Origin of the sequence: Tsukamurella hominis, assembly GCF_965137015.1 — a bacterium.
In the GTDB taxonomy this organism is placed as follows: domain Bacteria; phylum Actinomycetota; class Actinomycetes; order Mycobacteriales; family Mycobacteriaceae; genus Tsukamurella; species Tsukamurella hominis.
Window position 1 is genome coordinate 55,666 of sequence record NZ_CBCRZG010000006.1, and the last position, 55,001, is coordinate 110,666.

The 55,001-nt window shown below is 69.7% G+C and carries 58 protein-coding genes and 1 tRNA gene (1 of these 59 running past the window's edge); 17 read left to right on the plus strand and 42 right to left on the minus strand.

The genetic code is table 11. The features are described 5' to 3' along the window. Positions 1–415: 415 nt before the first annotated feature. The 5 genes from ACM9LD_RS10205 to ACM9LD_RS10225 form a co-directional block, all read right to left on the minus strand. Positions 416–488: transfer RNA gene (locus ACM9LD_RS10205), tRNA-Ala, on the minus strand. A gap of 42 nt (positions 489–530) precedes the next feature. Continuing rightward, positions 531–1,763 carry a divisome protein SepX/GlpR gene (gene sepX / locus ACM9LD_RS10210; protein ID WP_415676557.1) on the minus strand — a complete coding sequence of 411 codons (1,233 nt, stop codon included), beginning with the start codon at positions 1,761–1,763 and terminating at the stop codon, positions 531–533. Positions 1,764–1,905: 142 nt separating this feature from the next. After that, complete coding sequence (locus tag ACM9LD_RS10215; RefSeq protein WP_415676558.1) at positions 1,906–2,535, minus strand: GNAT family N-acetyltransferase; 630 nt, start codon at positions 2,533–2,535, stop codon at positions 1,906–1,908. 5 nt (positions 2,536–2,540) lie between these two features. Then, positions 2,541–3,782 carry a molybdotransferase-like divisome protein Glp gene (glp, locus tag ACM9LD_RS10220; RefSeq protein ID WP_415676559.1) on the minus strand — a complete coding sequence of 414 codons (1,242 nt, stop codon included), beginning with the start codon at positions 3,780–3,782 and terminating at the stop codon, positions 2,541–2,543. A gap of 20 nt (positions 3,783–3,802) precedes the next feature. Next, the gene (locus tag ACM9LD_RS10225; protein ID WP_415676560.1) at positions 3,803–4,705 is read right to left on the minus strand and encodes a UTP--glucose-1-phosphate uridylyltransferase; all 903 of its coding nucleotides are present in this window, start codon (positions 4,703–4,705) and stop codon (positions 3,803–3,805) included. 60 nt (positions 4,706–4,765) lie between these two features. On the opposite strand from ACM9LD_RS10225, the gene ACM9LD_RS10230 reads away from it, so the two are divergent. After that, entirely contained in the window at positions 4,766–5,305 is a 540-nt protein-coding gene (locus ACM9LD_RS10230; protein ID WP_415676561.1) for a 5-formyltetrahydrofolate cyclo-ligase, read from the plus strand. A gap of 26 nt (positions 5,306–5,331) precedes the next feature. On the opposite strand, the gene ACM9LD_RS10235 is transcribed toward ACM9LD_RS10230, so the two are convergent. Both ACM9LD_RS10235 and ACM9LD_RS10240 read right to left on the minus strand, forming a co-directional pair. Next, positions 5,332–6,300: a hypothetical protein gene (locus tag ACM9LD_RS10235; protein WP_415676562.1), complete on the minus strand. Its 969-nt coding sequence runs from the start codon at positions 6,298–6,300 to the stop codon at positions 5,332–5,334. Positions 6,301–6,458: 158 nt separating this feature from the next. After that, positions 6,459–7,010, minus strand: a complete 552-nt coding sequence (locus tag ACM9LD_RS10240) for a TetR/AcrR family transcriptional regulator (RefSeq protein ID WP_415676563.1) — start codon at positions 7,008–7,010, stop codon at positions 6,459–6,461. Between the two features lie 73 nt (positions 7,011–7,083). Between ACM9LD_RS10240 and ACM9LD_RS10245 the strand changes: the two genes are divergently transcribed. From ACM9LD_RS10245 to ACM9LD_RS10255, 3 genes are all read left to right on the plus strand, one after another. Further along, a complete protein-coding gene (locus ACM9LD_RS10245; RefSeq protein ID WP_415676564.1) occupies positions 7,084–7,338 on the plus strand; it encodes an FmdB family zinc ribbon protein in 255 nt (84 codons plus the stop codon). Beyond that, the gene (locus ACM9LD_RS10250) at positions 7,335–8,138 is read left to right on the plus strand and encodes an acyl-CoA thioesterase (RefSeq protein WP_415676565.1); all 804 of its coding nucleotides are present in this window, start codon (positions 7,335–7,337) and stop codon (positions 8,136–8,138) included. Before ACM9LD_RS10245 ends, ACM9LD_RS10250 begins: the two co-directional genes overlap by 4 nt. Positions 8,139–8,227: 89 nt before the next feature. Beyond that, positions 8,228–8,860, plus strand: a complete 633-nt coding sequence (locus ACM9LD_RS10255; RefSeq protein WP_415676566.1) for an SAF domain-containing protein — start codon at positions 8,228–8,230, stop codon at positions 8,858–8,860. A gap of 2 nt (positions 8,861–8,862) precedes the next feature. Here the strand turns inward: ACM9LD_RS10255 and ACM9LD_RS10260 are convergent, their stop codons facing one another. Together ACM9LD_RS10260 and ACM9LD_RS10265 are read right to left on the minus strand one after the other, a co-directional pair. After that, the gene (locus tag ACM9LD_RS10260) at positions 8,863–9,849 is read right to left on the minus strand and encodes a PrsW family intramembrane metalloprotease (RefSeq protein ID WP_415676567.1); all 987 of its coding nucleotides are present in this window, start codon (positions 9,847–9,849) and stop codon (positions 8,863–8,865) included. 11 nt (positions 9,850–9,860) lie between these two features. After that, positions 9,861–10,385, minus strand: coding sequence for a hypothetical protein (locus ACM9LD_RS10265; RefSeq protein ID WP_415676568.1), 525 nt, complete (start codon positions 10,383–10,385; stop codon positions 9,861–9,863). 69 nt (positions 10,386–10,454) lie between these two features. Between ACM9LD_RS10265 and mscL the strand changes: the two genes are divergently transcribed. Next, positions 10,455–10,910, plus strand: a complete 456-nt coding sequence (gene mscL, locus ACM9LD_RS10270; protein WP_415676569.1) for a large-conductance mechanosensitive channel protein MscL — start codon at positions 10,455–10,457, stop codon at positions 10,908–10,910. A 150-nt stretch (positions 10,911–11,060) separates the two neighbouring features. Here mscL and ACM9LD_RS10275 read toward each other — a convergent pair whose 3' ends face one another. From ACM9LD_RS10275 to mrf, 13 genes are all read right to left on the minus strand, one after another. Beyond that, positions 11,061–11,756, minus strand: coding sequence for an MspA family porin (locus ACM9LD_RS10275; protein WP_415676570.1), 696 nt, complete (start codon positions 11,754–11,756; stop codon positions 11,061–11,063). Between the two features lie 47 nt (positions 11,757–11,803). Then, positions 11,804–12,493, minus strand: a complete 690-nt coding sequence (locus tag ACM9LD_RS10280; RefSeq protein WP_415676571.1) for an MspA family porin — start codon at positions 12,491–12,493, stop codon at positions 11,804–11,806. Positions 12,494–12,856: 363 nt separating this feature from the next. Further along, on the minus strand, positions 12,857–14,362 hold the full coding sequence (locus tag ACM9LD_RS10285) for a hypothetical protein (protein WP_415676572.1): 1,506 nt from the start codon (positions 14,360–14,362) through the stop codon (positions 12,857–12,859). 264 nt (positions 14,363–14,626) lie between these two features. Continuing rightward, on the minus strand, positions 14,627–15,325 hold the full coding sequence (locus ACM9LD_RS10290; protein WP_415676573.1) for an MspA family porin: 699 nt from the start codon (positions 15,323–15,325) through the stop codon (positions 14,627–14,629). A gap of 58 nt (positions 15,326–15,383) precedes the next feature. Continuing rightward, complete coding sequence (locus ACM9LD_RS10295) at positions 15,384–16,058, minus strand: MspA family porin (protein ID WP_415676574.1); 675 nt, start codon at positions 16,056–16,058, stop codon at positions 15,384–15,386. A gap of 670 nt (positions 16,059–16,728) precedes the next feature. After that, positions 16,729–17,337: a MogA/MoaB family molybdenum cofactor biosynthesis protein gene (locus ACM9LD_RS10300; RefSeq protein ID WP_415676720.1), complete on the minus strand. Its 609-nt coding sequence runs from the start codon at positions 17,335–17,337 to the stop codon at positions 16,729–16,731. 14 nt (positions 17,338–17,351) lie between these two features. Next, a complete protein-coding gene (locus ACM9LD_RS10305; RefSeq protein ID WP_415676575.1) occupies positions 17,352–18,653 on the minus strand; it encodes a S1C family serine protease in 1,302 nt (433 codons plus the stop codon). Positions 18,654–18,748: 95 nt separating this feature from the next. Then, positions 18,749–20,257: a HAMP domain-containing sensor histidine kinase gene (locus ACM9LD_RS10310; RefSeq protein WP_415676576.1), complete on the minus strand. Its 1,509-nt coding sequence runs from the start codon at positions 20,255–20,257 to the stop codon at positions 18,749–18,751. Positions 20,258–20,261: 4 nt separating this feature from the next. Further along, complete coding sequence (locus ACM9LD_RS10315; protein WP_415676577.1) at positions 20,262–20,948, minus strand: response regulator transcription factor; 687 nt, start codon at positions 20,946–20,948, stop codon at positions 20,262–20,264. An 80-nt stretch (positions 20,949–21,028) separates the two neighbouring features. Further along, positions 21,029–21,682, minus strand: coding sequence for a trimeric intracellular cation channel family protein (locus ACM9LD_RS10320; protein WP_415676578.1), 654 nt, complete (start codon positions 21,680–21,682; stop codon positions 21,029–21,031). A 70-nt stretch (positions 21,683–21,752) separates the two neighbouring features. Beyond that, positions 21,753–21,926, minus strand: coding sequence for a 50S ribosomal protein L32 (gene rpmF / locus ACM9LD_RS10325; protein ID WP_013127873.1), 174 nt, complete (start codon positions 21,924–21,926; stop codon positions 21,753–21,755). 77 nt (positions 21,927–22,003) lie between these two features. Further along, positions 22,004–22,267, minus strand: coding sequence for a type B 50S ribosomal protein L31 (locus tag ACM9LD_RS10330; protein WP_415676579.1), 264 nt, complete (start codon positions 22,265–22,267; stop codon positions 22,004–22,006). After that, on the minus strand, positions 22,264–23,481 hold the full coding sequence (gene mrf, locus ACM9LD_RS10335; protein WP_415676580.1) for a ribosome hibernation factor-recruiting GTPase MRF: 1,218 nt from the start codon (positions 23,479–23,481) through the stop codon (positions 22,264–22,266). Before mrf ends, ACM9LD_RS10330 begins: the two co-directional genes overlap by 4 nt. A gap of 46 nt (positions 23,482–23,527) precedes the next feature. Between mrf and rpmB the strand changes: the two genes are divergently transcribed. The 7 genes from rpmB to ACM9LD_RS10370 all read left to right on the plus strand — a co-directional run bounded on the left by rpmB (position 23,528) and on the right by ACM9LD_RS10370 (position 27,833). Next, positions 23,528–23,764: a 50S ribosomal protein L28 gene (gene rpmB, locus ACM9LD_RS10340; protein ID WP_415676581.1), complete on the plus strand. Its 237-nt coding sequence runs from the start codon at positions 23,528–23,530 to the stop codon at positions 23,762–23,764. Beyond that, complete coding sequence (gene rpmG, locus ACM9LD_RS10345; RefSeq protein ID WP_013127877.1) at positions 23,765–23,929, plus strand: 50S ribosomal protein L33; 165 nt, start codon at positions 23,765–23,767, stop codon at positions 23,927–23,929. Beyond that, entirely contained in the window at positions 23,929–24,234 is a 306-nt protein-coding gene (rpsN, locus tag ACM9LD_RS10350) for a 30S ribosomal protein S14 (RefSeq protein WP_415676582.1), read from the plus strand. The genes rpmG and rpsN overlap by 1 nt, the downstream gene beginning before the upstream one ends. Then, complete coding sequence (gene rpsR / locus ACM9LD_RS10355) at positions 24,234–24,464, plus strand: 30S ribosomal protein S18 (protein ID WP_224647065.1); 231 nt, start codon at positions 24,234–24,236, stop codon at positions 24,462–24,464. The genes rpsN and rpsR overlap by 1 nt, the downstream gene beginning before the upstream one ends. 549 nt (positions 24,465–25,013) lie before the next feature. Continuing rightward, positions 25,014–25,952, plus strand: coding sequence for an AEC family transporter (locus tag ACM9LD_RS10360; RefSeq protein ID WP_415676583.1), 939 nt, complete (start codon positions 25,014–25,016; stop codon positions 25,950–25,952). A 138-nt stretch (positions 25,953–26,090) separates the two neighbouring features. Next, positions 26,091–27,089, plus strand: coding sequence for a hypothetical protein (locus ACM9LD_RS10365; RefSeq protein ID WP_415676584.1), 999 nt, complete (start codon positions 26,091–26,093; stop codon positions 27,087–27,089). A gap of 141 nt (positions 27,090–27,230) precedes the next feature. Next, positions 27,231–27,833 carry a DUF1707 SHOCT-like domain-containing protein gene (locus ACM9LD_RS10370; RefSeq protein WP_415676585.1) on the plus strand — a complete coding sequence of 201 codons (603 nt, stop codon included), beginning with the start codon at positions 27,231–27,233 and terminating at the stop codon, positions 27,831–27,833. On the opposite strand, the gene ACM9LD_RS10375 is transcribed toward ACM9LD_RS10370, so the two are convergent. From ACM9LD_RS10375 to ACM9LD_RS10390, 4 genes are all read right to left on the minus strand, one after another. After that, a complete protein-coding gene (locus ACM9LD_RS10375) occupies positions 27,834–29,831 on the minus strand; it encodes a vWA domain-containing protein (protein WP_415676586.1) in 1,998 nt (665 codons plus the stop codon). Beyond that, positions 29,821–31,215, minus strand: a complete 1,395-nt coding sequence (locus tag ACM9LD_RS10380; protein WP_415676587.1) for a sigma 54-interacting transcriptional regulator — start codon at positions 31,213–31,215, stop codon at positions 29,821–29,823. Before ACM9LD_RS10380 ends, ACM9LD_RS10375 begins: the two co-directional genes overlap by 11 nt. A gap of 116 nt (positions 31,216–31,331) precedes the next feature. After that, positions 31,332–32,195 (minus strand): SCO6745 family protein, encoded by an 864-nt coding sequence (locus ACM9LD_RS10385; protein ID WP_415676588.1) that lies wholly within the window; start codon positions 32,193–32,195, stop codon positions 31,332–31,334. 42 nt (positions 32,196–32,237) lie between these two features. Beyond that, the gene (locus ACM9LD_RS10390; RefSeq protein ID WP_415676589.1) at positions 32,238–32,705 is read right to left on the minus strand and encodes an SRPBCC domain-containing protein; all 468 of its coding nucleotides are present in this window, start codon (positions 32,703–32,705) and stop codon (positions 32,238–32,240) included. Between the two features lie 16 nt (positions 32,706–32,721). Between ACM9LD_RS10390 and ACM9LD_RS10395 the strand changes: the two genes are divergently transcribed. Continuing rightward, complete coding sequence (locus ACM9LD_RS10395; RefSeq protein WP_224649584.1) at positions 32,722–33,072, plus strand: ArsR/SmtB family transcription factor; 351 nt, start codon at positions 32,722–32,724, stop codon at positions 33,070–33,072. Between the two features lie 159 nt (positions 33,073–33,231). On the opposite strand, the gene ACM9LD_RS10400 is transcribed toward ACM9LD_RS10395, so the two are convergent. The 6 genes from ACM9LD_RS10400 to ACM9LD_RS10425 form a co-directional block, all read right to left on the minus strand. After that, the gene (locus ACM9LD_RS10400; protein ID WP_415676721.1) at positions 33,232–33,996 is read right to left on the minus strand and encodes a class II aldolase/adducin family protein; all 765 of its coding nucleotides are present in this window, start codon (positions 33,994–33,996) and stop codon (positions 33,232–33,234) included. 66 nt (positions 33,997–34,062) lie between these two features. Next, positions 34,063–35,610, minus strand: coding sequence for a bifunctional phosphoribosylaminoimidazolecarboxamide formyltransferase/IMP cyclohydrolase (purH, locus tag ACM9LD_RS10405; protein ID WP_415676590.1), 1,548 nt, complete (start codon positions 35,608–35,610; stop codon positions 34,063–34,065). Then, the gene (gene purN / locus ACM9LD_RS10410; RefSeq protein WP_415676591.1) at positions 35,607–36,257 is read right to left on the minus strand and encodes a phosphoribosylglycinamide formyltransferase; all 651 of its coding nucleotides are present in this window, start codon (positions 36,255–36,257) and stop codon (positions 35,607–35,609) included. The genes purH and purN overlap by 4 nt, the downstream gene beginning before the upstream one ends. Before the next feature lie 44 nt (positions 36,258–36,301). Further along, positions 36,302–37,750, minus strand: a complete 1,449-nt coding sequence (locus ACM9LD_RS10415) for a cell division protein PerM (RefSeq protein WP_415676592.1) — start codon at positions 37,748–37,750, stop codon at positions 36,302–36,304. A gap of 59 nt (positions 37,751–37,809) precedes the next feature. Continuing rightward, positions 37,810–38,937 carry a DUF5336 domain-containing protein gene (locus ACM9LD_RS10420; protein WP_415676593.1) on the minus strand — a complete coding sequence of 376 codons (1,128 nt, stop codon included), beginning with the start codon at positions 38,935–38,937 and terminating at the stop codon, positions 37,810–37,812. A gap of 88 nt (positions 38,938–39,025) precedes the next feature. Beyond that, positions 39,026–39,892 carry a LysR family transcriptional regulator gene (locus ACM9LD_RS10425; RefSeq protein ID WP_415676594.1) on the minus strand — a complete coding sequence of 289 codons (867 nt, stop codon included), beginning with the start codon at positions 39,890–39,892 and terminating at the stop codon, positions 39,026–39,028. A 77-nt stretch (positions 39,893–39,969) separates the two neighbouring features. Here ACM9LD_RS10425 and ACM9LD_RS10430 point away from each other — a divergent pair, with 77 nt between their 5' ends. Next, positions 39,970–41,181 carry an MFS transporter gene (locus ACM9LD_RS10430; protein WP_415676595.1) on the plus strand — a complete coding sequence of 404 codons (1,212 nt, stop codon included), beginning with the start codon at positions 39,970–39,972 and terminating at the stop codon, positions 41,179–41,181. 59 nt (positions 41,182–41,240) lie between these two features. Here ACM9LD_RS10430 and sucD read toward each other — a convergent pair whose 3' ends face one another. Together sucD and sucC are read right to left on the minus strand one after the other, a co-directional pair. Further along, a complete protein-coding gene (sucD, locus tag ACM9LD_RS10435; protein ID WP_415676596.1) occupies positions 41,241–42,143 on the minus strand; it encodes a succinate--CoA ligase subunit alpha in 903 nt (300 codons plus the stop codon). A 16-nt stretch (positions 42,144–42,159) separates the two neighbouring features. Further along, positions 42,160–43,323, minus strand: coding sequence for an ADP-forming succinate--CoA ligase subunit beta (gene sucC / locus ACM9LD_RS10440; protein ID WP_415676597.1), 1,164 nt, complete (start codon positions 43,321–43,323; stop codon positions 42,160–42,162). A gap of 272 nt (positions 43,324–43,595) precedes the next feature. Between sucC and ACM9LD_RS10445 the strand changes: the two genes are divergently transcribed. Together ACM9LD_RS10445 and ACM9LD_RS10450 are read left to right on the plus strand one after the other, a co-directional pair. Continuing rightward, on the plus strand, positions 43,596–44,390 hold the full coding sequence (locus ACM9LD_RS10445; RefSeq protein ID WP_415676598.1) for an LppX_LprAFG lipoprotein: 795 nt from the start codon (positions 43,596–43,598) through the stop codon (positions 44,388–44,390). A 48-nt stretch (positions 44,391–44,438) separates the two neighbouring features. Then, a complete protein-coding gene (locus tag ACM9LD_RS10450; RefSeq protein ID WP_415676599.1) occupies positions 44,439–44,816 on the plus strand; it encodes a DUF4189 domain-containing protein in 378 nt (125 codons plus the stop codon). 138 nt (positions 44,817–44,954) lie between these two features. Here ACM9LD_RS10450 and ACM9LD_RS10455 read toward each other — a convergent pair whose 3' ends face one another. Then, positions 44,955–46,604 (minus strand): serine/threonine-protein kinase, encoded by a 1,650-nt coding sequence (locus tag ACM9LD_RS10455; protein ID WP_415676600.1) that lies wholly within the window; start codon positions 46,602–46,604, stop codon positions 44,955–44,957. 149 nt (positions 46,605–46,753) lie between these two features. Between ACM9LD_RS10455 and ACM9LD_RS10460 the strand changes: the two genes are divergently transcribed. Beyond that, positions 46,754–47,983, plus strand: coding sequence for a DUF7373 family lipoprotein (locus ACM9LD_RS10460; RefSeq protein ID WP_415676601.1), 1,230 nt, complete (start codon positions 46,754–46,756; stop codon positions 47,981–47,983). Here the strand turns inward: ACM9LD_RS10460 and ACM9LD_RS10465 are convergent, their stop codons facing one another. From ACM9LD_RS10465 to ACM9LD_RS10495, 7 genes are all read right to left on the minus strand, one after another. Continuing rightward, the gene (locus tag ACM9LD_RS10465; RefSeq protein ID WP_415676602.1) at positions 47,984–49,021 is read right to left on the minus strand and encodes an NUDIX hydrolase; all 1,038 of its coding nucleotides are present in this window, start codon (positions 49,019–49,021) and stop codon (positions 47,984–47,986) included. Further along, positions 49,014–49,910 carry a hypothetical protein gene (locus ACM9LD_RS10470; protein ID WP_415676603.1) on the minus strand — a complete coding sequence of 299 codons (897 nt, stop codon included), beginning with the start codon at positions 49,908–49,910 and terminating at the stop codon, positions 49,014–49,016. The genes ACM9LD_RS10465 and ACM9LD_RS10470 overlap by 8 nt, the downstream gene beginning before the upstream one ends. Positions 49,911–50,047: 137 nt before the next feature. Then, a complete protein-coding gene (locus ACM9LD_RS10475) occupies positions 50,048–51,934 on the minus strand; it encodes an acetoacetate--CoA ligase (protein ID WP_415676604.1) in 1,887 nt (628 codons plus the stop codon). 4 nt (positions 51,935–51,938) lie between these two features. After that, positions 51,939–53,564 carry an AMP-binding protein gene (locus ACM9LD_RS10480; protein WP_415676605.1) on the minus strand — a complete coding sequence of 542 codons (1,626 nt, stop codon included), beginning with the start codon at positions 53,562–53,564 and terminating at the stop codon, positions 51,939–51,941. Between the two features lie 22 nt (positions 53,565–53,586). Then, the gene (locus ACM9LD_RS10485) at positions 53,587–54,429 is read right to left on the minus strand and encodes an HpcH/HpaI aldolase/citrate lyase family protein (RefSeq protein ID WP_415676606.1); all 843 of its coding nucleotides are present in this window, start codon (positions 54,427–54,429) and stop codon (positions 53,587–53,589) included. Beyond that, positions 54,430–54,933, minus strand: coding sequence for a MaoC family dehydratase (locus tag ACM9LD_RS10490; protein WP_415676607.1), 504 nt, complete (start codon positions 54,931–54,933; stop codon positions 54,430–54,432). Further along, a protein-coding gene (locus tag ACM9LD_RS10495; protein WP_415676608.1) for an acyl-CoA dehydrogenase family protein crosses the window boundary here: on the minus strand, positions 54,930–55,001 show its 3' end. The gene runs 1,077 nt beyond the window's last position; the window shows 72 of its 1,149 coding nt (coding positions 1,078–1,149); its start codon lies beyond the right edge, outside the window — the gene reads right to left on this strand; it ends in the stop codon at positions 54,930–54,932. Before ACM9LD_RS10495 ends, ACM9LD_RS10490 begins: the two co-directional genes overlap by 4 nt.

Here is a 55,001-nt window from a genome sequence, read left to right on the forward strand (position 1 = left end):
ACGATCACTGCGCGTGGAAATCGAGTCCCACACACGCTGACGAAGCTACGAGCGCGCAAAGGCCTTGCTACCCGACCTGCTCCAACCCCATGGCTGGATCGAGATGGAAACCAGCATCCCTCACGGAGCGGTCGCTTCCCTCCAGAGGGATCTACGCCGCATTCGCGGTGAAACGTCCAGGCGCCATCGTGCGCTCGGGCACGCCAAGGCGTCGATGACCCTCGACACCTACGCGGACCTGTTCGACGACGACCTGGATGGCGTGGCGGCGGCACTGCACGACCTGGTGACGACCAGCATGGCGGTCGCGGTCTGAGCCGCTTTATACCCTGCGTATACCGGAGGCCCCACAACGACAAATCAGGCCGGGCTCCGATCTCTCGGAAACCCGGCCTGACCTGGTTGTTCTCAAGGGTGGAGCTAAGGGGAATCGAACCCCTGACCTCCTCGATGCGAACGAGGCGCGCTACCAACTGCGCTATAGCCCCTTGCGGAACTCGAATACCATAGCAAGCCCCGCGGCGAAACTGTTAACCGACCTTGCGCTCGTACGGTTCCCGCACGTCAGCGGGGCGATCGAGGAAGTCGAACTCCTCGGCGCGGTAGCGCGGCAGGTGGTCGAAGGCGGGGTCCTCGTCGTCGATCTCCATGACGATGCAGCCGCCGCGGCGCAGGTGCGCCGGCACTCCGTCGCGCACCTCGGCCTCGCGGGCGCGCTCGCGGCGCGCGCGCTCCAGTCGCGCCATCCGCCGGCGGCGGATCTCGGTCTCGATCCGCACCGTCCGGCGCAGGTAAGCCAAGTACGCGACCAGCGCGAGCACGACGGCCCCGAGGCCGTACCAGGCGAAGGGCACGTTCATCAGGCCGGCGCCGAGCGCGATCACCGCGAGCACACCCAGCACCAGTGTCACGCGCTGGCGGAACCGGAACCGCGCCTCGGTGATCCGGGCGTCGTTCTCGGGGTCGTAGCCGCCGCGACGGCGGCGCGGCTCGGCGTCACGGGCCTCGTCGGCGTACTCGCCCTCGTACTCGGCGTCGTCCGCCTCGTCGTCGGTGTCCTCGGCCACCGGGCGTGCGACCGGGTCGATCTCCTCCGTCAGCTGCTCGTCCGCGGCCACGTCGTCGTACTCCGCGGCCTCGACGACCTCGTCGGCCTCGGCGTCGATGTCGGCTTCGGCGTCGATCTCGGCCTGGGCCTCTTCGACGACCGGCTCGGCGACGGGCGCGGTCACGCGGCGGACGATCGGCGCGGACTCGGGCGCGGCCGCCTCGTCGGTGGCCTCAGGAGCCTCGGGTGCGTCGACGTCCAGGCGGTCCAGGTCGACGACCTTCGTGCGCCTGGCCATCGCGGCCCGCTCGACGGTGTGGATCGGGGTGGTGTCGCCGTCCATCGGGCTGGATCCGTGCAGGTCGTCGACGTCGGAGTCGACGTAGGCGTGCGCCTCCGCGTCCTCATCGGCGGTGTCGTCGGCCGCGGAGTCGGAGGTCGTGCCGAGCACGATCCGGCCGTCGTCGACGATCTCGTCGTCCTCGAGCTCGGCGTCCGCGTCGGCCTCGCCGCGCGGCTCCTCGACGACGGTGGCCGCCGGGCGGATGCGGCGCCGCACGGCGCGGCCGGCGGAGCCGCCGCGGTGCAGCAGCCGGGTCTTCAGCGTCGCGTCGGACACCTGGTTCACCTTGGGGTGCCGCGCCGCGAGCATCGGAACGAGCACCACCAGCCACGCGACGATCAGCCCCACCCAGAGCAGTGTCTGCGGGATCATGTCGGCTCCCTCCGGCAATCAGCGAGCACGGATCACATCCGTGTAAGTCGCCTTGAAGGCTATTTCAACTGGGCGAATCAGCGCGCCCGACGCGCCGTAGCCAAACCCCAAAAATCTCAAACAGTCACTTCAGTCACACGGGTCAGAACCGGGCGCGGCCCGAGCGGACCACCCGCGCGACCATGGAATCCGCGACCTCCTCGGCCGTGATCGCGACGAGCAGATGGTCGCGCCAGGCACCGTCGACGTGCAGGTACCGGCGCAGCAGGCCCTCCTCGCGGAAGCCCGAGTTGCGCAGGACGGCACGCGATCCGGCGTTCTCCGGGCGCACCGTCGCGTCCACGCGGTGCAGGCGCAGCGGCCCGAAGCAGTGGTCGACGGCGAGTGCGACCGCCGCCGTCGCGACGCCGCGGCCGGTGACCCGCCGGTCCACCCAGTACCCGACCCACGCGCTCTGCAGCTGCCCGCGCGTGATGTTGCCGATGGTGATCTGGCCGGCGTAGGCACCGTCGACCTCGATGACGAGCGGGACGATCGTCCCGGACCGGGCCTGGGAGCGCAGGGAGGCGCACAGCGGCGTCCACTGCGAGGCGGCGTGCCGGCGTTGCCAGTTCACCTCGCCCGACGGCTCCCAGGGTTCCAGCTCGGCCCGGTTGAGCAGGCGCAGCCGCGACCACTGCCGGCCGTCGCGGGCGCGGATGGGCCGCAGCCGCACGACGCCCGCGCGGGTGGTGAGGGGCCCGAGCTCGACCTGCCAGTTCGCTCCGAACACCGACGTCAGCCGCGCTGGGCGAGGAACGCGACGATCACGTCGTCGCCCGCCCGGACCTCGGTGACCTCCGGATCCACGACGATGAGGCAGTTCGCCTCGGCCAGGCTCACCAGCAGGTGGGAGCCGTTGTCGGGGATGGGCGCGACCATGAACTCGCCGGTGTCCTCGTCGCGCATCAACTGGCCCCGCACGTACTCGCGGCGGCCGGCCGGCGACTGATGGGACGCGGCGCTCTTGGCCGTCACCAGGCGCCGCATCGGCTGCCGCTTGCCGAGCGCGATACGGATCAGTGGCCGCACCATGACCTCGAAGGCGACCAGCGCGCTCATCGGGTTCGAGGGCAGTAGGAAGGTGGGCACCTGATCGTCGCCGAGCGTGCCGAAGCCCTGCACCGACGCGGGGTGCATCGCGATGCGCTCCACCGCCAGATCGCCGAGGTCGGCCAGCGCGGCGGTGATGTCGTCGGAGGCGCTCCCGCCGAGCGCGGAGGTCACGAGCACGACCTCGGAGCGCTGCAGCTGCGCCTCGACGGCCTCGCGCACCCCGTCGGTGGTCACGATGCCCACGCGGTGCACCTCGGCGCCGCAGTCGCGGGCGGCGGCGGCCAGCGCGTAGGAGGCCACGTCGTACACCTGGCCGGCGCCCGTGTCGCGGTCGATGTCGACGAGCTCGCGACCCACGGAGATCACGGCGACGCGCGGACGCGGGTGCACGGAGACCTTGTCGCGCCCGACGGCGGCGAGCAGGCCCACCTGCGCCGGCCCCACGACGGTGCCGCGGCGCACGGCCACATCGCCCGGCTGCACGTCGTCGCCCGTCCGGCGGACGTACTGCCCGGACCGGACCGAGTGTCCGACACGGACTTTCGACAGGCCACCGTCGGTCCACTTGTCGGGCAGGACGGCGTCGGCGAGCGTGGGCAGCGGCGCGCCGGTCTCGACCTTGACGGCCTGGCCCGGCTGCAGCCGGATGGGCTGGCGGTTCCCCGCGCGGACCTCGCCGACGACCGGCAGCGAGACGACGATCTGCTCGCCGGTCTCCTCGTCGGTCTCGCCGGCGCTCGCCACGTCGACGGAGCGCACGGCGTACCCGTCGATCGCGGCCTGGTCGAAGGCGGGGAGGGCGTTCTCGACGACCACTTCCTCCGCGCACATGAGGCCCTGCGCCTCGGAGATCCCCACGCGCACCGGCCGCGGCGCCACCGCCGCCGCTGTGACCCGTGCCAGATGGTCCTCCACGGAGCGCATGCTCTCGGCCTCCTACAGCGTCAGTCTCGGTTCAGGCGATCCTGCAGCCAGTCGCGCAGGTCGGGACCGTAGTCGTCGCGGTCCAACGCCAAGTCAACCGCAGCCTTGAGGTAGCCCCCGGGATTTCCGAGGTCGTGTCGGGTTCCGCGGTGCACGACGACGTGCACGGGGTGGCCCTCGCTGATGAGCAGCGCGATGGCGTCGGTCAGCTGGATCTCGCCGCCGGCGCCCTTGTCGATGCGGCGCAGCGCGTCGAAGATCGCCCGGTCCAGCAGGTACCGGCCGGCCGCCGCGTAGTTCGACGGGGCGTCCTCGGCCTTGGGCTTCTCGACCATGCCGTTGACCTTGAGCACGTCGGGATTGGCGGCGTCGGGCACGATCTCGACGTCGAAGGCGCCGTAGCTGCTGATCTGCTCCGGGCTGACCTCGATCGCGCACAGCACGGAGCCGCCGCGCTTCTCGCGGACCTTCGCCATCGTCGTGAGCACGCCGATGGGCAGCACCAGGTCGTCGGGCAGGAGGACCGCGACGGCGTCCTCGTCGTCGTCGAGGACCGGCTCGACGCAGGACACCGCGTGCCCCAGGCCCAGCGGCTTCTCCTGGATGACGGCCTCGGCGTGGATCAGGTTCGGGGCGCGGCGCACCTTGTCGAGCATCGCGGTCTTGCCGCGCTTCTCCAGGGTGCCCTCGAGCACCAGGTCCTCGACGAAGTGGGCGACCACGCCGTCCTTGCCGGGGCTGGTGACGATGCAGAGCCGTTCCGCGCCGGCGGCCGCGGCCTCCTCGGCCACCAACTCGATGCCCGGCGTGTCGACCACCGGGAGCAGTTCCTTCGGCACCGTCTTCGTCGCGGGGAGGAAGCGGGTACCGAGTCCGGCGGCGGGAACGATCGCGGTCTTCGGAATGGACGGCGCTGTGCTCATTCCCCCACCTTAGGCTAGGTCACGTGATGGTAACGATCCGAGTGGCTGGGAGTTCGCCCCGTGAGTGCTGAGTCCAAGGCCGCGTGGCGCGCTCGATTCCGGCGCGGACGCACGGCGATGACCCCGGCCGCGCGGGCCGAAGCCGCTGCGGCGCTGACCTCCGTTCTGGCGGCATCGGACCTGGGTGCGACGGTCGCGGCGTACGTGCCCGTGGGCTCCGAGCCCTCGTTCACCCTGGACCGGCCGGTGCTGCTGCCGGTGACCCCGCCGGAGCCGGGGCCGCTCGACTGGGCGTGGTCGGGCTCACTCGTCCCCGGCCCCTTCGGACTGCTGGAACCCGCGGGGCCGCGGCTGGGCGCCGATGCTGTGGCCTCTGCGTCGACGGTGCTGCTGCCCGCGCTGGGCTGCTCCCGGGAGGGCGTGCGACTGGGTCGGGGTGCCGGCTACTACGACCGCTCGCTGCGCCCGGGACCGCGGCTGATCGCGGTGGTCTACGACGACGAGCTGGTCGACTGGTTGCCGTCGGAGCCCACGGATGTGCCGGTGCACGCGGCGCTGACCCCGTCGGGGTTGGTGGAGTTGAAAGATCACCGTCTCTGACTCGGAACGGCGTGCGAACTCGTCTCTCAGGCCGATTTCGGCGGTGATTTTTGAACCGGCTTCCGGGTCAGGTGAAGCCGCCGCCGGAACAACACCCGGAGCTGCTTCTCGACCGTGTCCCAATCGAACAGCACACTCTCGTAGCTGAGTCGCACGGTGACCCGGCCCCCGGTCAGTGAAACCAGGTCACGGGTGCGGTCCACCTGGTACTGCGCTCCGAGGTGGTGGCTCTTGCTGTCGCACTCGATGATCATCCGGTCGCCCACCACCAGGTCGACCCATCCCACCTCATCGAAATACACCTGGGTGCGCACTCTCATCCCGAGCGCACGGAGCCGGAAGCGCACCAACGACTCGGTGCCGGAACCGGCGTTCTCATCGAGCTCGTCCAGCAGTCGGGTGATCCGGCGCGGCGCAAGGTGGAACACCTCGACCAGGTCCTCGCGTTCCAGAAGCTTGTGATGCAGCACCGAATCCAGGATGGCGACCAGGTACTCGTCCGAGACACAGCGCGCGGCACAAGCCAGCGCCTCGCGCAAGCCGTCGACCGCGCGTCGTGGATCGCTCAGGGAGCCGTACGCAGCACACCCGCCTGCACGCGGCGTCACCCTGGTGGTCCTGTCGGCCCGCAGCTTCTGCTGTGACTGCTGTGCCCTCGTCACCGCGGCTGCGGGCATAGCGGACTGCACCGGCTTCGCGGCGGCGCGCCGCTTCCGGTGCTGATGCTCGGATCGCCGGACGTGGATACCGTCGCCGGGAGGAACCCATACTCCGTCGAACCGGCTCAACGCGGAGACACAGCTCAGGACTCCTCCAGCCTTCACCGCCCGCGCGACCAGGTGGTCCCGGCTCGCCACCGCGTACCAGCCGGGCCGGAGCGCCTCAACGGTCCCGACTCGCAGCCATCGAGCCAACTCTGCCGGTTCGACGCCGAGGTCGATCGCCCGTCGCCGCGTGAACACGCCTCCGTCGGCGATGAGTTCGGAGTAGTCCATGCGTCGAGCATCCCGCGGCCGACCGCTCGCTCAGCCCGCCCGAGCGCCGCCTGTGGAGAGAACACGTTTCGTACGCTCATCTGTGGATGAAACTTCGCCACCCGATTCGTCGCCTCAGGGACGAACGTCCCCTGATCTGGGGTTTCACGCGGAGATCTTCACACCAGAAGTCGGGAGATGTACTTCTCGCCGTAGGTGCGCAGGGCAGCGGTGTCGCTGACGTCCAGGCCGGTGGGCGAGTTGGACAGCAGGGAGCCGGTGATCCGCAGCATCAGGTCCACCACCGAGCACAGCTCGGCGTAATCCTGCTCGGCCCCGGAGTTGCGCAGGCGGATCACGATGCCCTGGATGAGCAGGTCCCACACACCGCGCGGGATGCGCAGGAAGTACTCGGGCTCCGCGGCCAGCACCTTCGACACGGCCATGTTCGCCTCGGCCTGCTCGATGCTCAGCACGAACACCTCGACCAGCGTCTGCTGCGGCGTGTACCCGACGATCGTCTTGTCGAGCTTGCGGCGCAGCGTGCGGATCTCGATGGCCACGACGCGCGCGATCAGCTGGTCGCGGTTGGGGAAGATCCGGTACAGCGTGCTGCGGGAGACGTGCGCCTGCTTGGCCACCTGATCCATGCTGACGCCGGGGATACCGTTCGCGGCGATCACCTCACGTGCCGCGTCCACGATCCGCCGCGCAGGTGAGGGAACCGTCATAGCGGTATCGTATCCGCTCACATCCTTGGCACTCGAATCGCACGAGTGCTAAATCGAGGGGTAGAATCGCGAGGTGCCTACCTATTCGTATCAGTGCAAGGAGTGCGGCGAGGCCTTCGACGCCGTCCAGTCGTTCTCCGACGATCCGCTGACCGTGTGCCCCAACTGCGGCGGCCCGCTGCGGAAGCTGTTCAACTCCGTCGGCGTCGTCTTCAAGGGCAGCGGTTTCTACCGCACCGATTCCCGCAGCTCCAAGGCCGATACCACGGCCAAGACGGAGAAGAAGTCGGACACCGCGGCGAAGGTCGACAAGGCGACCAGCTCGTGACCCACGTCTTCGACGAGGCGACGGCCGTCGAGCCGATCGCCGGCGGCTTCCGCGCGCAGACGCACCCGGCCTACAACAACATGGTCGGGCCGTTCGGCGGGATCACCGCGGCCACCGTCGTCGCCGCGCTCCAGGCGCACCCCGAGGCGCAGGGCCACCCCCTGAGCCTCACGCTCAACTTCGCCGCCCCGATCAAGGACGGCGCCTGGGACGTCGCGATCACCGTGCTCCGCACGAACCGCACCAACCAGCACTTCACGTTCGTCATCAGCCAGGACGACGGTGCCGTCGCCTCCGGTACCGCGGTGTTCGGCACCCGCCGCGACACCTGGAGCGCCACCGAGTCCACCTTCCCCGAGGTCGGGGCGCCCGAGGACCACGCCGTGCTGTCCATGCCGGAGTTCGTGGAGTGGGCGAAGAACTACGAGACCCGCTTCGTCGAGGGCAGCCTCGAGATGGACGGCCCGCAGGACGCGTCGACGACCACCATGTGGCTGCGCGACAAGCCCGCGCGTCCGCTGGACTACCCGGCGCTGGCCTCGATCTCCGACTCGTTCTTCCCGCGCATCTTCCTGCGCCGCGGCACGTACGTCCCGGCGGGCACCATCTCGCTGACGACCTACTTCCACGCGAGCCCCGCGGAACTCGAGCAGCAGTCCGACGACCACCTGCTCGCCACCGCCCGCGCGGCCCGCTTCGGGCACGGCCATTTCGATCAGTACGGCCAGGTCTGGGGCCGGAACGGCGTGCTGCTGGCGACCACGCATCAGATCGTCTACTACAAAGATCCGCAGGCCTGATCGCTGGCCGTTCTCCACAGGTTCGGGGTTATCCACAGGCGCCCCTTTTCCGACGGTGTCGGGGCGCGGCACCGTCGTAGCCTCCGGGCATGGACTCCTTGCAACCGACCGGCGCGGAACGGATCCGGGCCGCGCTGCGGCCGGGCTGGGCCCGTACGCTGACGGCCCGCCGGGCGGCCGCCGCGGCGCTGGCCGTGCTCGCCCTGATCGTGGCCGTCACCAGCAGGCCGAGCGGCCCGCAGGCGCAGGTGCTGGTGGCCGCGCGGGAGCTGGGGCCGGGCGGCCGGCTCACGGCCGAGGACCTGGCGGTGCGCACCGTGCCCGCGGAGCTCGCGCCGCAGGACGCGTTGACCGAACCCGACGATGCCGTCGGCCGCTCGGTGACGGGGCCCGTGGGCGCGGGCGAGATCCTCACCGGCCGCCGGGTGCTCACCGACCGCACCGCCGGGTACATCCGCCCAGGATCGCGTCTGGTCCCGGTCTCGCTGCAGGACGCGGCCACGATGGACCTGCTCCGCGCGGGCGATGTGGTCGACGTGGTGGCGCAGCGCAAGGACGACTCCCCCGCCGTGCTGGCCCGCTCGGCGACGGTGGCGGTGGCCGCGGCGCCGCAGGCCACGCGGCAGCAGGCGCGCACGGCGATGCTCGCGATGTCGGAGTCGGAGGCGCACGCGGTGGCGGCCGCGGCGCTCAGTTCCCCGTTGTCGGTGGTCTTCCGGTGACGTCAGCCGACGCGGTAGGTGAGCTCGCGGATCAGCCACAGCTGGCGCTGGTGCGCGACATCGGCGTACGCGGGTCCGTAGTAGTAGCGCAGGTACTGCTCGCCGGCGCGGCGCTGCGCCCTGGTGGGCAACGTGGCCAGTTCGGCGGGCGGGGCGAGCTCCGCCGCCTCGGGGGTCGTGATGGCGCCCTGGAGCCACCGTCGCTGCTCGAGGATCATCCACCACCAGGCGCCACCGAGCAGCGTCAGGGTGACGGCGCACTTGAGCAGGATCAGCGCGAGGGCGACCATCGGGTCATCGCCGCTGGGCGCGTTCCACCAGAAGTGCATGAGGTAGGAGAGCGCCACTGCCAGGGCGGCCAGCGCCGGGCGGCTGCGCAGCAGCGCCAGGCCGAGCGCGAAGAAGCCGGTGTACACCCAGTGCGACTGGAAGCCGAAGAGCGCGCGCAGCAGCGTCACGGTCAGCGCGCCGGCGACGTCGGACTGGGCGTCGCGCAGCGCGAAGGTGATGGCGTAGGTGAGGTTCTCCACCACCTGGAAGCCGAGGCCCGCGAAGGCGCCGACGGCGAAGATCTGCAGGGGTCGGTGCAGGCGGTCGCGGAACATCACCAGCAGGAGGGCGACGCCGGCGCCCTTGATCGTCTCCTCGTTGAGCGGGCCGACGAGGGCCGCGCCCCAGTGGGTGGCGCCGGGATCGTCGAGGACGTCGTTCACGGCGTCGGAGGCGAAGCCGTTGATCTGCAGCGACAACCCGCAGGCCCCGATCGCGCCCCAGGCGAAGGCCAGCGCCCACGCGCTGCGGATCTGGGCGTGGGACCGGTCGAGCGCCCAGATGATGACCGCGATCACAGCGGCCGCGAGCACGATGATCGGCAGCGCGGCGGCGATGCCGGCGCCGGACTCAGCGAGCCGCGGCACCATGTCGCGCACCAGCACATAGCCGCCGCACGCCAGGCCGGCCGCGAACACCCAGAAGGAGATCGTGGTCATCAGCGCGCGCATCAGGCCTCCCGCATCGACTGGACGAGCGCCGTCAGGTCGGGCACGGCACCGTCGGGCGGGCGCAACGTGAGCACCGTGACCAGCAGCGCGTCCCGCCCGACCACCGCGCACTCCCCCGCGCGGCCGCCGCCGGTGGCGGTGCAGCTGCGGCCCGTGAAGTCGGCGCCGCGGAGGTCGCCGGTGAAGCGGGCGTCGACGCCGCCCGCCTCGAATTCGCGCAGGCGGCGCGGGGCGGCGGTGTCGAAATCGGTCATGCCGGTGGTGAGGCGCACGGAGAGAGAGCTGCCGGTGGCGTGGGTGAAGCGCGCGACGTCGGCCCGGCCTGACGGCACCTTCTCCCAGCCCGACGGTGCGCGGAAATCGACTCCGGCGTACTGGTTTCCGACGCGGTAGGGCTGATCGGCGACGGGCGTGTGCGGCGTCGGCACGGCGCGCTCGATCCCGAACCACCCCGCGGCGAGGCCGCCGACGGCCAAGATCACACCGGCCGAAACGCCCGCGTCCACTGCGCGGATTCGATTCATACGGCTAGCATAAGTCCGAAATTGCATCACGCGTCACTGGCGTTACAACCTCACGAAGGACACTCGATCATGCTCAAGGGATTCAAGGACTTCCTCCTCAAGGGCAACGTGCTGGACCTCGCGGTCGCCGTTGTCGTCGGTGCCGCGTTCACCGCGATCGTCACCGCGTTCACCGAGAACATCGTGCAGCCGCTCATCGCGTCGATCGGCGGCGGCAAGGACGTACAGGGCCTCGCGTGGCAGATCGTCAGCGGCAACGACAAGACCGTCGTCGACTTCGGCGCCGTGATCACGGCGGCGATCAACTTCATCCTCGTCGCGGCCGTCGTGTACTTCGTGCTGATCCTGCCGTACGAGACGCTGAAGAAGCGCGCCAGCGGTCCGGCCACCGAGGACGAGGTGGACGTGCTCGTCGAGATCCGCGACCTGCTGGCCGCTCAGGCCGCCCAGCCGCAGGGCGGAGCGCACTCGGTCACCGAGCTTCCGCCCACGGGCCAGTTCCCCTCGCAGAAGCCGCAGATCTAGCGCCAGCAACGACGAAGCCGGCCTCCCCACTCGGGGAGGCCGGCTTTCGCTTTTCCGGTCCGACGGTGCCGTTACACAGTGACCTCGGGGCGGGCGTCAATGACCTTCTCGCGCGTGCAGTCAGGTTCGCGCAATGGTGGGCCCGATCGCCTACCCGAGAGTGAACGGCTGGCCCCAGAGCACGGCAGTGCCTTCGTGGTCACCGATCTGAGCAGCGACATACACGTATAGCCGGGCCTGCGCGTAGCCGCCGCAGCCATCCACACCGATGGTCTGATCGGCATACGACAGCGATCCACCGGACCCTTCGAAGTCGTAGCTGGTGGAAGGCTGGTTCCAGTCGGGCTTGATCTCGTCGCCCGGCTTCGGCCACGACTTCCGATCGAAGGTCAGGGACTGATTGCCGATCGTTCCGGCAGCGAGTTTCAGTGACGCACCGGTCGAACCTGACGTGCCGGCAATCGATGCGTCGTCACTACTCGAGGAAAGGACTGGGCCATTCGCCCCGCCCGAGATCGACAATCCAGCGTCTCCGATCGCGACCTGACAGCCGACGACATACCCCGCCTCGATCGACCCCCCACCGGCGTCCGCGCCGGACACCTTCGCCTCGATCGTGCCCGAGACCCACGCATTGCGGGTCGTGGGGAGGGCGACCATGCCCGGTGAGAGCTTCGCCGATTGCCTCGTCACCGTGATGGTGATCGAACCGGATCCCACCTTCTGAGTCACCGAGGCGTTCTTGAGCGGTATGAACGTATCCGCATGCGCGGTTCCCACGACCGCAGTCGAGCAGATGGTGGCGACCGCGCAGCCGGCGATCGCACGCTTGAGGGTGTTCGTCATCGAATCCATCCTTCGTAATAGGGCTACAGGGATTGGAGAAGTTGGGCTTAGCCCATGCTGAAGGGAGCGCCGTACAGGAAACCCTGAATCCGGTTGCTGCCCTTGATCTCCACCCAGGTCACGATCCGAGACTGCGCGTAGCCGCTGCAGTTGCCATAGTTCAGGTCGTAATTCTTCACACTCACCGTGTACGTACCGGCCTTGGTGAACTTGATCGAATCCAGCGCAGAAGGCTGATCGGCACGACCGAAACCCGTCACCGACGACGTCGAACCCGGGCTCAGCGGCACATCCAAGCCACCCGACACGCCGCCCAGCGACAGGCTCGCGCTCGGCGAACCCGAACCGTTCAGGCCGGCAGAAGCACCAGGACCGGTCAGCCCGACGGAGCCACCGATCGCACCGGGGAACTGGCAGCCCGACACGACACCGACGCCCAGCTTGCCCTGGATATCCTTGACGCCCGCCGGAGCCTTCACATCCACCGCGCCGGTAGAGGTCACCCACACCGTCCGCGTCTGCGCCGTCGCCAACGACGGCTGAATCGCGAACGAGTTACCCGTCGACTTCAGCACGACATTCCAACCGCCCGGCGCAGCGACAGTCTTCTGACCGTTCGGCAGCGGGCCAGCGCTCGCGGTACCTGCAGTGATCGAGGCGGCCGCAGCCACCGAGACCGCAACGACACCGGCGCGTGCTGCGCTCGACTTCAGTTTCACGTTCATCATCACCTTCATTCGCGCTTCAGTCCAGGCTTGTCCTGTGCACTCGCTTTGACCCCAGCCCCTCACGAATACTCAGCATTTCCTTAGAAAGAGCCGACCTGCTCAATCTGCTCCAACTCGACCATCAATGCAGGTCAGCTCCGCGAGGGTGTCTAGCAAGCGGCGTGAATGCACGATAGAGGCGGCGATCGACCACGCGCAACCGTGGCGGGGAACCTTTACATACCCCAAGGAGAGTTCACGCAATTCTTCGCATGCGCACTGGCTCCGTAATCTTGCCGTAACACCAAGGCGCGATTCGGTGGCAGTCACCACACGCGCGAGGGGCGGCCATCCAGATGGATGACCGCCCCTTCGAGGTGGGAGACGACGGAGCTACTTGGCTCCGCCCGCGTCGCCGGCGCCGCCGGACGTATCGCCGCCGGTGGTGCCGCCGCCGGTCGAACCATCGCCGGTGGTGCCGCCGCCGGTGGTGCCGCCGCCGGTGGTGGTGCCGCCACCGGCCGTACCACCGCCGGTGGTGCCGCCCCCGGTCGTACCGCCGCCGGTGGTGCCGCCGCCGGTCGTGGGTGCGGTCTTGCCGCCGCCAAGCGCCTCAGCGACCTTCTCGAACAGGTCGACACCCTTACCCTTCGAGCTGCCACCCGACGCGGGAGCAGCCGGCGCGGTGGGCGCGTCGGCAGTGGCTGCGGTGGCCGCAGCCTGGGAGCCCGTGCCGAGGTTGCCTTCGGAGCCGGAACCCGCCGCCGCAGCGGGGAGCGAGAGCGCCTTGCTGGCGGTCGAGACGGAGCCACCCGGCGTGGTCGTCGTCTGCGCGGACGGAGCAGGCGCCAGACCCCCGTTGAAGACGTTCGTGATCGCCTTCGTGTCGTAGGAGATGATGTTGGCGGGCAGGGCCGCAACCTGGCCCGCAGCCTGGGCCACGTAGCCGGTGACCGCAGTGGCGAGGTCGCCCCACTTGCCGGTGAAGCCCAGCTCGACGACAGCCTTGAAGATGGCGTTGACAACGTTGGTGTTGGCGGTGGGCTTGTTGTCTTTATCCCAAGCGATATCGACGACGAAAGCCTTGAGAACCTGGTTGGCGTTCTGGAGCGGAATTCCGGCGACGTTGAGAAGATCGCCGACAAGACCGGCATCCGCAGGGCTGACCTCGGGGGCGGTGGCCTTCGCCGCAACGGTCAGCACCTGAGCGGACGTCACGCCCGAAGCCGCAGGCGCGACGGTCGGCTTCTGCGAGACGAACTTGCCAGATGCGATGTTCGTTCCGAACTGAGCCAGGTACAGGCCGATGTTGTTCGCGAGCGCACCCCAGTTGCCGGTGGCTCCGAGATCGACCACGGCCTTGAAGATCGCATTCGCGACATTCGTCGTCGTGGCACTTCCATCCTTGACGATGACCTTGCCGGAAGCGTCGCGCAGCTCCACGTTGAACGCTTGCAACGCGTTCGTCGCAAGCTGCAACGGGAGGCCCAGAAGATCCAACGGCGACGCCGCCGAGGTGACGGGCGCGTTCGCGGCCTTGACCGTTGCGACGTTGGCCGCGAGGGGCGCGGGTGCGAACAGCTTGGAGATCGCCGCGACGTCGTATCCAACGATGTTCGCCGGCAGCTTGCCGAAGTTCGCCGTCGACTGGTTGAAGTAGCTCTTGAGCCGCTTCTGTAGCTCAGCGGTGTCGCCGACCGCGCCCTGGTTCACCAAGGTTGCGAAGATGGCGTTCGGGAGGTTCGTGATGACGTCTTTGCCATCCTTCGTGTCGCCGGTCGCCACGTTTCCGGCCTGGATCACCTGGTTAGCGTTCTGCAGCGGGATGCCGAGAACGTTCAGGACGTTGGTGGGCGACAGCTCAGCGTTAGCAGTGGATGCCAACGTGGGCGTTGCCACCAGCGCCGCGGTGGTGACTACCGCTGCGACAGATGCTTTCCGTCGATTCATTGCGTGTTCCCCTCAGGTTGGTGCCGGGTGTTAACACCGGGGCATGCCCCGCCAATCACCAGGCGAATTCATCAGCTGTGCCGACTTCAGGTTGTGGGACGCGGTCCCACGACTACTTTCTCAGTAAAGCGCTAGTAAGGGCAGCGAACGAGCAGACACGGGGCCGACGCCCTGTCTGGCGCCGGCCCCGTGTCATCATCGAGAAGTTCTCAGTTAGCCCAGCGTGAAGGGCTTGCCCCAGAGCACCGCGGTGCCCTCGTTGTTGCCGACCTTGCCAGTCGCGTACACGTAGAACCGAGCCTGCGCGTACCCACCGCAGCCGTCGACGCCGATGGTCTGATCAGCCCACGACAGCGAGCCGTTAGCACCGTCGAAGTCGTAGCTCTGCGACGGCGTGTTCCAACTCGGGCTGATCTCGTCGCCCGGCTTCGGCCACTTCTTGCGGTCGTACGTCAGCGCCTGCGTACCGATCGTGCCAGCAGCCAGCGACAGCGTCGCACCCGTCGAGCCATTCACGCCGGCGATCTTCGCGTCGTCGGTCTTGGACGACAGCACCGGTCCATTCGCGCCAGCACCGAGGCTGAGCTTTGCGCTGCCGATCTGCACCTGGCAACCGACGACATAGCCGGCCTGGATCGAGCCACCCGAGGCCTTCGTGCCGGCGAGCTTCACGGACACGCTGCCGGAGACCCAAGCGTTGCGGGTGGTGGGCAGGGCGACCATGCCGGGCGACAGCAGCGCGCTGTTCTTTCCGAGCGAAATGGTGATCGAGCCGTCGCCGACCTTCTGCGTGACCGTCTCGGTGGGCAGGGGGATGAAGGTGTCGGCGTTCGCCACACCGGTGGACGCCGCGCCGAGCGCGACGCCAGCAACTGCGGCCACAGCGGCACCGCGGATTGCGAGGTTCTTCATGATGTCCTTCGTGGGTAGTCAGCCCGGGTTGGGCAAGAGAGTTGAGTCGGAGAGGGGCTTAGCCCATGCTGAAGGGAGCGCCGTACAGGAAACCCTGAATCCGGTTGCTGCCCTTGATCTCCACCCAGGTCACGATCCGAGACTGCGCGTAGCCGCTGCAGTTGCCATAGTTCAGGTCGTAATTCTTCACACTCACCGTGTACGTACCGGCCTTGGTGAACTTGATCGAATCCAGCGCAGAAGGCTGATCGGCACGACCGAAACCCGTCACCGACGACGTCGAACCCGGGCTCAGCGGCACATCCAAGCCACCCGACACGCCGCCCAGCGACAGGCTCGCGCTCGGCGAACCCGAACCGTTCAGGCCGGCAGAAGCACCAGGACCGGTCAGCCCGACGGAGCCACCGATCGCACCGGGGAACTGGCAGCCCGACACGACACCGACGCCCAGCTTGCCCTGGATATCCTTGACGCCCGCCGGAGCCTTCACATCCACCGCGCCGGTAGAGGTCACCCACACCGTCCGCGTCTGCGCCGTCGCCAACGACGGCTGAATCGCGAACGAGTTACCCGTCGACTTCAGCACGACATTCCAACCGCCCGGCGCAGCGACAGTCTTCTGACCGTTCGGCAGCGGGCCAGCGCTCGCGGTACCTGCAGTGATCGAGGCGGCCGCAGCCACCGAGACCGCAACGACGCCAGCGCGTGCCACGGCCTTGCTCATCTTGCTCATTCGTTCCCCTCACCAGGAATCATGGTGTGCCGCTCCGGTAGGAGCGCCGGCCCTGCGACTCACCCAGCCACGGACCGAACCTCAAGCCTTTTCTCAGCCTGAGATCACTGTCGGTTCCCCGGAGGCCTTCGCTGACCTACGGTTCACGCGGAGCATATCCTCAGCTTTCCAGGTCGCGCAACGCTTTCAATCTTCGCAAATTGTGAGTTCGTGAATCTACTCATCGCGATCATGAATCGCGCACACGCGCGTCAACCAGCGCTTCTTAGGCAAGACTCACCGAGAACCGCCGCCTACCTGCATGGAACTTAGGGTGAGCTACATACTTAGAGTTCACTCAGGCACCCCGAAGCTGTAACCAGACCACCGGAATGACCGACTGTGTCCTTAGTCACACTACCAGTGGGTTTGCAGTTTCAACGACTCTACCCGCCGTGGTGTGGCGGGCGGTTCTCGCGGTACCAACGTTCCGTCGGGTCACCGTCGGGGCCGGAACGGCGAGACGCCGCGCCCGAGCGGGGCGCGGCGTCGTTCGACCCTCGGCCGGAGCCGGAATCGGGCAGATCGTCCTTGGTCTGGGAGGGAAGAACGTCTCCGAAGATCCGCGCGACATCGCGTGCGGAGTACTTCCGGGGAGCGGGGCCCTCGGGGGTGGAGCCGGGCTCGGACATCACCGGGCCTGGTCGTCGCCGCCCGCGATGTGGCGGATCACGTGGGTGGCGAGCGGCGTCAGCGTCGCCATGCCGTCGCGGATCGCCGCGCGCGAGCTGGCGAGGTTCACCACCACGGTGCTGCCGGAGACGCCGGCCAGCCCGCGGGAGAGGCCCGCATCGGTCGCACCCGCGGCGAGTCCCGACGAGCGCAGCGCCTCGCAGATGCCGGGCAGCTTCTTGTCGAGGATCTCCTCGGTGGCCTCCGGCGTCACGTCGCGGGCGCCCACGCCCACACCGCCGATGGTCACGGCCAGGTCGACGCCGCCGATCACCGCGGTGTTCAGCGCGTTGCGCACGTCCACCTCCTCGGCGGGGACCACGACCACGGCGTCCACCTCGAAGCCGGCCTCCTCGAGCAGCTCGGTCACCAGCGAACCCACCGACTTCCCCGCGCCGGACGCACGGGAGGCACCGGGCTGCAGGTGGTCGTCGACGACGATCACGAGGGCACGGCCGATCACCCCGGCCCCGTCGAGGGCCGCATCATCGAGGGCCGGCACGTCCAGGGCGTCGTCCTCCAGCCACTCGGCGTCCGCTGCCCGGCTCTGGCTCATCTCCGCGGTCATCTTCGATTCCTCCGTCACTTGTCCAACTTATCGAGCGTCACCTGCTTGGTCACCGGACTCGTACTACTCGGGCTATCGAGGTAGGTAACGGTCACGGTAGCCCCCGGCGGGTAGGCGCGCACGGCTCCGATCAATCCGTAGCCGTCGGTGATGTTCAGGTCGTCCACCTTGGTGACGAGCGCGCCCTTCGGGATGCCCGCGCGGCCGAAGCCACCCGTTGCGGAGACGTCCACGACCAGTGCGCCCGGCCGGCTCACCGATGCCCGCGGGTCCACCGTGATGCCCACGGCCGCGTGCGTGGCCGAGCCCGACTCCATCAGTTCCTTGCTGATCCGCTGCACCTGGTTCGACGGGATCGCGAAGCCCAGGCCGATGCTGCCGCCCTGCTGCCCCGTCAGTTTCGAACCGCCGAGCGTCGCGATCGACGAGTTGATGCCGACGAGCCGGCCTGTCATGTCCACCAGGGCTCCGCCCGAGTTGCCCGGGTTGATCGCCGCGTCGGTCTGCACCGAGTTGATCACCGTCGCCTGGTCGGAGTCCTTGCCGCTGGTCGCCACCGGACGGTTCAGCGCCGAGACGATGCCGCTGGTCACGGTGCCCGCGAGGCCGAGCGGGGCGCCCACGGCCACCACCTCCTGGCCGACGGACAGCTTGCCGCTGTCGGCGAAGGTCAGCGGCTTGAGGTCGCGCTTGTCCGTCTGGATCACCGCGAGATCCGTGATGGGGTCCGCGCCCACCACGGCGGCGTTGCTCACGCTGCCGTCGGAGAAGGAGACCGTCAACTTCCCGTTCCCGGCGATCACGTGGTTGTTCGTCACGATCTTGCCGTCCGCGCTGATCACCACGCCCGACCCCGACGACTCCGAGGTGCCTGCCTGGTTGTCGATCGACACCACGGCCGGCAGCACGCCCTGCGCGACCTCCTGCACCGAGCCCTTGACCACGGGCGGCGCGTCACCCCCGGACACCGTCACCGTCGACGACGAATCGTTCCCGCCCCACACCAAGTACGCCCCGGTCACCGAGAGCAGCGACGCGATCAGCGCGATCGCCACGCCCATCGCGACCAGCGCGCCCATCCTCGGCCCGCGCGCGGGCGTGGTGGTCACCGCGGGCAGGACGCCCGGCCCCGCGTAGCCCGACGGTCCGCCGCCCGGCGCCGGATAGGCGCCCGAGTACTGCTGCGTGGGCCGGTACTGCCCCTGCGCACCGGGCTGGGCCTGCTGGCCCGGCTGCGCACCGGACTGCGCCGGCTGCTGGCCGTACTGCCCGGCCGACTGGCCCTGCTGATAGGGATTCTGCGGACCCTCGGTCATGGAGCCCCCTCCTTCGTGTTCTTCCCCGCCAAGACTGCATACGGCTTCTGTGAAGTGCCTGTGAGCAGATTGTCACTTCCCCGGAAGCAACTCCATCATTTGCCTCGAAGCAGGCGGAGCCGGGGCTCCCGCTGCACCACCTGCGGGGCGCGGCCGCCCGCGACCGGGCTGCCGGGGATCTCGAGGCGCACCAGCGCGCCGCCACCGTCGGCCGTGCCGACCGCGACGGAACCGCCGTGCCGTTCCACCACCTGTTTGACGATCGCGAGGCCCAGGCCGGAGCCGGGCATCGAGCGGCTCGCCATCGAGCGGTAGAAGCGCTCGAAGACCAGTTCCCGGTCCTCCTCGGGGATGCCGGGCCCGCTGTCGGCGACGCTGAGCGCCGCCCGGTCGACGCCGATCTCGGCGAGCTCGACCCGCACCACGGAACCGTCGGGCGAGAACTTCGCCGCGTTGTCCAGCACGTTCACCACCGCGCGGCCCAGGCCGCCGTTGTCGCCGTAGACGTACCAGGGCGCGCTCGTGACGTCGAAGCGGACCGTCGGGCGGCGGCGCTCGACACGCTCGACGGCCTTCTGCAGGATCTCCTCGAGGTCGACCTCCTCGTTGACCGCCTCGGGCGCGTCCTCGCGGGCGAGGTCCACGAGGTCGCCGACCAGCGTGGTCAGCTCCTCCACCTGGGCGAGGACGTCGTCGGAGAGCTCCTTCATGTCGTCCTCGGGGATGGGCGGCGCGCCCGGCTGGTTCGCGGCGACGAGCAGCTCGACGTTGGTCCGCAGGCTCGTCAGCGGGGTACGCAGCTCGTGGCCGGCGTCGGCGACGAGGCGGGCCTGCCGGTCGCGCGACTCGGCGAGGGCCCGCAGCATCGCGTTGAAGCTGGCGGTCAGGCGCGCCAGCTCGTCGCGGCCCACCACGGGGATCGGGGTCAGATCGTCGGTGCGGGCCACCCGCTCGGCGGCCTCGGTGAGCCGCTGCACGGGTCTGAGCCCGCCGCGCGCGACGGCGGTGCCCGCGATCGCGGCGAGCACGATGCCGCACGCGCCCACCACGATGAGCACCGTGCCCAGCTCGCTGAGCAGGTTCTTCGTCGGGGTGAGGTCCTCGGCCACGATGATCGTGACGCCGTTGTCGAGGCGTCGCGCCATCACCCGGGTGTCGCCCTCGGAGCGCAGCGACTGGGCGAGCTTGCCCGAGATCACGTCGCGCTCGGGCTGCCCGATGGGGACCTGGCCCGACGGGCCCGAGTGGTACGGCGTCCCGTCGGGGTAGACGACCATCGTGCGGTTGACCGACATGTCCGGCCGGAACATCAGCATCATCATCACGGTGGTGAACTGCGTGACCGGCGAGCTCATCGCGGGCGCGACAGAGTCCACCTGCTGGTGCAGCCGGTTGTCGACGTCCGCGTACATCGCCCGCTTGACCACGAAGAACGCCGACGCCGCCATGAGCGCCACCGTGATGCCCACGACCGCCGCCGCCAGCAGCGTGACGCGCCACCGGAAGCTGACGTTGCGGGTGACCGGGTTGGGGTCGCGCATGGGACGCCGGTCCCGGACCTGCTTGTCGCGGGCCTCCGGGCGGGAGTGCCTCGGCACCGTCATCGGATCACGGCGGGGTCTCGCGCAGGACGTACCCGACGCCCCGCACGGTGTGGATCAGGCGGCTCTCCCCCTCGGCCTCCGTCTTGCGCCGCAGGTAGCCGACGTACACCTCGAGCGCGTTCCCCGAGGTCGGGAAGTCGTAGCCCCACACCTCCTCGAGGATGCGGCTGCGGGTGAGCACGCGGCGCGGGTTGCTCATGAGCATCTCGAGCAAGCTGAACTCGGTGCGCGTGAGGCTGATGTTCCGCTCGCCGCGGAGCACCTCGCGGGTGGCCGGGTCGAGGCTGAGGTCCTCGAACTTGAGCACCTCGTTGTCGGCACCGGTCTCGGGGGCGGCGCGGCGCAGCAGCGCCCGCATCCGCGCCAGCAGCTCCTCCAGCGCGAAGGGCTTCGGCAGGTAGTCGTCGGCGCCGGCGTCGAGCCCGCTCACCCGGTCGCTCACGGCGTCGCGGGCGGTGAGCACGAGGATCGGCAGGTCGTCGCCCGCGCTGCGCAGGCGGCGGCACACCTCCAGACCGTCGATCCGGGGCATGTTCAGGTCCAGGACCAGCGCGTCCGGGCGGTTGCTCGCGATGTGATCGAGCGCGTCCTGCCCGTCGACCGCGGTGTCCACCTGGTACCCGTTGAAGGTCAGCGAGCGGCGCAGGGACTCCCGCACCGCACGATCGTCGTCGACCACCAGAATTCGCATAGTCCACAGTCTTACCGAAGTCGTGTGTGAATTGGCTTAAGGGGTGCTTGTCGGCACTCGGCCCTGAGCGAACAACGGGTTCAGCGGCGGAAGCTCCGCCTGCACGCTTTGAGGAAGCGGCCGGCCACATCCTCGGGGGCGACGGGCACGCGCCAGCCCTGCCACAGCGCGAGCAGGCGGAAGCCGGAGGCCAGGACGGCGCCGACCAGCAGCGCGCGGGAATCGGTGGCGCCCCAGGAGGCGGCGAGCACCGTCGCGCCGGCGCCGGTGAGGGCGGGGATGGCGTAGAGGTCGCGCTCCTGGATGAGCAGCGGCACCTCGTTGACCAGGATGTCGCGCAGCACGCCGCCGCCGAGGGCGGTGGTGATGCCGATGAGCGCGGCGGCGAACGGCGACGCGTCGTGGTGCAGTGCCGTCAGCGCGCCCGTGGCGGAGAAGACGCCCATGCCGATCGCGTCGAGCACGAGCACGGAGTTGCGGAGCCGGCCGAACTGTGGGTGGAAGACGAAGACGAAGGCCGCCGCGATCGACGCGGTGGTGATGTTCTCCCAGCCCTGGAAGGAGGCGGGCGGGTGGATGCCCAGCAGCACGTCTCGGGCGACGCCGCCGCCCACGCCGGTGAGCGCGGCGAGGGTCCACACACCGAACAGGTCGAGCCGCTTACGGACGCCGATGAGCGCGCCGGAGGCGGCGAAGACCGCGATCCCCGCGTAGTTCAGCACCGCCAGCAGCACGCATACCCCCTCGGATACACCTCAAGAGCGGGCCGGCACCAGGCCGACCCGCTCTTGGGGAAGGATCTACTTAGCGGCGGTCGAGGTCGACCAGGCCCAGCTTCGCGGCGCGCACGAGGCGACGCGGAACCAGGTGGGTGCGGCCGCCGACCTGCACGGCCTGCAGCTCGGGGTTGTTCGCCTTCCACTGCGAGCGACGAGCATGCGTGTTCGCCCGCGACATACGGCGCTTCGGTACAGCCATGATTCTTCCTATCGGTCTTGACGAAAAAAGCTCTCGACGCGAGCCCGGAAGGCTTCCAACGTCACAAGCACTGAAGTCTACCGTCCCGCGGCCCGCCCGCCAAAACGCGCGTACTTCTCCTGGAACTTCTGCACCCGGCCGGCGGTGTCGACGAGGCGCTGCTTCCCCGTCCACAGCGGGTGCGAGTCGCTGGTCACGTCCACCACGATCATCGGATACGTCACCCCGTCCACGTCGACGGTCCGCGTCGACGTCGCCGTACTGCGGGTGACGAAGACCTTCCCCGTCGACGCGTCCTGGAACGCGACCGGGCGGTACTCGGGGTGGATTCCCTGCTTCATCGGTTCTCCTTCTGTTCGGCCTCGGCCTCGGTGCCGGGGGTCAGGTCCTCGCACGGGTCGGCGTGCATCGCGCCGAAGGGGTCGTGCCAGCCGGCCCACACGTCGGGGCCGGCGGCGAACTCCTCGGGGGTCAGCTCGGCCCAGCGCAGGGTCTCCGCGATCTGCGCGGGGTCGGCCCCGGCGGCCAACACGACCAGGTCGGTCCGACGGTCCCCGTACGCCTCGTCCCAGGCGGCGGACGCCATCGCCCACCGCTCGGGCGAGCCGTCGCCGCCGGCGGCCAGCCACGGCCCGGCCGCCCCGACGCGCAGCCCGGCGCCGGCGGACTCCAGCCAGAAGGCGTCGTCGGGCGTGGCGGCGAGCCAGATGCGGCCGCGGGCGTGGACGACCCCGTCGAGCAGCACGTCGATCGCCTCATGGAAGCGGCCGGGGTGCAGCGGGCGGCGGGCGCTGAACTCGATCAGCCGGACGTCGCCGTCGGGATCGAGCGGCGGGCAGCCGGGGAGCAGCGGGCCGAAGGGCTCCAGGGGCGGACGCGACGCGCTCATCCGCGGGAGCAGGCTGTGGAGGGGCACGCGCTCGCGGGCGATCGGGGCACCCGGCGCAAGGCGACGCAGGACCGCGCGCAGGCGGGCGGGATCGGGGCTGTCGCCGGCGACGACCACGAGGTCGGCGCTCTGCGCGTGGCCGACGGCCAGCTGGGCGACGGTGCGCTCGTCGTCGTCCGGGACGGGGAAGCGCTCGCCGAGATCCTCCTCGCCGAGCGCGTCGTCGAGCCAGGTCGCGCCGTCGACGAAGCCGATCGTCCCGGTGACCTCGACGTCGCGCGCGGCGGGGCCGGGTACCGCGCCGACCATCTCCACGATCACGTGCTCGATGGCGTGCCGCACCGCGTCGGCCTCGAGGATCGGGTCGAGCCGCACGACGATGCGGCGGACGGACGCCCGTCGGTGCAGCGTGCGGAGCAGCGGCAGCAGGTCCTCCCGGAGCGTGCACGAGACGCAGCCGTGCGCGAGCTCGAGCAGGGCGACGCGCTCCTCGGCGGTCCCGTCGGGCCGGACGGTGGCCTCCGACCGCACGACCAGGCCCTCCTTCAGGCCGGACAGGTCGTGATGCACGACGACGGTGCCGGGTTCGGCCAGCTCGAGCGCGCGCTCCTGCCCGCCGAAGCCGGTCAGCAGCAGGACCGGAGTTCTCTTGGAAATGATTCCCATTTCCAGTACGTTACCTTATCGACAATCATTCGCAAGAAGGAGAAGCATGTCCGCACACTGCCAGGTGACGGGCCGGGCGCCCGGCTTCGGCAAGCGGGTCTCGCACAGCCACGTGCGCACGAACCGCCGCTGGGACCCGAACATCCAGCGCCGCCGCTACTACGTGCCCTCGCTCGGCCGCACCGTCGTGCTCCGGGTGTCCACGAAGGGCATCAAGACCATCGACCGCCGCGGCATCGACGCCGTGGTCGCCGACATCCTGTCCCGAGGGGAGAAGCTGTAAATGGCCCGCAACGAGATCCGACCGATCATCAAGCTCAAGTCCACCGCCGGCACCGGGTACACGTACGTGACCAGGAAGAACCGCCGCAACGACCCCGACCGCATGGTGCTGCGCAAGTACGACCCCGTGGTCCGGCAGCACGTCGACTTCCGGGAGGAGCGCTGATGGCCACGAAGGCGAAGATCGCCGCCAACGAGGGGCGCAAGGCCCTGGTGGCCCGGCACGCCGAGCGTCGCGCCGAGCTCAAGAAGGTCATCGCGCACCCGTCGACCGACCCGGACACCCGAGCCGACGCCGTGCGCGCGCTCGCGAAGCTGCCGCGCGACGGCTCGGCGACGCGCGTCCGCAACCGCGACGCCGCCGACGGCCGCCCGCGCGGCCACCTGCGCAAGTTCGGGCTGTCCCGGGTGCGCGTGCGGCAGATGGCGCACGACGGTCAGCTGCCCGGCGTCCGGAAGTCGAGCTGGTGATGGCACGTCGACCCCTGCGCACCCCGCCCGCGCGGCGCGGCCTCGTCCGCGTGCCCGAGGGCGCCCTCGACTACAAGAACGTCACCTACCTGCGAACTTTCCTCAACGAACGCGGCAAGCTGCGCTCCCGCGCGGTGACCCGGCTGTCGCCGCAGGACCAGCGCGCGCTCGCGCTGGCGGTGAAGAACGCCCGCGAGATGGCGCTGCTCCCCTACTCCTCGAAGAAGTAGCGCCTCACGATGTCGCGTTCTGCGGCGGTACACCTGCTCCTGCGCACGCGTACCGCCGCAGAACGCCGAATCGTGAGGAACAGCGCCGACGCGGGCGAGGCCAGACGCGGTGGCGCGGTCAGGCACGGCGGCTCGGCCGAGCGGTCGCGGCCGAGCGCGCGCGGCGCGGCCGAGCGCGCATGCACGGGCGACGTGTGCTGACGAGGGGTGCAGGCGCTCTGCCGCTCTGCTCTCGGATTCCGTCCGGAATGGACAGCGCACCGCCGCAGACAGCGGACGAGTCGCCGTCGTCCCCCGCGCCGCGTCGACGCCCCCCGCGCCGCGGTTCTTCCCCCACCGCACGAACAGCTTCCTGTGAGGGACCGACCGTCCCCCACGCGGCGTCGACGTCCCCCACGCGGCGGCTGCGGCCCGTGCGCCGCGAGGGCCCCGGCCACGTCGGGCAGGGCCCCGCACTGTCCGATCCGGACAGAATCCGAGAGTCGAGCGCCGCGTGCACCGAACCCGCCCGCGCGGCGACGATAGTTCGGTCGCGTAACCTTCTCGCACGTGACTTCCGTGCTGGCCGGCTTCGCCGTGATCGCGATCATCATCGCGGCGGGGTGGCTCCTGGGCCGGCTGCAGGTGCTGGGCGAGCAGCCGGAGAAGCAGCTCTCGCTGCTGGTGTTCTACCTGCTCACGCCCGCCCTACTACTGCACGCGCTCGCGACCACCGATCTGACGGTGCTGTTCAGCTCGCGGCTGTGGGTGAGCGCGGGCTCGGCACTGACGATCGCGGCGCTCTACTACGTGATCGTCCGCGTGTTCTGGCGCCGGACGATGGGCGACGCCACCATCGGCGCGCTCGCCTCGAGCTACGTGAACTCGTCGAACCTGGGGATTCCGATCGCGGTCTTCGTGCTGCACGACACCTCGTACGTCGCGCCGCTGCTGCTGTTCCAGATCCTCGTCTTCTCGACGATCGCGCTCACGATGCTCGACGTCGCCGAATCCCGCGAGCGCACGGGCCCGAAGCCGCCGCTGTGGCGCACCGTCGCGACCCCGTTGCTGAACCCGATCGTCGTCGGCGCACTGATCGGGCTCGCGATCTCGCTGACGCGGTGGCATCCGCCGGACTGGCTGATGAGCCCGGTGAAACTGCTCGGCGACGCCTCGGTGCCGATGGCGCTGATCGTCTTCGGCCTCTCCCTCGGCGGCGTGCGGGTGCTGCAGAAGGGCGAGGCGCCCCGCCGGGACATCACCCTGGCGTCCGTGCTCAAGATGATCGCAATGCCCGTGCTGGCGTGGGCGATGGCGCGCTTCCTGTTCGGGCAGTCCGGTCACGCGCTCATGGCGCAGACGGTGACCGCCGCCCTCCCTACGGCGCAGAACGTGCTGGTCTACGGCCTGCGATACAACCGGGGAGTGATCCTCGCGCGGGATTCCGGGCTTATCACAACGGCGCTGTCGATTCCGGCGATCATGCTGATCGCGGTCCTTCTCACCTGACGAATGTGACGCACGACCCGGTCACATTACGCCTGTGACGCCCGTTTCGGCTTGGGTTGACGAAACTACTCGTGGGTTAATGAACCCACGAGTAGCACGCTGAACGGCGCGCTACGAACCGAACCCAGGAGAGACCCCATGGCTCAGACCGCCGCACAGCGCGCCGTCGACGTGTTCGTCTCTGCCGTTGAGGCCCGCGGGGGCAAGGCAGAGGTGACCTCGAAGGGCAGCACCACCCTCGTCACCGTGACCGCAGCCGACGGCCGCACCGAGACGCTCCGCGTCAAGGCCACCACCGGCGACGCGTGGCAGGCCCGCAAGAGCGAGGCCGCCGCGAAGGCCCCCGTCACCGCGTGGGCCCTGGTCGACCTGTCCGACGGTGCGCCGATCGCGCTCGCCCCGGCCGCCGACTACGCCGCGCACGTGGCGAAGCTCGCGACCGCGTGGGAGGGCAAGAACCCGGGCAAGTCGCTGACCGCCAACACCAACCTCTCGGTGACCGCCGACGCCGTCGCCGCGTGGGAGGACGCCTGGGCCGTTCTGGGCCTCGACGGTGCCGAGAAGCCCGCCGCCGAGAAGCCCGCCGCTGCCGCGAAGCCCGCGGCGGAGAAGCCCGCGGCGGAGAAGCCGGCCGCCGCGAAGACCCCGGCGAAGAAGGCCGCCGCGAAGTCGACGCCGGCCGCGAAGAAGGCCGCGCCGGCCAAGAAGGCTCCCGCGAAGAAGGCCCCGGCCAAGTCCACGGCCGCCAAGCCCGCCGCCGCGAAGGCCGCCGCTGCCAAGCCGGCCGCGAAGACCGCGGCCGCCAAGCCGGCCGCCACCAAGCCGGCCGCCACCAAGCCGGCCGCTGCCAAGCCTGCCGCGAAGAAGGCGCCGGTCAAGGCGTCGGAGGCCAAGATCACCCCGATCGCCGCACAGAAGGACGCCGCCTCGAAGAGCAAGGCGCCCGCCTCGATCGATGCGAAGTCCTCGAAGCCCGCCGCCAAGGCGGACGTGAAGGCCGCGCCGAAGGCGAAGGCGGACGCGAAGGCACCGTCGAAGACGGTCGCGAAGGCGGAGGAGAAGGCCCCGAAGAAGGGCCAGCCCTCCGGCATCGCGCTGCTGCTCAAGCGTCTCCCCGTGGTGGGCCGCCTGCTCTGACGCGGCACCGAACACCTCGCTCCCCCGCGGGGGAGCCGCACCGTCCCCCGGTCCCTCGGACCGGGGGACGGTCGCGTTCGAGGCGGATCGCCAGGAGTTTTCGGAGGCGAAGGGACGGGCGATTCGCCTAGAGTCGGGGGCATGTCCGACGAGTTGGAGCCCCTGCGCCGCGACGTCCTCCGAGCATCCGATCACGACCGCAACCGGGTGGTCGAGATGCTCTCCGAGGCCCTCGGCCTCGGGCAGCTCACGCTTCCCGAGTACGAGGACCGCTCGCACCAGGCGGTGGCGGCCCGCACCTTCGCCGACTTGGACCGCCTCGTGGAGGACCTGCCGGCCGTGCAGAACCTCCCCGCGGCGGCGGCCCCGGCCTATCGCGCACCGTCGGCCGCGCCGGCCGGCGTGCCGCGGATGGGCGAGACCAAGTGGGCCGTGATGTCGGAGACCAAGGTGCGCGGGCCGGTCGCCGTCGGGCCCGAGCACACCGCGATCGCGTTCTGGGGCGGCGTCTCGCTGGACCTGCGGGAGGCGACGTTCCTCGTCGGCGACGTGACGCTGAACGCCTACGCCGTGATGGGCGGCGTGAAGATCATCCTGCCGCGCGGCGCGAACGTCCACGTCGAGGGCGTGGGCGTGATGGGCGCCTTCGACCATAAGAACCCGCAGACGGGCGACCCCACCGGTCCCCGGATCGTGGTGAAGGGCTTCGCCTTCTGGGGCGGCGTCGAGGTGGAGATCAAGTAGCTACCTGCGCTTGCGGCTGCCCAGGTAGTCGCTGACCACGGCGGCGCCGAGCCCGTCCAGGTCCGGCGAGACCAGTCGCCCGCCCACGCGCCGCACCACGGCGGTCAGGAACCGGGTCAGGCCCGGGTCGTCGCCCAGTTGGAAGACGGTGATCTGCGCACCCTGCGCCGCAACGGCGTCCAGGCCGCGCACCGTCATCGCGATGGTCCGCGGGTGCGGCGGGTAGTCGAAGAAGGGCTCGCCGTTCCGCTCGAGGTGGGCGGTGGGCTCGCCGTCGGTGACCACGAGCAGCACCGGCTGCGCGTTCGGGTGCGACCGGAAGTGCTGCTGCGCCAGGGCGAGCGCGTGGTGCAGGTTGGTGCCCTGCTCGTAGACGCCGTCCAGCCCCGTCAGCTCGCCGACGCTGAGCGTGCGCGCGTACCGCCCGAAGCTGATGAGTGCCAGGTCGTCCCCGCGGAAGCGGGTCGAGATGAGCTGGTGCAGAGCGAGAGCCGTGCGCTTCATCGGCAGCCAGCGGCCCTCCATCACCATGGAGAAACTGGTGTCCACGAGCAGCGCGACGGCCGCGCGGCTGCGCGCCTCTGTCTCGGTGACCTCGATGTCCTTGGCGTCCAGCGTGACCGGTCCGGTCTCGCCGGAGGCGGCCTGGCGGAGCACGCCGTTGAGCACGGTGCGGGTGGCGTCCCAGGGCTCGGTATCGCCGAAGCGCCACTCCCGGCTCGCGCCGGTGGCCTCGCCGGTGGCGCCGGCGCGGGCGGTGTTCCGCTCTCCCCCGCGGGCGGTCAGACGGTCCGCGACGTCCCGGAGGATCGACTGGCCCAGCTGCCGGATCGCCTTGGGCGACAGTCGCAGCGCCCCGTCGGGGTCCCGGGAGAAGTACCCCTGGTCCTTGAGCGCCTTCTCCAGTTCAGCGAGCGTCCGCGCGTCGGCGACGGCCTCGTCGCCGAGCTGCCGCTGCAGCGCGTCGAGGTCGATGTCGTCGAGCGCGGCGCCGTTGTGCTGCTGGCTCAGCTGCTCGGCAAGGGATTCCAGGTCGGCGATGTCCTGCATGGCCTGCGTCGCATCCCCCAACCCCATCCCGGAATCGCCCTCGAACTCCTGGCTGCCGTACCAGTCCTCTCCGGGGCGGGCGTCCATGAGCTTGCCGGTGAGGTCGCTCAGCGCCTGGGAGAGCTGCGGCGACCCGAAGGCCGCCTGCGACAGCTCCTCCAGCTCGGCGCGCTGCTCGGGCGTGAGGCTGTTGTAGAGCCGCTGCGCGGCCGCCGAGCGCTGTGCCAGGGCGTCGATGAGCTCGTCGATGTTCCGCGGGTTCTCGGGGAAGTACTGGCCGTGCTCGGCCATGAAGTCGTCGAAGTCGTCCTGGGTTGCGGTGCCGGCGTTGTGCTTGTCCAGCAGGGTGTTCAGGTCGTCGAGCATCTTCTGGATCGCCGCGCGGTCCTCGTCGGTCGCGCCCTCGAGGGCCTGCTTGATCCCGGCGAACTGCTGGTCCAGGAGCTCGCGGCCGAGCAGGTCGCGGATCTCCTCGTACTTCTGCGCGGCCTCGGGCGAGCGCCACTGGTAGTCGCCCAGTTCGCGCACGGCCTGCGCCGCGGACGGCGGCAGGTTCGAGATCCGCATCTCCTGGAACCGGGCGTCGTCGTCCAGCGCGCGGGCGAGCTCCTTGCGTTCCGCGAGCACCGCCTCGTCGAGCAGCTTCTGCACGTCCTCGAAGGTCTTGCCGAGGTTGTTGCGCTGCAACACTTCCTGCCGCCGGCGGTTCGCCAGCTCGGCGAGCTTGTCGAGGCCGCGGCGGTTCTCGCCGCCGCGACGCAGGTACTCCTGCAGCGCGCGGCGCGGGGAGACGCCGCTCATCACGTCGCGGCCGATCTCGTCGAGCGCGTCCCGCAGGTCCACCGGCGGGGCCAGCGGATCGGGCCCGCCGGTGTAGCGGCGGTACCGGGCCAGGTGCCCGCGCCGTCCCTGCCGGTCGCGCCCCGCGCGCGAGGACCTATCCGCCATAGACGGTCTGGCCCTCCTCGTCGGACTCCTTGCCGATCCGCCGCGCGAGGTACAGCCCCTCGAGCGCGAACTCGGCGGCCGCGGCGCGCTCCCCCGGCGACTCGGCCTCGAGCCGGCGGTAGACCTCGGCGAGGACCGGGACCTCCGGGAGCGCGGCCAGCAGCTCGGCGGCGGTCACGTCGTCACCGGTGACGATGGGCCCGCCGGCCTCGATGGCCTCCACGAGCGGCCCCAGGTCGACGCCCAGCAGGTACTCGCCGATCGTCTCGGCCGTCGCGCGCCGCAGCAGGTGCACGAGCGTCGCGATCTCGCGCCCCTCCTCGCCGGCCTCGAACTCGACCTTGCCGCGCAGCACGTCGGGCACCGTCATCAGGTCGACGGGGCGCGCGACGGGCAGGTCCTCGCCGCCCACGGCCGCGCGGTGCAGCGCCGCCGCGGCGATGGTCTCCTGCGCCGCGATGGCGAACCGGGCGGAGACGCCGGACCGCTGGTCGACGGCGGGCGACTCGCGCAGCTCGCGGGTGAACCGGGCCAGCACCTCGGTGAGGTACTGCGGCACGGACGCGACGACGTCGGCCTCCTGCTCGATGACCGCGACCTCGTCCTCGAGGTCCAGCGGGTAGTGCGTGCGGATCTCGGCGCCGAAGCGGTCCTTGAGCGGCGTGATGATGCGGCCGCGGTTGGTGTAGTCCTCGGGGTTGGCGCTCGCCAGCAGCAGCACGTCGAGCGGCAGGCGCAGCGTGTAGCCGCGCACCTGGATGTCGCGCTCCTCCATCACGTTCAGCATGGCGACCTGGATGCGTTCGGCGAGGTCGGGCAACTCGTTGACCGCGACGATGCCGCGGTGCGCCCGCGGGATGAGGCCGAAGTGGATGGTCTCGGGATCGCCGAGGCTGCGGCCCTGCGCCACCTTGACGGGGTCCACGTCGCCGACCAGGTCGCCGACGGAGGTGTCCGGCGTCGCCAGCTTCTCGGAGTAGCGCTCGTCGCGGTGCTTCCACGCGACGGGCAGGTCGTCGCCCAGCTCCTGCGCGCGCCGGATGGAGGCGGGCGTGATCGGGTGGTACGGGTGCTCGCCGAGCTCGGCACCGTCGATCACGGGGGTCCACTCGTCGAGCAGGCTGACGATGGTGCGGATCAGGCGCGTCTTGCCCTGGCCGCGCTCGCCGAGCAGGACCACGTCGTGGCCGGCCAGGAGGGCGCGCTCGAGCTGCGGGATGACGGTGTCGTCGAAGCCCTGGATGCCGTCCCAGGGGTCGGTGTCGGCGCGCAGCGCGGCGAGCAGGTTGTTGCGGAGTTCGTCCTTGATCCCGCGGTAGACGTGGCCGGAGGCCTTGAGTTCACCGAGGGTGGCGGGCAGCGTGTCGGGGCGTGCAATGCTCACGCCGTCAACGCTACGCCGATCCGCGGCCCCCGCCCTAGCGAGTACGCCCGCAGCGAAACCGGGAATAGACGCTCGCGTCGGCGGGGTTGCCGAGGGCGGCGCCGCGGGATCGGCGGCTACTTCTTCGTCGTGCCGGGGAGGACGCCCGCGTCGATCACGGCCTTGGTCAGCGGCCGGATGCGGGTGATCAGCTCCTCGGTCCCGGGCCCGAAGGCCGCCGCGGTGATGGCGTCGGTCCCGGCCTCGATGTCCAGGTAGACGCCCATGCCCTCGGCGGTGAGCCGGTGCTCCTCGGCGTCGCCCTCGACCAGGCCGCGCTCGGTGAGGCGGGCGACCGCCTCGCCCCACTCCTGCTCGCTGTAGCCGCGGGTGATGCGGAAGAACCGGCGGCCCATGACGCGGCGGCGCACGTCGGGATCGGGCAGGTCGGCCTCGTGCAGGACGCCGGCCTCCAGGCCGGTCAGTCCGTGCCGGATCAGCTCGGCGAGGTGGTTGTCGCCGCGCCATTCGCGGAGCACGGAGAGGTGGCGCCAGAGCGCGAGGGCCGGCTCGTCGGGCACCGTCGACGATGCCCAGGCCGCCGCGAGGGTCCGGCCGGAGACGGGCAGGTCCGCCACGAGGGCGCCGAAACCGTCCGCGAGGGCCCGCACCTCGGCCGGGTCGATCCCGGCGAGGATGGTGCGGTACTGCTCCGCGAGCATCACGTAGCGGCGCTCGTCGATCTCGGCCAGGCCGGCGTCGACGGCGACCGGCCAGGCGGCCTCGATCAGCGACGGCGCGAAGTTGTAGAAGGCCGCGGTGACGACGGCGGCGTGCGCCTCGCCGATCGGTGCGGCCCGCGCGCCGACGTAGAAGGCGTGCTGGTCGATCCCCAGGTCGCGCACCGCGTCCCGGATCCCCGGGTTGAAGTAGGCGACCACGTGGAAGGGTTCGACCGTCTCGTAGGCGGTCCGGGCGAGGGCGACGGCGTTGTCCGACATGCCCTCACCCTGTCAGGGCGGGCGACGGATGTCGACGGTGGGCTACTTGTAGAAGCCCTCGCGCAGGTTGATGCCGTGCTCGACCCAGGCCTTCATCGCGGCGAGCATGCCGGTCCAGCCCATGCAGTTGCCGAAGGCGCCCTTGGCACCGTCCTCGGTCGCGGTCCACGCCGACTCGGTGATGGTGACGAGCGTGCGGCTGTCGTCGTCGACGGGGGCGAACTCGAACGTCGTGGTGGTGTGGCCGTCGCCGGCGACGGCGTTCTCGGCGTCCCAGCGGATCACGATCTTCGAGTGCGGCGTCGCCTCGACCACCTGCACGGGGAAGGCGCCGGGGAAGTCGGCGAAGTCCCAGGTGACCTCGGTGTTCGACTCGAGCCGGCCGCGGGCGCCGCCGGTGGTGAAGTACTTGGACAGCTGGTCGGGGTCGGCGACGGCCTCGTAGACCTGCGCGGTGGGGCGCGCCACGTAGCCGGAGACGGTGAAGGAGAGCTCTTTGAGTTCAGACATGTGATAAAAATACAACATGTCTACGAGCGATCGCAAGGGCTCCGCGGAACCTGCCGGCGACGACGACGCGGACGACGCCGTCTTCAAGGCGCTCGCCAACGCCACGCGCCGCCGCATGCTGGACGTGCTCAAGGAGTCGCCCCGCACCACCGGCGACCTGTGCGCGCAGTTCCCCGACCTCGACCGCACCACGGTGCTGCAGCACCTGCGCGTCCTCGAGCGTGCGGAGCTGGTGATCGGCCGCAAGGTCGGCCGCGAGCGACACCTCACGCTGGCGCCCGTCCCCATCAAACGCATTCACGACCGCTGGATCGGCGAGTACGCCCGCGCGGCCGTCTCCCTCCTCGACGACCTCACGCGCGACTGATCCCCGCCCGGCGGCCGGAAGCCGGCGGCGCGCAGCGATGGGGACACCGTCGCTCCCACCAGCCATGCGGATTTCGCATAACTCGATCGGAAGTCAGCAGGTCACACCCCATGCGCGCGACGCATGACGGTTCGGCGGAGTCATCGACCCGCGAGCGGTCTACTCGAAGACGTCCGGCGAGGAGGCGACGGTCTGCTCCCACAGCGGGCGGAACTGGAACCAGCCGGCGAGGTCGCTGCCGACCTGCGAATGGGTCAACCGCGCCGTCGCGGGATCGATCTCCTGCGGCTCCCCCGCCGCCATCGCGAGGAGCTGCGCCTGGCAGGAGCGCTCCATCGTCACGAACCACCAGGCGGCCGACGACACCGATCCGCCGACGGTGATGAGCCCGTGGTTCTTGAGGATCGCGGCCTTCGCGTCGCCGATCGCCGCCGCGACCCGCTTGCCCTCGACGGTCTCGTTCACCACGCCGGCGTAGTCGTCGTAGATGCCGTGGTCCTCGTAGAAGGCGCAGGCGTCCTGGGTGAGCGGCGCCAGCGGGATGCCCAGCGACGAGAAGGCCTTGCCGTGGACGGAGTGCGCGTGCGCGGCGGCCACGGCATCGGGCCGTGCGTCGTGCACCTGCGCGTGGATCACGAACGCGGCCCGGTTCACCGGCCGCCGCCCGTGCACGACGACGCCGTTGTGGTCCACGCAGATCAGGTCGGAGACGCGGATCTGGTTGAAGCTCATGCCGAACGGGTTCACCCAGAACAGGCCCGGATCCTCGGGGTCGCGGGCGGTGATGTGCCCGGCGACGCCCTCGGAGAAGCCCAGCCGCCCGAAGACGCGGAAGGCCACGGCGAGGTCGCGCTTGCGCTGCTCGCGCTCCTCCTCCACCGACAGTCCCATCGGCGGCAGCGGCAGCTCCGCGTTCTCGGGCATCGGCCCGACGGCCGCCTCGAGCAGCGGTAGATATTCGGCGGGCACCTGCATGGAGAACCTCCGTGATCAGTGGAAGAAGTGCCGCGTCCCGGTGAAGTACATCGTGACGCCGGCCTCGGCGGCCGCCTCGACGACCTCCTTGTCGCGGATGGAGCCGCCCGGCTGGACGATGGCCTTCACGCCCGCGTCGATGAGGATCTGCGGGCCGTCGGGGAACGGGAAGAAGGCGTCCGACGCGGCGACCGAGCCCAGCACGCGGTCGCCCGCGCGGGTCACGGCGAGCTGCGCCGAGTCGACGCGGTTGACCTGCCCCATGCCCACGCCCACGGATGCGCCGCGCGAGGCGAGCAGGATGGCGTTCGACTTCACGGCGCGGCAGGCGCGCCAGGCGAATTCGAGGTCGGCGAGGGTGGCCTCGTCGGCCGGATCGCCCGCGGCCAACGTCCACTCCTCCGGCGAATCCCCGGCCGCATCGATCGCGTCGGACTGCTGCACCAGCAGACCGCCGGTGATCTGCTTGATCTCGGTGCCCAGCACCGGCGGCTCGGCGAGCAGCACGCGGATGTTCTTCTTGCGCTGCAGCACCGCCACGGCACCGTCGGCGTACGAGGGCGCGATGATGACCTCGGTGAAGATCTCCGAGACCTGCTCGGCCATCTCCAGGCTGACCTCGCGGTTGGCGGCGATCACGCCGCCGTAGGCCGAGACCGGATCGCAGGCGTGCGCCTTGCGGTGCGCCTGAGCGACGTCCTTGCCGATCGCGATGCCGCACGGGTTGGCGTGCTTGATGATCGCGACGGCGGGCTCGTTGAAGTCGTACGCGGCGCGCCACGCGGCGTCGCCGTCCGTGTAGTTGTTGTAGCTCATCTCCTTGCCGTGCAGCTGCTCCGCCTGCGCCAGCCCGGACTTCGCGCCGCCCACGTAGAGGGCCGCGCCCTGGTGCGGGTTCTCGCCGTAGCGGAGCACGGCCTCGCGGGTCCACGTGCCGCCCATCCAGGACGGGAAGCTCTGCTCGGGCTCGGGCGCCACGACGTTGGTCATGTACGAGGCGACGGCCACGTCGTAATCGGCGGTATGCCGGAAGGCCTTCGCGGCGAACGCCTTGCGCCGCTCCAGCGAGAAGCCGAGCCGCGCGCTGTCGATCACGTCGCCGTAGTCGTCCGGCGAGACCACGACGGTCACCGACGGGTGGTTCTTCGCGGCGGCGCGCACCATCGACGGCCCGCCGATGTCGATCTGCTCGATGCACTCGTCCTCCGAGGCCCCGGAGGCAACGGTGTCGGTGAACGGGTACAGGTTCACCACGACCAGCTCGAACTTCTTCACATCCAGGTCGCGCAGCTGCTCGAGGTGCTCGGGCAGGCGGGTGTCGGCGAGGATGCCGGCGTGGATCTTCGGGTGCAGGGTCTTGACGCGACCGTCGAGGCACTCGGGGAAGCCGGTGACGTCCTCGACGCGGGTCACGGCGACACCGGCGTCGGCAATGGTGCGCGCGGTCGAGCCGGTCGAGACGATCTCGACGCCCGCCTGGGCCAGGCCGGTGGCCAGCTCCACCAGGCCCGACTTGTCGTACACGCTGATGAGCGCGCGCTTGATCGGGATGTTGCTGCTCATGTAATGGTGACCTTTCGTCCATCCACGCGATAGCCCTGGCGGGCGACTGCGGCGACGACCTCTGTCAGAAGCCGGCGCTCAACGACCTTGATCCGTTCGTGCAGGGTCTCCTCGGTGTCCCCCGGCTGCACCGCGACCGCCTCCTGCGCGAGGATCGGTCCGGTGTCGAGCCCCGCGTCCACGAGGTGCACGGTGGAGCCGGTGAGCTTGACTCCGTGCTCGAGGGCGGCGGGGACGGCGTGGGCGCCCGGGAACGCGGGCAGCAGCGCGGGGTGCGCGTTGATGACGCGGCCCCCGAACGCGGCGAGGAAGGCGGGGCCGAGGATCTTCATGAAGCCGGCCGCGACCACGAGGTGCGGCTCCAGCTCGGCGACGGCGGCGGTGAGGGCCTCATCCCACGCGGCGCGGTCGTCGTAGGCCCGGACGGGCACCTCGGCGGACTCGACGCCGGCGCGCGCGGCGATCTCGAGCGCGCGGCAGGACCGGTCCGCGACGACGCCGACCACGGCCCCGGGGTAGCCCGGTTCCGCCGCCGCGGCGAGGAGCGCCTCGAGCAGCGAGCCGGTGCCGGACGCCAGCACGACGATCCGTGCGGGCGCACACGGCGGCACCACCGTGGGGCTGGGCGTGGTCAGGATGTTCTCCATCGCAGAGGGACGATTCGGCAACAGCCTAACGCCGTGCCCGTCCGCTACTGCCCGAAGGTGTAGCTGTCGAGCTCCTCGATGTCTGCTATGTCGCGCTCGCGCTTCGTGGCGGCCGGCCCGACGGCCTGCCGGGAGACCGGCCGCACCTCCTCGGTGGGCTGGTCGGCGAGGGCGTCGAAGTCGCCCGTGTCGGCCGCCTCGTCCTCGGGTTCGGGCAGGTCGTCGGCGTGCTCGCCGCGCTCGGCGGGCTCGATCTCCACGGTCACCCCGTCGTCGATCACGTCCGCCTCGTCGGCGTAGGTGGTGTAGCCCGACGGTGCCTCCTCCTCGGCCCGGCGCGCGGCGCGCACCGCGCGGGACTCGCCCGCCTGCTGGAGGACCAGCGCGGCGAGCACACCGACCAGGCCGATCCAGCCGAGGGTGAAGCCGAAGACCTGGAGCAGGTCGGCGCCGGCGTAGCCGAAGCCCCCGAGCTCGCCGCCGGCGAGGAAGGCCGCGGCGGCGAAGCCCGTCGCGGCGAGCGCGGCGGTGGCGGCGACGGCGGTCACCGTCGGCCCGAGGTCGAGGGAGCGGGCGGCGCACCGTCGGCCCACCTGGACCGCCACGAAGGCCGGCACGGCGAGCAGGGGCAGGAGGTACCAGGGCGACGGGCCCTGGGGCAGCACCGCGAGGATCGGGATGCCGGGCGCGCGGCCCGGGACGGCGGAGAAGACGCTCATGGAGATGGGGCCGAGGTCGACGGTCGCGCCGAGCGGCAGCGCGGCGGCGCTGATCACCGCGTTGGGCAGGTACAGCAGCGAGAGCAGGACCAGCGAGACCATGCCGACGCCGTCGTTGCCGGAGCGGACCAGTTCGAAGACGGTCTCCCAGCGGATCACGAGGCGGACCACGACGATGGCCAGGCCCACGGCGCCGAAGGCGAGCAGCGCGCGGCCGGCGAGGCGCGCGCAGTCGTCGACCCAGGAGGGGATCCGCAGGAAGCGGGCCACGTCGCGCCAGTACGCGGGCGCGAGGCCGAGCAGGGCGGCGCCGAGGTGCACCGCGACGGTCGCGACGAACGCGGTGAGCGGCGGCGGTGTGCCGATGGTGAACCGCCCGGCGGCGTCGTTGACGACGGCCAGCGCGATGGCGGTGAAGAGGGCGGGTCCGGCGATGGCGCACAGCAGCACCGAGCGCAGGTCCGCGAGCGGGCGGCCCTCGCCGCCCGCGCGGCGCGCGGCCCGGGCGACGCCCACGACCAGCGCGGCAGTGGGGAGCAGGGGCAGCACGCCGAGGGTGATGTCGCTGATGGTGACCGGCACCTGGTGCACGGCCAGCCACAGTCCGGCGACGGTGGGGGCGATCGCCCCGAGCCCCGTCGACGTGGTGAGCAGGACCGCCACGCCCACCAGGAGGGTGGACGCGAGGGTCACGAGCGACGGCCCGAAGGCCATCACGAACAGCGGCCGGGTCTCACTCGGGCCCGGCCCCGCGGCGCGCGCTGAGTCGATCATCTTCACCACTGTGACATCGCAGTGGCCGATGGTGGCTCAGGCGCGCCGCAGGCGGGGGACTACTGCCCCTGGGGCTTGTTCTCGTCGTCCGACGCGTGCGAGCCGTACTGCGGGGTGGACGGGCTGCCGAAGGCCTGCGTGCTGGCCGACGAGGCCTGGCCGAAGGCCGAGGTCACCTCGTCACCCGACGCCGAGGCTCCGGGGTTCGACGGTGCGCTCGACGGGAAGCCCGTGGTGGCCGGGGCCGCGGGGGTCGACGGGGTCGAGGCCGGAGCCTGGTAGCCCGACGAGGCCGGCGCCTGGTAGCCGCCGTAGGAGGGCCACTGCGACTGACCCTGCGCCTGCGGGGCCTGCTGCTCCTGCTGAACCGGGGCCGCGGTCGGGACGACCGGGTTCGACGGCGCCTCGGTGGCGGCCGGAGCGGCGGTGGCGGTTGCGGACGCGTCCGCCGTGGCGGTCTCCGCGGCGGCAACGGCGGCCGGGTTCTTCACGATGCCCGCGTCGACGAGCACCAGCACGACAGCGGCGGCCGCGGTGAACAGCGAGAAGACCAGTGCGATCCAGTAGCCGTAGACCAGGTTCTCCCAGGTGAAGAGACCGAAGAGCAGCGAGATGAAGCCCGCGACGGCGAGCGCGGCGGCCGGGGTGCGGCCCGTGTTGCCCTTCGAGATCAGGCTGAGGCCGGCGGCGACGCCCGCGGCGAGTGCGAGGGTGAGCGCTGTGAGCGGCGGGCCGGTGAAGGCGTTGACTGCACCGTCGAAAGTGCGGCCGAGGATCTCGGTGCTCGAGTCGCTGAACGTCAAGAAGCCGAGGAGGAAGGTGATGACGCCCAGCGCGGCGGTGGCGATGGACAGCACGAGTGCCAGGTCGAGCGGCTTCGACGGTGCTGCCGGCGCCTGCGGGAAGCCGCCGTACTGCTGGCCGTAGCCCTGCTGCTGCGGGTAGCCCTGGCCGAAGCCCTGCTGGCCGTAGCCCTGCTGCGAGTAGTCCGGCTGCTGGCCGTAGCCCTGCTGCGCGGGCTGACCGTAGCCCTGCTGGGCGGGCTGGCCGTAGCCGCCGCCCTGCTGCGCGGGCTGCGCCGGCTGGCCGTAACCCTGCTGGCCGTAGCCCTGCTGCGAGTAATCCGGCTGCTGCCCGTAGCCCCCCTGGCCCGGCTGCTGCCCGTACCCTCCACCTGAGTAGGTCATGTTCTTCTCCCCGAAGGTTGACGCGGCCCCGTACGGAGCCAGTACGCCACCACCCTATACACCGAGTCCGACGCCAACGGGATTCAATTCATTGAGTGTGATGGTCCACGACAGCCAACAGGGCCCTGGCCGCGGGGCTCAGCAGCTTCGAGTGGACCAGCAGCTGGGAGCGGGTGGGGCCGTCGACGAGCGGCACGACGGCGAGCCCGGCACCGTCGGGCACCGTCTCCCGCGCGGCCATCCCGACGCACAGCCCCGCCGCGATCAGCTCCAGCATGGTCTCGGACCGGTCCACCTCGAAGGCGACGGTGCGCCGCACGCCGGCCCGCTCGAAGGCCTGGTCCGACTCGGCGCGCCCGGCGCCGCCCGCGGGATAGTCGGCGAACGGGCGGTCGGCCGTCGCGGGGAGGGTGAGCGGACCGTCGACCCGCTCGGCCTCGGGGACGACGAGCACGAGGTGGTCGACGGCGAGCCGCCTGGCGACGACGCCCGCGGTGGAGAAGCCGTCGGGGACGCCGAGCAGCGCCAGGTCGACGGTGCCGGTGCGCACGCCCTCGATGAGGACCTCGCTCGCGCCGCTGCGCAACCGGACGGTCGCGTCGGGGTACGCGGCGCGGTAGGCGCGCAGGACGTCGACCACGTCGAAGACGGTGAAGGTGGGGATCATCCCGACGGTGACGGTGCCGCGGACCCCGCCGAAGGTCGCGGCCACCTCGTCGGCCGCGCGTTCGGTGGCGGCGAGCGCCGCCCGGGCCTGCGGCAGGAAGGCCTCCCCCGCGGCCGTGAGCCGGACGGACCGGTTGGTGCGGTCGAACAGGCGCGCGCCGAGCTCCTTCTCCAGCGCCGCGACGCGGTGGCTGAGCGCGGATTGCACGACGTGGCAGCGCTCGGCGGCCCGCGTGAAGTTCAGCGTCTCGGACACCGCGATCACGTACCGCAGCTGCTGCAGCTCCATCGATCATCTCCCAGGAAGATCATTCCATCGAAATCATACGTTGGACTCATGATGACCGGGAGCAGAGACTGGAAGCCATGACCACCACCGCTCCCCGCACCGCGGCGTCGGCCCCCGGCCTCCTGCGCCTCATGGCCCTGGCGACGGGCCTGTCGGTGGCGGGCAACTACCTCGCGCACCCGATCCTCGGCCTGCTGCAGGAGCGGCTCGGCATGTCCGAGACCGCGGCGGGGATGCTGGTGACCGCGGCGCAGGCCGGCTACGCCGTCGGGCTGGTCCTGCTGGTGCCGATGGCCGACGCGGTCCGTCGCCGCCCGCTGGCGCTCGCGCTGCTCCTGATCACGGCGGCGGCGCTGGTCGCGGCCGGGGCGGCACCGTCGGGCGGGGTGCTGTTGGTCGCGGCGACGGTCGCGGCGATCACCTCGGTCGGGGCGCAGGTGATCGTGCCCTACGCGGCCGAGCTCGCGGGGCCGGAGCACCAGGCCCGCGCCGTCGGCATCGTGATGAGCGGGCTCGTGCTGGGCACCGTCGTGAGCCGCTTCCTCTCCGGCGTGCTGTCCGACCTCGCGGGCTGGCGCACCCCGTACCTCGTGCTCGCGGCGCTGCTCGTCGTCGTCACCGGCGCCCTGTCCCGGGCGCTCCCCCGCCACGATCCGGGCAGGCCGGGGCTGACCCCGTCGCGTTACCGGGCGCTCCTGGTCTCGATGGCCGGGCTGGTGCGCGAGCTGCCGGTGCTGCGGCTGCGGGCGGTGCTGATCGGCCTCGCGCTCGGCTCGTTCATGGTGCAGGGCGCCGCGGTGACCTTCCTGCTCGCCGGCCCGCGCTACGGCTGGACGCCCGCCGCGATCGGCGCGATCGGTCTGCTCGGCGCGGTCGGCGCGCTCTCCGGCCCGACGATCGGGAAGTTCGTCGACCGCGGCCACGGGGCGGTGCTCACCGCGGGCGGCCTGGGTCTGCAGGCGACGGCGTGGCTGCTCATGATCCCCGCGGGCGGCGCGATCGGCCTACCCGCCCTCATCGTGGGGCTGGCGCTCATGGGGATCGGCCAGCAGGCGGCGCTGAATTCGTCGCAGGCCGTGGTCTTCTCGCTCCGACCGGAGGCGCGCGGGCGGATCAACGCCGTGTTCATGGGCACGTTCTTCCTCGGCGGCACCCTCGGTTCCGCCGCGACCGCCGCGCTGTGGCCCCTCGCCGGGTGGACCGGCGCGTGCCTGCTGGGCGCGGGCCTCGCCGCCGCGGCGCTGGTTCTGTACCTGGTGTTCCGTCGGGTCGAGGTACCGGCGGCCTAGAAACGGGACGACCCCGCCTCCCTGGCGGGAGGCGGGGTCGTGGACCGAATGCGCTGCGGTTACAGCGACTGCAGGATCTCGCGGGCGAGAGCGGCGGTCTCGGAGGGGGTCTTGCCCACCTTGACGCCGGCGGCCTCGAGGGCCTCCTTCTTCGCGGCGGCCGTGCCCGAGGAGCCGGAGACGATGGCGCCGGCGTGGCCCATGGTCTTGCCCTCGGGAGCGGTGAAGCCGGCCACGTAGCCCACGACGGGCTTGGTGACGTTGGCCTGGATGTACGCCGCGGCGCGCTCCTCGGCGTCGCCGCCGATCTCGCCGATCATGACGATGAGCTTGGTGTTCGGGTCCTTCTCGAACGCCTCGATGGCGTCGATGTGGGTGGTGCCGATCACCGGGTCGCCGCCGATGCCGATGGCGGTGGAGAAGCCGAAATCGCGCAGCTCGTACATCATCTGGTAGGTCAGCGTGCCCGACTTCGACACGAGGCCGACGGGGCCGGTGCCGGTGATGTTGGCTGGGGTGATGCCGACGAGGGCCTCGCCCGGGGTGATGATGCCGGGGCAGTTCGGGCCGATGATGCGGGTCTTCTGGCCCTTCTCCACGTTGTAGGCCCAGGCGAACGCCGAGTCCTGCACGGGGATGCCCTCGGTGATGACCACCAGGAGCGGGATCTCGGCGTCGATGGCCTCGACGATGGCGTCCTTGGAGAACGCCGGCGGCACGAAGGCGATCGAGGTGTCGGCGCCGGTCTTCTCGATGGCCTCGGCCACGGAGCCGAAGACGGGCAGCTCGATGTCGTTGCCGTCCTTGTCGACGTGCTTGACGGTGGTGCCCGCCTTGCGCGCGTTCACGCCGCCCACGACGTTGGTGCCGGCCTTGAGCATCAGCGCGGTGTGCTTGGTGCCCTCGCCGCCGGTGATGCCCTGGACGATGACCTTGTTGTCCTTGGTCAGGAAGATAGCCATTTTTCTGTTGTCTCCCTTACTTGTTCGCCAGCTCGGCGGCCTTGTCGGCGCCTTCGTCCATGGTCTGCGCGAGCGTCACCAGCGGGTGGTTCGCGGCGGCCAGGATCGCCCGGCCCTCCTCCACCTTGTTGCCGTCGAGGCGCACGACGAGCGGCTTGGAGGCCGTGTCGCCCAGGGTGTTCAGGGCGCCGACGATGCCGTTGGCGACCGCGTCGCACGCGGTGATGCCGCCGAAGACGTTGACGAACACGCTCTTGACCTGCTCGTCGCCGAGGATGACGTCGAGGCCCGCGGCCATGACCTCGGCCGAGGCGCCGCCGCCGATGTCGAGGAAGTTGGCGGGCTTGACGCCGCCGTGGTTCTCACCGGCGTAGGCGACCACGTCGAGGGTCGACATGACCAGGCCCGCACCGTTGCCGATGACGCCGACCTGACCGTCGAGCTTGACGTAGTTGAGGTCGTTCTCCTTGGCCTTGAGCTCGAGCGGGTCGGTGGACCCGGCGTCGGCGAAGGCCTCGTGGTCGGGGTGGCGGAAGTCGGCGTTCTCGTCGAGCGAGACCTTGCCGTCCAGCGCGAGGATCTGGTCGTCCGGGGTGCGGACGAGCGGGTTGACCTCGACCAGGGTGGCGTCCTCGGCGACGAAGACCTCCCACAGCTTCTGGATGGTCACGGCCGCCGCGTCGAGCACCTCGGCGGGCAGCTTGCCGGCCTCGGCGATCGAGCGGGCGGTGGCCAGGTCGACGCCCTTGGTCGCGTCCAAGGCGATCTTCGCCAGCGCGTCCGGGTTCTCCTCGGCGGTGACCTCGATCTCCACGCCGCCCTCGACCGAGCACATGGCCAGGTAGGTGCGGTTGGCGCGGTCGAGCAGGAAGGAGATGTAGTACTCCTCGGCGATATCGCTCGCCTCGGCCACGAGCAGCTTCTTGACGACGTGACCCTTGATGTCCAGGCCCAGGATGGCCTCGGCGTTGGCCTGCGCCGCATCGGCGTCGGCGGAGTACTTCACGCCGCCGGCCTTGCCGCGGCCACCCACCTTGACCTGCGCCTTGACCATCACCGGCTTGCCGATTTCCTCGGCGATCGCGCGGGCGTCGGCGACATTGTCCGTCACGCGGCCGGCCGATGTGGGCACGCCGTGCTTGACGAACAGTTCCTTCGCTTGGTATTCGAAGAGATCCATCAGCTCACCATCTGTCTGGTTACTCGGTCCACCCGCATTCTTCACGGGTCCGGGGTCGACTCTATGCCTCCGCGAATCCGCTCGGGCGGCGACCCTTGTTCAATGACGTATCTCACTTGACCTGCGGTTATCAGCTTTCGCAACCTACCCGTCGGTAAGTTTTGGATCGGCCCTGGCAAAGGACCCACGAAGACCGCTTCAGGCGGTTGCAAGCGCCGGTTAAGCCCGGCCGTCGAAGCTCTCCTCAGTCCTACTGAAGGAGAACCACACCCATGAAGCGCACTTCCCGCCCCGCCCTCATCGCGGCCTCGGCAGCCGTCGCGCTGAGCGTCGTGCTCACCGGCTGCTCCGACAAGGGCGCGTCGACCACCGGCGCGACCGACACCGCCGCCGCGTCGGCGAGCGCCTCGGACACCGACGCCCCCGCACTCGTCAAGGCCGCCTCCGAGGCGGCCAAGAACGTCACCAGCCTGCACTTCCTCGTCAAGGTCGACGGCAAGGTGCCCAACATGCCGATTTCGAAGGTCGACGGGGATCTTCAGGTCAAGCCCGTCACGCAGGCGACCGGCACCGCGACCATCGACATCGGGGGTCGGTCCGAGGGCACGTTCGTCTACACGGACGGCACCATGTACGCCTCGCTCCTCGGCGCGAACTACGTCGACTACGGCGACGGCGCCTCGATCTACGACGTCTCGGCGCTGTTCGACCCGGCCAAGGGCATCCCCAACGTCCTCGCGACGATGACCGGCGCCAAGGCCGCCGGCACCGAGACCATCGACGGCCAGGAGACCGTCAAGGTCACCGGCACCGTGCCCGCCACCGAGATCGCCGCGATCTCCGGCTCACGCGTCGATCCAGAGAAGAGCGTCCCGGTCCCCACCACCGCGTGGATCCAGAAGTCCGGCGACAGGCAGCTCGTCCGCCTCGAGGTCAAGCCCTCCACCGAGGGCACCATCACGCTCACGTTCTCGAAGTGGGGCCAGAAGGTCACGGTGACCAAGCCCGCCGTCGAGGCCGCCCCGTCGGGCCCCAAGCCCACCGACAGCCAGGACTCCCCGCGCTAGCGGGCCGTCCACTCCCCCGCCGTTCTATCTCACTGAAGAGGATCCATCATGAAGACCACCACCAAGAAGGCCCTGATCGCCGCAGTCGCCACCGCCAGCGTCGCCGGCGGCGTCCAGGTCGCGGCGGCCCCGGCCGCCAACGCCGCCGTCAACTTCGGCGCCATCGCCGTCGCCAGCAACGGGGCGATGGGCCGGTCCTGGGATTACGCGTCCCGCGGCGCCGCGGAGCGCGCCGCGCTCAACTCCTGCGGCTGGGGCAGCTGCAAGGTCCTCGCGTCGTTCGCCGACGGCTGCGGCGCGGTCGCCGAGAACCGCACGATGTTTCGGGGCTACGCCGCCCGCTCGCTCCGCGTCGCCCAGAACGGCGCGCTGAGCCTCCCGGGCTCGCGTATCAAGGCGTGGCAGTGCACCTCCGGTCATCTCTGACCGGTCCGGTAGCGCACGGGCGGCACCGTTTCCGACGGTGCCGCCCCTCGTGCTCTCGGTACTTCGCAACACACCGGACGACGTTCGGCACGACTCAACGAATTCGGGTCCGTGTCCGAAGCGCCGCGCGTACATGACCTAGAGGGTCCTCGCGAGCGACACCGACTTCGCGGTCAACCGCGCCGGGACGTTCGACTGGTCGGCCTGGTCCAGGCATCGCGTGATCGAAACGATCGCGTTGCGCACACGGGAATCACTGGACGTGCAGTAGAAGCCCACGTCTTCGTACGTCATTGTGCTCCAGAGTTGCCATTCCGAAGGCGTCCCCGTAACTGCTGACGTGATCCTCATGACGCTTCCCGAGGGCGAGGTGAGCTGAATCTGAGACTTAGTGCAGGTCGTGAACTCTCGCACCATCCTGGCGAACACCTCCTCTGCATCGCGTACCGCCCGGAAGACGACTGCACCGGTCGTTATCGACAGGCCGAAGGTGAGACGTCCGTTCGGCGTGGGATGCCTATAGCGGACGGTTGCTCGCGAAGCCTCGTTCGCGGATGGAGATCCACTGGCGACCCAGGTGCACTCCGCGGGACTCACCGTTCCCCCTTGAGCCTCAAGCGCGTCCGTCCGATCGACGTTCCAGAACCCTGCGTCGTTCGACGTCAGATCCTTCACGTCCTGCTCGGACGGGACCAGTTGTGCTGCCGAGACGGCGATCGTGGGCTCCGCGGACGGTGTAGCAGAACGTGGCGACGATGATAGCGGGACCGCCTCCCCTGCAATTGATTCACCGGGCGTCGAGCGCCATGCAAGCGTCGCCGCGACAAGCGCGACAACCAGGGCGACGGCGCCCGCCACAAGAGGCGCCCCGCGGCGCAGCCGTGACCTCGCCGGTGCCGGGTCCGCACTGGGCAGAGTGGAAATCCCTCCGAATTGCGGCACGGTCGGCGAGGCGTCTGCAGTGACCGAGGCAGCGCGGCGGAGGTCGGCGGCGAAGGCCTCGCAGCTCGGATAGCGGTCGGCGGCCCGCTTGGCGAGCGCCCGAGCGAAAACCTGGTTCAACGTTGCGGCGCTGCTGTTCAGGCTCGGGACTGGACGGGTCAGATGTCCGGAGACTACATCCGCCGCGGCACCTGCGAAGGGCACCCGGCCGGCAATCATCTGGTACACCGTGCACGCAAGCGAGTACTCGTCAGCGCGGCTGTCCAGCGCCTCTCCGCTGATCGCCTCGGGCGACATGTACTTGAGTGTTCCGACCGTGGCTCCGGCGGCGGACAGCGAGGTCGCGTCTCCCGCCGCCTTGGCGATGCCGAAGTCGGCAAGCTTGACCTCGGCGATGCGGCCCGACGGATCAAAGGCGATGAGGATGTTCGCAGGCTTGACGTCGCGGTGCGTCAAGCCCTTCGTCCGCCACGCGTAGTCGAGAGCCGAGGCGACCGCTTGCGTCACGTCCAACGCCAATTCCATCGGCATCGGCCCGGACGACTGGAGCAACTGTGCGACGTCGCGGCCGTCTACGTACTCCATAGTCAGCCATAGGCGACCATCGACCTCACCCCGATCGTGGATCTGAATGATGTGCGGGTGCTTCAGCCCGGCGAGGATCTCCGACTCCCGGATGAAGCGGGCCTTGAAATCGTCGATGCGGCTCACATCGGCATCCAGGAGCTTGAGAGCATCCCGCCGAGGAAGCCGAGGATGCTCGACGAGGTACACCTCGCCCATGCCACCCCGACCGATCTCTCGAATGACACGGTAACCGGCGATTCGCCTCGATTCATCCCCCATATCCATTTCCTATCACGCCCATGAGCGGCGGACTGCCGACCAGATCCCGCACCATGCACTGTTGCGATTCGAACACGATCCGCCGCTCGCCGAGCCTCCGGCCCGGCCGCCCGACATACTCGGTGTCGTCGGGGGTTCGGGGGCGGAGCATGGAAGCACATAGCGGAACGGCGACGGCCGTCGTCGCGCTGGTCGTCGGGCTGCTCTCCGCCTGTTCGACGGTGGTCGCGGGCACGCCGGTCGCCGAGACCACGGTCTCCAAGGTGGACCCCGGCAATTTCCCGACCACGCCCCGCACCGTCACCGCGCAGTCCGCGGCCGACGCGTGGCAACAGGAGGGGCTGGTCATGGCCGATGCGGTGGTGGCGCCGTCGGACATCCGCGCGGACCTGACGGCGTCCGTATCGGACGAACCCGAGGCCGGTGCCGGGCCGCTGCTCCGCGTGGGGCAACTCATCGAGCGCGACAGCGCCCGCGGCATCCGGACAGGCGGAATTCCTCCCCGGGTAGCTGCGAACCTGGAACTCAACACCAGGTTCGACGCCGGGTTCGCGACCGCCGCCGGCGACTCCTCCACCTCTCCGAAGACACAACTCGCTGTCGCGCTGCTCCGCTTCACCACCGACGACAGTGCCGAGAAGGCCATGACGACGCTCCGGGCGGGAACTCCGCCGCCCGGAGCGCTCGCGCGGATCCCCGGCGCGGTCGTGGTGTCGAGCACGACGGCGGGCGGGCTGACCAAGACGGCGGTCGCGGCGCCGGTGAACAACCTCATCTCGCTGGTCTGGGCCACCACCCGGGGCGCGGGGAGCGAGGACCTCGCGATCAAGGGCCTGGCTGCCCAGGTCGAACGGTCCCGCACGTACGTCCCGACGGTGCGGCTCTCGGGGCTCACGGTGCCGGCCGTCCCGATGGACAAGGACGGAATCATGTCGCGCACGCTCGCCTCGCAGAACGATTCCCGGACCCGGACCGCGTTCGGCTTCTCCAGCGGATTCGAGTTCGGCGACGGCTACTACTCGCCGCGCACGCGACACCTGATGAATCGACGCCCCGACTGGCTCGCGTCCGCGACCCGGAACGGCGTCGACCTCGTCGGCAGCACCGCACGGACCACGGTGGTCCGGACACGGAACCCCCAGTCCGCGAAGACCTTCCTCTCGGAGACCCGCGCCGACCCGACCGCCACCGCGTACGACGTGCCGGGATTCTCCCGAACACAGGCGGGCTGCGATTCCATCGCGCACCCCACGGAGCCGTACTCGTGTTACGTCACCGTCGGGCGGTGGGCGATCCAGGCCACCTCGGTCTCTCTCGACCTCGCGCGCCAGGCGATCTCCGCCGCGTACCTGATCAACAAGGCTGCCGGCGAGAACTGATCACAAGGCCACTCGGCTAAGAAGCACATTCCTCGTCCCCGAAAATATGTTTCTGCGCAAGATCTCGCCTTGTGACATCCATTCGAACTCGTCAAACTCTTCCATACTTGGAATCAGCAATTCTGTATCACGCAGACGCATTCGCCAAAAATACGTGACACCTACACCTATGTCTCTTGAATACTCCCCCAAGGGAACAAGTCGATCCCCCCGAACTTCTAGCCCCACTTCTTCTTGCACCTCCCGAATGACAGTCTCCAACGGATCGGAGTCAGAAGATTTCGCTCGACCGCCGATAGGCATCCAGTATCCGGGGTTTCGAGCGGTACGGGCCATTGCGATCCGATCATTCGCGTCTAGAATGAAAACAAATGACGCCCACTGGTCTTCTTTCGGAATCCTGGCGAGGTACATTTCATCCGCTCGAGCAACTAGCTCCGAGAGGTTTTCGACAGCCGCACGACGAAATGCAGCCACTTGTGTTTCACCAGTTCGGGACCGCGGCGCCAGAACGAAAGATTCGCCAGACGAAGCAGTAGAGGTTATACATAACGTAACTGCAAACGAATCGGTCCCCGTCGAATGAAATGTATCGCGAGCGATCGAATAGACTCCAGTCTCGCTCGTTCGCCTCGCCATATCCTTCAAATTGAGACCAAACGTCCGCCCGTCCGCTCGGAGCAGACTCTCCCCTTCATTGACGGTGCTTTCGACCTGAAACCGCTCCCAGCCGCCGTCCTCGTCTTCGACTACCAGGTATCGCTTCTCTACCACAGAGCCAATCAAGACAAGCGATGCGAGATGCCACCCATGAGAGTGCACCGAAAAATTATCGACAGGACCTCTAACCTGAGGCGTCCAGAAATGCACCCTAGCTTGCCATCCATCCAAGACAGACTCAGCTCGAACAACGGTGAAGCCATAGGGATGCACAAACCCAGACACCTCAGCGGTTTCGATCATGAAGCGGGCATCAGGCCACGTCTGATGAGCTATCCATCGCTCGGCATCGCCAATTGCACCTGTCGACTCAGTCATAATGATGAGACTCTTTCGATCGCTCACAAATCTTTCGCACGAGACCGTTATCGGACTGGAAATCAATTCCAAGATTGTCTTTGAAGAACTGTTCCAAATTGAGCACCGCGCTCCGAGTGATCTGCGCTGATGGATCGCCTAGATCCAAGTTTGCAGTCGGCATCAAAGGAATTGATTTCGCCAGAGCCTGCGCAGCCGAAAAGTCGTCAACGAATCGCTGGTAGAGCTCATGACCCCGGGAAACTTGAAGTGCGGCATCACCTCTCTGTTGTCCACACAGAAAAGCCCTCTCGCTCGATATATCCAAGCTTTGCACCCATCCGGCACTAACAAGGCGCAGATCTATCCGACATCTTGCGTTGTAGCGAGTCGTCTGCAGAATTCGAATGACACTAATGCACACATTCGCTCGAATCTTCTCTGGATCCCAGTTGTTCCTGTCACGCGGTGGCCGCATCGCCTGATAGGTGCCCAATCCATCAATCGTCGGATCCATCAGAAGTACGTCCACATTTAGAGGCTCTGAGCGACTCGCGAGGATTGGTAGGGTCTCTTGCACGAAATACGTGCCAGTACGTGCTCTTATCTTCCAGGTCGACGAGCTCTTCGCATCACCATTCAGGGTGGCCTTCAATTTTCCACCCGACAACAAAATTGGCTTCACTGCATCTTTCGATGCGGGAAAGAGTATCCTGAGGACACCCCCTACCGCAACAGCGACAATAATCGCTGCAATGACGTTATCCGTCAACGCCCCCCAAATGGCCGCGGTGGCTGATTGCCCGTCTCGCGGAGGGTAAAGGAAGTATCGCAGAAGATAGAGAACCAATCCTATCAAGAAGACAAGTGGAAGCGTTACCTTCCTGGCCAATCTTTGTTCATCCCCCATTTGCTGTCCTGCCCTCTCAAGACTAAGCCGCACGGTCGCGCACACGGTCCATCGCAGCATACAGGCACTGTTTTCGCCCGCAGACCGAGGTATTTGCAACGTACTTATCCACCGTCGACGACGAGCCGTTCAAACGCCTACCAAATATGGGCGCGACCCTTCGCCGCGTACCAGCCGAGCAGGTCCGGGTCGTCGACGGACTTCGGGTCGACGTTGACGTCGCGGCCGGCGAGCATGCCGGTCACGGGGATCTCGAGCTTCTTCCCCGTCTTGGTGTGCGGGATGCCGGGAGCGAGGAGAACCTCATCGGGCACGTGCCGCGGCGAGAGCCGGGTGCGGACGTCCATACGGATGCGCTGCACCAGCTCGTCCGTCAGCTCCTTCCCCGGCACGAGAGTCAGGAACATGGGCATCCAGTACTTCGCGTCCGGCCCGTCGACGCCGACGACCATGGCCTCCGCGACCTCCGGGACGGCCTCGACCACCTCGTAGATGTCGGCAGAGCCCATCCGGATGCCGTTGCGGTTCAAGGTCGCATCGCTGCGGCCGTGGATGGTGATCGACCCGCGATCGGTCAGTTCCACCCAGTCGCCGTGCCGCCACAGGTTCGGCGCGATGCCGTCGGTCCACTCGTGCTCGAAGTACGCGGCGCGATACTTGGCGTCGCCCGGGTCGTTCCAGAAGTTGGTCGGCATCGACGGCATCGGCATGGTGATCACCATCTCGCCGACCTCGTCGATCAGCGGCGTCCGGTCCGGCGCCCACGCCTCCAGGGCGCAGCCCAGGTAGCGGACGGTCAGCTCGCCGGGGACGTGGGGCACCGAGGCGGTGCCGCCGCAGAAGGCGCTGCACACGTCCGTACCGCCCGACACGGAGCTCACCGGCAGCCCGGCGGCGACGTGCTCGTCGACCCAGGTGAACAGGTCCGGCGCCAGCGGCGAGCCGGTGCTGCCGATCGTCTTGAGCACCAGCGCGTGCTCGGCGCCGGGGTTCAAGCCCGCCTTGCGGGAGGCCTGGAGCTGGCCGGGGCTGGTGCCGAAGAAGGTGACCTTCTCGTCCTCGCAGACCTGCCACAACCGGTCGGCCGTCGGGGCCAGGGGGTGCCCGGAGAAGGTGACGATCGTCGCGCCCATCAGCAGCCCGGCGATCTGGTAGTTCCACATCATCCACGACAGCGCGGTGTGCCAGAAGAAGACGTCGCCCGGCCCGATCTCGTTGTGCAGCCCCAGCACCTTCACGTGCTCGACGAGGATGCCGCCGTGGCCCTGGACGATGCCCTTCGGCTTGCCCGTCGTGCCCGACGAGAACAGCACCCACAGCGGGTGGTCGAACGGCACCTGCACCGGGTTCAACGGCGGTGTGGAAGCCGTCGGCTCCGGCAGCTCGGTGATCACGTGCGACGTCGGGACACCGAGCAGCCCCGCCAGTTCCGCGGTGTCGGAACGCTTGTCGACGTACTTCTCACCGAAGGTGTAACCGTCCCGGGCGAAGAGCACCTTCGGCGCGAGCTGCGCCATCCGGCCGGCCGCGCCCTCCGGCGCGTAGTCCTGTCCGCAGCCCGACCAGACGGCGCCGATCGACGCCGTCGCCAGGAAGGCCAACACCGCGAACGGCTCGTCCGGCAGGTACGCCGCGACCGTATCGCCCACGCTCACGCCCAACGAACGCAGCAGCTCCGCGAGCGCGGACACGCGCGCGGGCAGCTCCGACCACGGGATCTCCACCCGCGCACCGTCGTCCGACAGGCCCACGATCGCGGCACCCGGGAGCGACGCGAACCGCAGCACCCGATCGACGTAGTTCAGCTCCACCTCCGGGAACCAGCGGGCGCCGGGCATCTCCCGCGCCGCCAGCACCGGTCCGGTCCGCTCACCGAGCTCGAAGAAGTCCCATACCGCACCCCAGAACGCCTCGGGCTCGGACACGGACCACTGGTACACGGCCTCATATCTCCCCTCCGGGGAGGTGTCGTAGTCCCCCGCGGGGACGCCGGCGGACTCTGCGAAGCGATCGATCGAATACACGCCGTCAGCCTTCCAGACCGAGCAGCGTCACGGACTCTTCTCGCATCTGCACCTTGCGGATCTTTCCCGATACCGTCATAGGGAAAGCCGATACCACGTGCACGTAGCGGGGGATCTTGTGGCGCGCGATCTTCCCATCGGCGAAGGCCTTGAGGTCGTCGATCGTGAAGGAGTCCACGCCCTCCCGGAGCTGGATCCAGGCCATCAGCTCCTCGCCGTACTTCTCGTCGGGCACGCCGATCACCTGCGCGTCGAGGATGTCCGGGTGGGTGTAGAGGAACTCCTCGATCTCGCGCGGGTAGATGTTCTCGCCGCCGCGGATCACCATGTCCTTGATCCGGCCGGTGACCCGCACGTAGCCGTTCTCGTCCATGGTCGCGAGGTCGCCGGTGTGCATCCAGCCCTCGGCGTCGATCGCCTCGGCGGTCTTCTCCGCGTTGTTCCAGTAGCCCTTCATCACCGAATAGCCACGGGTGCACAGCTCCCCGACCTCGCCGCGGGGCATCACGGTGCCGTCGATCGGGTCGATCACCTGGATCTCCAGGTGCGGCCCCACCCGCCCGACGGTGCCGACGCGCAGCTCGAGCGCGTCGTCCACGCGGGTCTGCGTGGAGACGGGCGAGGTCTCGGTCATGCCGTAGCAGATCGACACCTCGGACATGCCCATCCGGTCGACCACCTTGCGCATGACCTCCTCCGGGCACGGCGAGCCGGCCATGATTCCCGTGCGCAGGCTGGAGAGGTCGTAGGAGTCGAAGTTCCCGAGCGCGAGCTCGGCGATGAACATGGTGGGCACGCCGTAGAGGCTCGTGCACTTCTCGGCGGCGACGGCGGCCAGCGCGTCCTCCGGCACGAAGGCGGGCCCGGGGATCACCATGGCGGCACCGTGGGTGATGGCTGCGAGGTTGCCCATCACCATGCCGAAGCAGTGGTAGAAGGGCACGGGGATGCAGATCGAGTCCTGCTCGGTGTAGTTCAGCAGCTCACCCACGAGGAAGCCGTTGTTGAGGATGTTGCCGTGGGTAAGCGTGGCGCCCTTGGGGAATCCCGTCGTGCCCGAGGTGTACTGGATGTTGATCGGGTCGTCGGCACGCAGCTCGTCGCCGAGATCGGCGAGCGCGTCGAGCTCGTCCTCGGTGGGCGCGGCGAGGTAGGCGTCCCACGCCGGGGTGCCGAACTCCACCACGTCGCGGAGCTCGGGGGCCTCCGGCCGGGCGGTGGCGAGCATCGCCGCGTACTCGGAGGTCTTGAAGCGGGTCATCGTGAACACGGCGACGATGCCGGACTGGTTCAGCGCGTACTCCAGCTCGCGCTGCCGGTAGGCGGGATTGAGGTTGACCAGGATGACGCCGGCCAGCGCCGTACCGAACTGCACGACGACCCACTCCGGGGTGTTGGGCGCCCACACGCCCACGCGGTCGCCGCGGCGGATCCCGTTCCGCAGCAAGCCCGCCGCGAACGCGCGGGAGTCGGCGAGCAGCTCGTCGTAGGTCCACCGGCGGCCCGAGGGCACGTCGACGAGGGCGGTGCGCTCGCCGAACCGGTCGGTCGTCATCTCGAGCTGGGCGCCGATCGTGGCGGTGAGCAGCGCGGGCTCGGCCTCGCCGCGATCGTAGGACGGGGTGGTCATCTCTTCACTCCTACTGATTTCTTCAGTCGGCCCGGGCGACGATCGCGCGGGCCTGGGCGAGCAGCGGCGCGTCGATCATCCGACCCCGCACCTGGTAGACGCCGTTGTTGCCGGCCTCGGCCTCGAGCACCTCGCGAGCCCAGGCGATCTCGTCGTCCGTGGGCCGGTAGGCCGCGCGGATCACGGCCGCCTGCGAGGGGTGGATGCAGACGGTGGCGGCGAAGCCGAGCGCCACGGCGTCCTCGGCCTCGGCGGCGAGCCCCTCGGTGTCGGCGATGTCGATGTGCACCGCGTCGAGCGCGAACTTGCCGTGGGCCGCGGCCGCGAGGCGGGTCGCCGAGCGGACGTGCCGCGGGACGTCGCGGTAGGTCGCGTCGGCGAAGCGGCTGGACCGCCCGCCCATCGCGGCCACCAGGTCCTCCGCGCCCCACATGAGGCCGATGCACCGCGGATGGGCGGCGATCTCGTTCACGTTCACCGCCCCGAGAGGCGTTTCGATGAGCGCGATCACCTGCAGACCGTCGACCTGCGCCAGCTTGTCCAGCTGGTGCGCCGACTCGGTCTTCGCGAGCATGACCACACGATAGGCCGTGCGGCGCAGCGCCTCGATGTCTTCGGCGAAGTCGTAGGTGCCGAAGGCGTTCACCCGCACGATCGTCGTCGCCGGGTCGAGATCGTTGTCGATCAGGGCCGCGCGGGCCGCGGGCCGCGCGTCGGCGGTCACCGCGTCCTCGAGGTCGAGGATCACGGCGTCGGCGCGCTCGGCCGCCTTGGCGTACCGCTCGGGCCGATCGGCGGGGCAGAACAGGATCGCGGGGCCCGGCGGCTGCCAGGCCGGGGCGTCGCGCCCGTCGTGGTGGAACATCTACGCCCCCTCCCCCGACGGTGCCCGGCGCACCAGCGTGGACCGCTCGGCCACCGCGACCACGGCGCCGTCCTGGTTCCGCGCGACGTGCCGCAGGTTGACGATGCCCTCGCCGGGCCGCGACTTCGACTCCCGCTTGCCCGTGCACAGCGTCTCCGCGTACAGGGTGTCGCCGGCGAACACCGGCGCGGGGAAGGCGATCTCGGAGAAGCCGAGGTTCGCGACGAGCGTGCCCTGGGTGAGCTGCGCGACGGACAGGCCCACCAGGGTGGAGAGCGTGTACATCGAGTTCACCAGGCGCTGGCCGCCGAAGCCGGGCTGCTGCGCCGACCAGTGCGCGTCCAGGTGCAGCGCCTGGGTGTTCATGGTCAGCTTGGTGAACAGCATGTTGTCGGCCTCGGTGACGGTGACGCCGGGCCGGTGCTCGTAGAGCACGCCCTCGGAGAACTCGTCGAACCACAGGCCGCGCTGGGTGAGCCGGCGCACGGGCTCCTGCTCGCTCACGAGTTCAGCCCCAGCGAACGCGCGATCAGCATGAGCTGGACCTCGGTGGTGCCCTCGCCGATCTCGAG

Bases quoted from the DNA above. Each gene is read 5' to 3' on its own strand.
- ACM9LD_RS10455 (WP_415676600.1), bottom strand. From the start codon at position 46,604: ATGGGGGATGAATCGAGGCGAATCGCCGGTTACCGTGTCATTCGAGAG.
- ACM9LD_RS10430 (WP_415676595.1), top strand. From the start codon at position 39,970: ATGACCACCACCGCTCCCCGCACCGCGGCGTCGGCCCCCGGCCTCCTG.
- ACM9LD_RS10375 (WP_415676586.1), bottom strand. From the start codon at position 29,831: ATGGCGGATAGGTCCTCGCGCGCGGGGCGCGACCGGCAGGGACGGCGC.
- sucD (WP_415676596.1), bottom strand. From the start codon at position 42,143: ATGGCTATCTTCCTGACCAAGGACAACAAGGTCATCGTCCAGGGCATC.
- ACM9LD_RS10395 (WP_224649584.1), top strand. From the start codon at position 32,722: ATGTCTACGAGCGATCGCAAGGGCTCCGCGGAACCTGCCGGCGACGAC.
- ACM9LD_RS10305 (WP_415676575.1), bottom strand. From the start codon at position 18,653: ATGACCGAGGGTCCGCAGAATCCCTATCAGCAGGGCCAGTCGGCCGGG.
- ACM9LD_RS10465 (WP_415676602.1), bottom strand. From the start codon at position 49,021: ATGACTGAGTCGACAGGTGCAATTGGCGATGCCGAGCGATGGATAGCT.
- ACM9LD_RS10330 (WP_415676579.1), bottom strand. From the start codon at position 22,267: ATGAAGCAGGGAATCCACCCCGAGTACCGCCCGGTCGCGTTCCAGGAC.
- ACM9LD_RS10485 (WP_415676606.1), bottom strand. From the start codon at position 54,429: ATGTTCCACCACGACGGGCGCGACGCCCCGGCCTGGCAGCCGCCGGGC.
- mrf (WP_415676580.1), bottom strand. From the start codon at position 23,481: ATGGGAATCATTTCCAAGAGAACTCCGGTCCTGCTGCTGACCGGCTTC.
- rpmG (WP_013127877.1), top strand. From the start codon at position 23,765: ATGGCCCGCAACGAGATCCGACCGATCATCAAGCTCAAGTCCACCGCC.
- ACM9LD_RS10385 (WP_415676588.1), bottom strand. From the start codon at position 32,195: ATGTCGGACAACGCCGTCGCCCTCGCCCGGACCGCCTACGAGACGGTC.
- ACM9LD_RS10450 (WP_415676599.1), top strand. From the start codon at position 44,439: ATGAAGACCACCACCAAGAAGGCCCTGATCGCCGCAGTCGCCACCGCC.
- ACM9LD_RS10400 (WP_415676721.1), bottom strand. From the start codon at position 33,996: ATGCCCGAGAACGCGGAGCTGCCGCTGCCGCCGATGGGACTGTCGGTG.
- purN (WP_415676591.1), bottom strand. From the start codon at position 36,257: ATGGAGAACATCCTGACCACGCCCAGCCCCACGGTGGTGCCGCCGTGT.
- ACM9LD_RS10275 (WP_415676570.1), bottom strand. From the start codon at position 11,756: ATGACGAACACCCTCAAGCGTGCGATCGCCGGCTGCGCGGTCGCCACC.
- ACM9LD_RS10390 (WP_415676589.1), bottom strand. From the start codon at position 32,705: ATGTCTGAACTCAAAGAGCTCTCCTTCACCGTCTCCGGCTACGTGGCG.
- rpsN (WP_415676582.1), top strand. From the start codon at position 23,929: ATGGCCACGAAGGCGAAGATCGCCGCCAACGAGGGGCGCAAGGCCCTG.
- glp (WP_415676559.1), bottom strand. From the start codon at position 3,782: ATGCGCTCCGTGGAGGACCATCTGGCACGGGTCACAGCGGCGGCGGTG.
- ACM9LD_RS10280 (WP_415676571.1), bottom strand. From the start codon at position 12,493: ATGAAGGTGATGATGAACGTGAAACTGAAGTCGAGCGCAGCACGCGCC.
- ACM9LD_RS10425 (WP_415676594.1), bottom strand. From the start codon at position 39,892: ATGGAGCTGCAGCAGCTGCGGTACGTGATCGCGGTGTCCGAGACGCTG.
- ACM9LD_RS10235 (WP_415676562.1), bottom strand. From the start codon at position 6,300: ATGGACTACTCCGAACTCATCGCCGACGGAGGCGTGTTCACGCGGCGA.
- ACM9LD_RS10460 (WP_415676601.1), top strand. From the start codon at position 46,754: ATGGAAGCACATAGCGGAACGGCGACGGCCGTCGTCGCGCTGGTCGTC.
- ACM9LD_RS10265 (WP_415676568.1), bottom strand. From the start codon at position 10,385: ATGAATCGAATCCGCGCAGTGGACGCGGGCGTTTCGGCCGGTGTGATC.
- ACM9LD_RS10260 (WP_415676567.1), bottom strand. From the start codon at position 9,849: ATGACCACGATCTCCTTCTGGGTGTTCGCGGCCGGCCTGGCGTGCGGC.
- rpmB (WP_415676581.1), top strand. From the start codon at position 23,528: ATGTCCGCACACTGCCAGGTGACGGGCCGGGCGCCCGGCTTCGGCAAG.
- rpmF (WP_013127873.1), bottom strand. From the start codon at position 21,926: ATGGCTGTACCGAAGCGCCGTATGTCGCGGGCGAACACGCATGCTCGT.
- rpsR (WP_224647065.1), top strand. From the start codon at position 24,234: ATGGCACGTCGACCCCTGCGCACCCCGCCCGCGCGGCGCGGCCTCGTC.
- ACM9LD_RS10295 (WP_415676574.1), bottom strand. From the start codon at position 16,058: ATGAGCAAGATGAGCAAGGCCGTGGCACGCGCTGGCGTCGTTGCGGTC.
- ACM9LD_RS10365 (WP_415676584.1), top strand. From the start codon at position 26,091: ATGGCTCAGACCGCCGCACAGCGCGCCGTCGACGTGTTCGTCTCTGCC.
- purH (WP_415676590.1), bottom strand. From the start codon at position 35,610: ATGAGCAGCAACATCCCGATCAAGCGCGCGCTCATCAGCGTGTACGAC.
- ACM9LD_RS10290 (WP_415676573.1), bottom strand. From the start codon at position 15,325: ATGAAGAACCTCGCAATCCGCGGTGCCGCTGTGGCCGCAGTTGCTGGC.
- sucC (WP_415676597.1), bottom strand. From the start codon at position 43,323: ATGGATCTCTTCGAATACCAAGCGAAGGAACTGTTCGTCAAGCACGGC.
- ACM9LD_RS10470 (WP_415676603.1), bottom strand. From the start codon at position 49,910: ATGGGGGATGAACAAAGATTGGCCAGGAAGGTAACGCTTCCACTTGTC.
- mscL (WP_415676569.1), top strand. From the start codon at position 10,455: ATGCTCAAGGGATTCAAGGACTTCCTCCTCAAGGGCAACGTGCTGGAC.
- ACM9LD_RS10415 (WP_415676592.1), bottom strand. From the start codon at position 37,750: ATGATCGACTCAGCGCGCGCCGCGGGGCCGGGCCCGAGTGAGACCCGG.
- ACM9LD_RS10310 (WP_415676576.1), bottom strand. From the start codon at position 20,257: ATGACGGTGCCGAGGCACTCCCGCCCGGAGGCCCGCGACAAGCAGGTC.
- ACM9LD_RS10315 (WP_415676577.1), bottom strand. From the start codon at position 20,948: ATGCGAATTCTGGTGGTCGACGACGATCGTGCGGTGCGGGAGTCCCTG.
- sepX (WP_415676557.1), bottom strand. From the start codon at position 1,763: ATGATCCCGCAGACACTGCTCTGGGTGGGGCTGATCGTCGCGTGGCTG.
- ACM9LD_RS10225 (WP_415676560.1), bottom strand. From the start codon at position 4,705: ATGAGCACAGCGCCGTCCATTCCGAAGACCGCGATCGTTCCCGCCGCC.
- ACM9LD_RS10300 (WP_415676720.1), bottom strand. From the start codon at position 17,337: ATGACCGCGGAGATGAGCCAGAGCCGGGCAGCGGACGCCGAGTGGCTG.
- ACM9LD_RS10255 (WP_415676566.1), top strand. From the start codon at position 8,228: ATGGACTCCTTGCAACCGACCGGCGCGGAACGGATCCGGGCCGCGCTG.
- ACM9LD_RS10370 (WP_415676585.1), top strand. From the start codon at position 27,231: ATGTCCGACGAGTTGGAGCCCCTGCGCCGCGACGTCCTCCGAGCATCC.
- ACM9LD_RS10480 (WP_415676605.1), bottom strand. From the start codon at position 53,564: ATGACCACCCCGTCCTACGATCGCGGCGAGGCCGAGCCCGCGCTGCTC.
- ACM9LD_RS10445 (WP_415676598.1), top strand. From the start codon at position 43,596: ATGAAGCGCACTTCCCGCCCCGCCCTCATCGCGGCCTCGGCAGCCGTC.
- ACM9LD_RS10240 (WP_415676563.1), bottom strand. From the start codon at position 7,010: ATGACGGTTCCCTCACCTGCGCGGCGGATCGTGGACGCGGCACGTGAG.
- ACM9LD_RS10420 (WP_415676593.1), bottom strand. From the start codon at position 38,937: ATGACCTACTCAGGTGGAGGGTACGGGCAGCAGCCGGGCCAGGGGGGC.